This window comes from Sphingomonas sp. GC_Shp_5, assembly GCF_026540855.1.
Classification (GTDB): Bacteria; Pseudomonadota; Alphaproteobacteria; order Sphingomonadales; family Sphingomonadaceae; genus Sphingomonas.
Genome location: NZ_JALNUP010000001.1, coordinates 1 through 56,373 on the forward strand (window position 1 = coordinate 1; position 56,373 = coordinate 56,373).

55 protein-coding genes and 1 riboswitch (1 of these 56 only partly in view) are annotated in these 56,373 nt (G+C 68.6%); of the genes, 33 read left to right on the top strand and 22 right to left on the bottom strand.

Annotation, left to right across the window (positions count from 1 at the left end):
* The first annotated feature begins 36 nt into the window (after positions 1-36).
* A complete protein-coding gene (locus OXR60_RS00005) occupies positions 37-198 on the top strand; it encodes a hypothetical protein (RefSeq protein WP_267392839.1) in 162 nt (53 codons plus the stop codon).
* A 5-nt stretch (positions 199-203) separates the two neighbouring features.
* Here the strand turns inward: OXR60_RS00005 and OXR60_RS00010 are convergent, their stop codons facing one another.
* Positions 204-875: an alpha/beta hydrolase gene (locus tag OXR60_RS00010; protein WP_267392841.1), complete on the bottom strand. Its 672-nt coding sequence runs from the start codon at positions 873-875 to the stop codon at positions 204-206.
* A gap of 213 nt (positions 876-1,088) precedes the next feature.
* On the opposite strand from OXR60_RS00010, the gene OXR60_RS00015 reads away from it, so the two are divergent.
* The 5 genes from OXR60_RS00015 to proC all read left to right on the top strand — a co-directional run bounded on the left by OXR60_RS00015 (position 1,089) and on the right by proC (position 4,178).
* Positions 1,089-1,823 carry a TlyA family RNA methyltransferase gene (locus OXR60_RS00015; protein WP_267392842.1) on the top strand — a complete coding sequence of 245 codons (735 nt, stop codon included), beginning with the start codon at positions 1,089-1,091 and terminating at the stop codon, positions 1,821-1,823.
* Between the two features lie 123 nt (positions 1,824-1,946).
* On the top strand, positions 1,947-2,465 hold the full coding sequence (locus tag OXR60_RS00020) for a TspO/MBR family protein (RefSeq protein ID WP_267392843.1): 519 nt from the start codon (positions 1,947-1,949) through the stop codon (positions 2,463-2,465).
* Between the two features lie 34 nt (positions 2,466-2,499).
* Positions 2,500-2,763 (top strand): accessory factor UbiK family protein, encoded by a 264-nt coding sequence (locus OXR60_RS00025; protein ID WP_267392845.1) that lies wholly within the window; start codon positions 2,500-2,502, stop codon positions 2,761-2,763.
* A gap of 103 nt (positions 2,764-2,866) precedes the next feature.
* Positions 2,867-3,370, top strand: a complete 504-nt coding sequence (locus tag OXR60_RS00030; protein WP_267392847.1) for a YbjN domain-containing protein — start codon at positions 2,867-2,869, stop codon at positions 3,368-3,370.
* 16 nt (positions 3,371-3,386) lie between these two features.
* Complete coding sequence (gene proC, locus OXR60_RS00035; protein ID WP_267393562.1) at positions 3,387-4,178, top strand: pyrroline-5-carboxylate reductase; 792 nt, start codon at positions 3,387-3,389, stop codon at positions 4,176-4,178.
* A gap of 15 nt (positions 4,179-4,193) precedes the next feature.
* On the opposite strand, the gene mdoH is transcribed toward proC, so the two are convergent.
* Together mdoH and OXR60_RS00045 are read right to left on the bottom strand one after the other, a co-directional pair.
* Positions 4,194-6,005 (bottom strand): glucans biosynthesis glucosyltransferase MdoH, encoded by a 1,812-nt coding sequence (gene mdoH / locus OXR60_RS00040; protein ID WP_267392849.1) that lies wholly within the window; start codon positions 6,003-6,005, stop codon positions 4,194-4,196.
* Positions 6,002-7,516 carry a glucan biosynthesis protein gene (locus tag OXR60_RS00045; protein WP_267392850.1) on the bottom strand — a complete coding sequence of 505 codons (1,515 nt, stop codon included), beginning with the start codon at positions 7,514-7,516 and terminating at the stop codon, positions 6,002-6,004. The genes mdoH and OXR60_RS00045 overlap by 4 nt, the downstream gene beginning before the upstream one ends.
* Positions 7,517-7,686: 170 nt before the next feature.
* Between OXR60_RS00045 and fabD the strand changes: the two genes are divergently transcribed.
* From fabD to mltG, 6 genes are all read left to right on the top strand, one after another.
* Positions 7,687-8,646, top strand: a complete 960-nt coding sequence (gene fabD / locus OXR60_RS00050) for an ACP S-malonyltransferase (RefSeq protein ID WP_267392852.1) — start codon at positions 7,687-7,689, stop codon at positions 8,644-8,646.
* Between the two features lie 64 nt (positions 8,647-8,710).
* On the top strand, positions 8,711-9,127 hold the full coding sequence (locus OXR60_RS00055; protein WP_267392853.1) for a GxxExxY protein: 417 nt from the start codon (positions 8,711-8,713) through the stop codon (positions 9,125-9,127).
* A gap of 17 nt (positions 9,128-9,144) precedes the next feature.
* Complete coding sequence (gene fabG, locus OXR60_RS00060; protein WP_267392854.1) at positions 9,145-9,885, top strand: 3-oxoacyl-[acyl-carrier-protein] reductase; 741 nt, start codon at positions 9,145-9,147, stop codon at positions 9,883-9,885.
* 126 nt (positions 9,886-10,011) lie between these two features.
* Positions 10,012-10,248, top strand: coding sequence for an acyl carrier protein (locus OXR60_RS00065; protein WP_017979028.1), 237 nt, complete (start codon positions 10,012-10,014; stop codon positions 10,246-10,248).
* Positions 10,249-10,390: 142 nt separating this feature from the next.
* Entirely contained in the window at positions 10,391-11,650 is a 1,260-nt protein-coding gene (gene fabF, locus OXR60_RS00070; protein ID WP_267392861.1) for a beta-ketoacyl-ACP synthase II, read from the top strand.
* Positions 11,651-11,759: 109 nt separating this feature from the next.
* Positions 11,760-12,743: an endolytic transglycosylase MltG gene (gene mltG / locus OXR60_RS00075; protein WP_267392863.1), complete on the top strand. Its 984-nt coding sequence runs from the start codon at positions 11,760-11,762 to the stop codon at positions 12,741-12,743.
* 53 nt (positions 12,744-12,796) lie between these two features.
* On the opposite strand, the gene eda is transcribed toward mltG, so the two are convergent.
* The 8 genes from eda to OXR60_RS00115 all read right to left on the bottom strand — a co-directional run bounded on the left by eda (position 12,797) and on the right by OXR60_RS00115 (position 20,200).
* The gene (eda, locus tag OXR60_RS00080; RefSeq protein WP_267392865.1) at positions 12,797-13,402 is read right to left on the bottom strand and encodes a bifunctional 4-hydroxy-2-oxoglutarate aldolase/2-dehydro-3-deoxy-phosphogluconate aldolase; all 606 of its coding nucleotides are present in this window, start codon (positions 13,400-13,402) and stop codon (positions 12,797-12,799) included.
* Positions 13,399-14,367 (bottom strand): glucokinase, encoded by a 969-nt coding sequence (locus OXR60_RS00085; protein ID WP_267392867.1) that lies wholly within the window; start codon positions 14,365-14,367, stop codon positions 13,399-13,401. Before OXR60_RS00085 ends, eda begins: the two co-directional genes overlap by 4 nt.
* A 45-nt stretch (positions 14,368-14,412) precedes the next feature.
* Positions 14,413-16,224, bottom strand: a complete 1,812-nt coding sequence (gene edd / locus OXR60_RS00090) for a phosphogluconate dehydratase (RefSeq protein WP_267392869.1) — start codon at positions 16,222-16,224, stop codon at positions 14,413-14,415.
* A gap of 125 nt (positions 16,225-16,349) precedes the next feature.
* Complete coding sequence (gene pgl, locus OXR60_RS00095; RefSeq protein WP_267392871.1) at positions 16,350-17,057, bottom strand: 6-phosphogluconolactonase; 708 nt, start codon at positions 17,055-17,057, stop codon at positions 16,350-16,352.
* A gap of 116 nt (positions 17,058-17,173) precedes the next feature.
* Entirely contained in the window at positions 17,174-18,637 is a 1,464-nt protein-coding gene (gene zwf / locus OXR60_RS00100) for a glucose-6-phosphate dehydrogenase (protein ID WP_267392873.1), read from the bottom strand.
* Between the two features lie 9 nt (positions 18,638-18,646).
* Entirely contained in the window at positions 18,647-19,576 is a 930-nt protein-coding gene (gene argC, locus OXR60_RS00105; RefSeq protein ID WP_267392874.1) for an N-acetyl-gamma-glutamyl-phosphate reductase, read from the bottom strand.
* Complete coding sequence (locus OXR60_RS00110) at positions 19,573-19,854, bottom strand: SH3 domain-containing protein (protein ID WP_267392875.1); 282 nt, start codon at positions 19,852-19,854, stop codon at positions 19,573-19,575. Before OXR60_RS00110 ends, argC begins: the two co-directional genes overlap by 4 nt.
* A gap of 25 nt (positions 19,855-19,879) precedes the next feature.
* Positions 19,880-20,200 (bottom strand): MarR family transcriptional regulator, encoded by a 321-nt coding sequence (locus tag OXR60_RS00115; RefSeq protein WP_267392877.1) that lies wholly within the window; start codon positions 20,198-20,200, stop codon positions 19,880-19,882.
* Between the two features lie 259 nt (positions 20,201-20,459).
* Between OXR60_RS00115 and secG the strand changes: the two genes are divergently transcribed.
* From secG to cobS, 12 genes are all read left to right on the top strand, one after another.
* A complete protein-coding gene (gene secG, locus OXR60_RS00120; protein WP_267392878.1) occupies positions 20,460-20,840 on the top strand; it encodes a preprotein translocase subunit SecG in 381 nt (126 codons plus the stop codon).
* A gap of 88 nt (positions 20,841-20,928) precedes the next feature.
* The gene (locus OXR60_RS00125) at positions 20,929-22,563 is read left to right on the top strand and encodes a CTP synthase (RefSeq protein ID WP_267392879.1); all 1,635 of its coding nucleotides are present in this window, start codon (positions 20,929-20,931) and stop codon (positions 22,561-22,563) included.
* A gap of 177 nt (positions 22,564-22,740) precedes the next feature.
* A riboswitch (cobalamin riboswitch) is annotated at positions 22,741-22,984 on the top strand.
* Positions 22,985-23,170: 186 nt separating this feature from the next.
* Positions 23,171-24,217 carry a HoxN/HupN/NixA family nickel/cobalt transporter gene (locus tag OXR60_RS00130; protein WP_267393564.1) on the top strand — a complete coding sequence of 349 codons (1,047 nt, stop codon included), beginning with the start codon at positions 23,171-23,173 and terminating at the stop codon, positions 24,215-24,217.
* A gap of 28 nt (positions 24,218-24,245) precedes the next feature.
* Positions 24,246-25,298 (top strand): cobalamin biosynthesis protein CobW, encoded by a 1,053-nt coding sequence (gene cobW, locus OXR60_RS00135; protein WP_267392881.1) that lies wholly within the window; start codon positions 24,246-24,248, stop codon positions 25,296-25,298.
* On the top strand, positions 25,298-29,131 hold the full coding sequence (cobN, locus tag OXR60_RS00140; RefSeq protein WP_267392883.1) for a cobaltochelatase subunit CobN: 3,834 nt from the start codon (positions 25,298-25,300) through the stop codon (positions 29,129-29,131). Before cobW ends, cobN begins: the two co-directional genes overlap by 1 nt.
* A complete protein-coding gene (gene cobO / locus OXR60_RS00145) occupies positions 29,128-29,757 on the top strand; it encodes a cob(I)yrinic acid a,c-diamide adenosyltransferase (RefSeq protein ID WP_267392884.1) in 630 nt (209 codons plus the stop codon). Before cobN ends, cobO begins: the two co-directional genes overlap by 4 nt.
* Positions 29,754-30,389 carry a 5,6-dimethylbenzimidazole synthase gene (bluB, locus tag OXR60_RS00150; protein WP_267392885.1) on the top strand — a complete coding sequence of 212 codons (636 nt, stop codon included), beginning with the start codon at positions 29,754-29,756 and terminating at the stop codon, positions 30,387-30,389. The genes cobO and bluB overlap by 4 nt, the downstream gene beginning before the upstream one ends.
* A complete protein-coding gene (locus tag OXR60_RS00155; RefSeq protein WP_267392887.1) occupies positions 30,373-31,677 on the top strand; it encodes a cobyrinate a,c-diamide synthase in 1,305 nt (434 codons plus the stop codon). The genes bluB and OXR60_RS00155 overlap by 17 nt, the downstream gene beginning before the upstream one ends.
* 146 nt (positions 31,678-31,823) lie before the next feature.
* Positions 31,824-32,231 (top strand): DUF1636 domain-containing protein, encoded by a 408-nt coding sequence (locus OXR60_RS00160; RefSeq protein WP_267392888.1) that lies wholly within the window; start codon positions 31,824-31,826, stop codon positions 32,229-32,231.
* The gene (gene cobT, locus OXR60_RS00165) at positions 32,228-33,241 is read left to right on the top strand and encodes a nicotinate-nucleotide--dimethylbenzimidazole phosphoribosyltransferase (protein ID WP_267392890.1); all 1,014 of its coding nucleotides are present in this window, start codon (positions 32,228-32,230) and stop codon (positions 33,239-33,241) included. The genes OXR60_RS00160 and cobT overlap by 4 nt, the downstream gene beginning before the upstream one ends.
* On the top strand, positions 33,238-33,807 hold the full coding sequence (locus OXR60_RS00170; RefSeq protein WP_267392892.1) for a histidine phosphatase family protein: 570 nt from the start codon (positions 33,238-33,240) through the stop codon (positions 33,805-33,807). The genes cobT and OXR60_RS00170 overlap by 4 nt, the downstream gene beginning before the upstream one ends.
* Positions 33,804-34,520 (top strand): adenosylcobinamide-GDP ribazoletransferase, encoded by a 717-nt coding sequence (cobS, locus tag OXR60_RS00175; RefSeq protein ID WP_267392894.1) that lies wholly within the window; start codon positions 33,804-33,806, stop codon positions 34,518-34,520. Before OXR60_RS00170 ends, cobS begins: the two co-directional genes overlap by 4 nt.
* Here cobS and OXR60_RS00180 read toward each other — a convergent pair.
* From OXR60_RS00180 to OXR60_RS00190, 3 genes are read right to left on the bottom strand one after another with little or no spacing between them, the layout of a single operon-like run.
* Complete coding sequence (locus OXR60_RS00180; RefSeq protein WP_267392896.1) at positions 34,488-35,960, bottom strand: cobyric acid synthase; 1,473 nt, start codon at positions 35,958-35,960, stop codon at positions 34,488-34,490. The genes cobS and OXR60_RS00180 overlap by 33 nt on opposite strands.
* Entirely contained in the window at positions 35,948-36,886 is a 939-nt protein-coding gene (cbiB, locus tag OXR60_RS00185; RefSeq protein ID WP_267393566.1) for an adenosylcobinamide-phosphate synthase CbiB, read from the bottom strand. Before cbiB ends, OXR60_RS00180 begins: the two co-directional genes overlap by 13 nt.
* Complete coding sequence (locus OXR60_RS00190) at positions 36,879-37,883, bottom strand: aminotransferase class I/II-fold pyridoxal phosphate-dependent enzyme (protein WP_346015413.1); 1,005 nt, start codon at positions 37,881-37,883, stop codon at positions 36,879-36,881. The genes cbiB and OXR60_RS00190 overlap by 8 nt, the downstream gene beginning before the upstream one ends.
* Positions 37,884-37,950: 67 nt before the next feature.
* Here OXR60_RS00190 and cobU point away from each other — a divergent pair, with 67 nt between their 5' ends.
* On the top strand, positions 37,951-38,481 hold the full coding sequence (cobU, locus tag OXR60_RS00195) for a bifunctional adenosylcobinamide kinase/adenosylcobinamide-phosphate guanylyltransferase (RefSeq protein ID WP_267392898.1): 531 nt from the start codon (positions 37,951-37,953) through the stop codon (positions 38,479-38,481).
* 72 nt (positions 38,482-38,553) lie between these two features.
* Here cobU and OXR60_RS00200 read toward each other — a convergent pair whose 3' ends face one another.
* Positions 38,554-39,033, bottom strand: a complete 480-nt coding sequence (locus OXR60_RS00200; RefSeq protein WP_267392900.1) for an Hsp20 family protein — start codon at positions 39,031-39,033, stop codon at positions 38,554-38,556.
* A gap of 245 nt (positions 39,034-39,278) precedes the next feature.
* Here OXR60_RS00200 and OXR60_RS00205 point away from each other — a divergent pair, with 245 nt between their 5' ends.
* The 5 genes from OXR60_RS00205 to OXR60_RS00225 all read left to right on the top strand — a co-directional run bounded on the left by OXR60_RS00205 (position 39,279) and on the right by OXR60_RS00225 (position 45,159).
* Complete coding sequence (locus OXR60_RS00205) at positions 39,279-41,744, top strand: TonB-dependent receptor (RefSeq protein WP_267392902.1); 2,466 nt, start codon at positions 39,279-39,281, stop codon at positions 41,742-41,744.
* Between the two features lie 443 nt (positions 41,745-42,187).
* Positions 42,188-43,432 (top strand): lipoprotein-releasing ABC transporter permease subunit, encoded by a 1,245-nt coding sequence (locus OXR60_RS00210; protein WP_267392904.1) that lies wholly within the window; start codon positions 42,188-42,190, stop codon positions 43,430-43,432.
* A complete protein-coding gene (locus OXR60_RS00215) occupies positions 43,425-44,099 on the top strand; it encodes an ABC transporter ATP-binding protein (protein ID WP_267392905.1) in 675 nt (224 codons plus the stop codon). The genes OXR60_RS00210 and OXR60_RS00215 overlap by 8 nt, the downstream gene beginning before the upstream one ends.
* Positions 44,096-44,683: a GNAT family protein gene (locus OXR60_RS00220; protein ID WP_267392906.1), complete on the top strand. Its 588-nt coding sequence runs from the start codon at positions 44,096-44,098 to the stop codon at positions 44,681-44,683. The genes OXR60_RS00215 and OXR60_RS00220 overlap by 4 nt, the downstream gene beginning before the upstream one ends.
* Positions 44,680-45,159 (top strand): glutathione peroxidase, encoded by a 480-nt coding sequence (locus OXR60_RS00225; protein ID WP_267392908.1) that lies wholly within the window; start codon positions 44,680-44,682, stop codon positions 45,157-45,159. The genes OXR60_RS00220 and OXR60_RS00225 overlap by 4 nt, the downstream gene beginning before the upstream one ends.
* A gap of 100 nt (positions 45,160-45,259) precedes the next feature.
* On the opposite strand, the gene OXR60_RS00230 is transcribed toward OXR60_RS00225, so the two are convergent.
* Both OXR60_RS00230 and OXR60_RS00235 read right to left on the bottom strand, forming a co-directional pair.
* Positions 45,260-45,931, bottom strand: a complete 672-nt coding sequence (locus tag OXR60_RS00230; protein WP_267392910.1) for a fumarylacetoacetate hydrolase family protein — start codon at positions 45,929-45,931, stop codon at positions 45,260-45,262.
* Between the two features lie 10 nt (positions 45,932-45,941).
* Positions 45,942-46,556: an HdeD family acid-resistance protein gene (locus tag OXR60_RS00235; RefSeq protein ID WP_267392911.1), complete on the bottom strand. Its 615-nt coding sequence runs from the start codon at positions 46,554-46,556 to the stop codon at positions 45,942-45,944.
* A gap of 104 nt (positions 46,557-46,660) precedes the next feature.
* Between OXR60_RS00235 and dnaE the strand changes: the two genes are divergently transcribed.
* Positions 46,661-50,152, top strand: a complete 3,492-nt coding sequence (dnaE, locus tag OXR60_RS00240) for a DNA polymerase III subunit alpha (protein WP_267392912.1) — start codon at positions 46,661-46,663, stop codon at positions 50,150-50,152.
* Positions 50,153-50,182: 30 nt separating this feature from the next.
* Here dnaE and OXR60_RS00245 read toward each other — a convergent pair whose 3' ends face one another.
* Positions 50,183-50,323: a hypothetical protein gene (locus tag OXR60_RS00245; RefSeq protein ID WP_267392913.1), complete on the bottom strand. Its 141-nt coding sequence runs from the start codon at positions 50,321-50,323 to the stop codon at positions 50,183-50,185.
* Positions 50,324-50,385: 62 nt separating this feature from the next.
* The gene (locus OXR60_RS00250) at positions 50,386-51,465 is read right to left on the bottom strand and encodes a PA0069 family radical SAM protein (protein ID WP_267392915.1); all 1,080 of its coding nucleotides are present in this window, start codon (positions 51,463-51,465) and stop codon (positions 50,386-50,388) included.
* Positions 51,466-51,524: 59 nt separating this feature from the next.
* Here OXR60_RS00250 and OXR60_RS00255 point away from each other — a divergent pair, with 59 nt between their 5' ends.
* Positions 51,525-51,860, top strand: a complete 336-nt coding sequence (locus tag OXR60_RS00255; RefSeq protein ID WP_267392917.1) for a VOC family protein — start codon at positions 51,525-51,527, stop codon at positions 51,858-51,860.
* 27 nt (positions 51,861-51,887) lie between these two features.
* On the opposite strand, the gene moaB is transcribed toward OXR60_RS00255, so the two are convergent.
* From moaB to OXR60_RS00270, 3 genes are all read right to left on the bottom strand, one after another.
* Positions 51,888-52,415, bottom strand: a complete 528-nt coding sequence (moaB, locus tag OXR60_RS00260) for a molybdenum cofactor biosynthesis protein B (RefSeq protein ID WP_267392919.1) — start codon at positions 52,413-52,415, stop codon at positions 51,888-51,890.
* Positions 52,416-52,619: 204 nt separating this feature from the next.
* Positions 52,620-54,485: a lytic transglycosylase domain-containing protein gene (locus tag OXR60_RS00265; protein WP_267392921.1), complete on the bottom strand. Its 1,866-nt coding sequence runs from the start codon at positions 54,483-54,485 to the stop codon at positions 52,620-52,622.
* Positions 54,482-55,186, bottom strand: coding sequence for a uracil-DNA glycosylase (locus OXR60_RS00270; protein WP_267392923.1), 705 nt, complete (start codon positions 55,184-55,186; stop codon positions 54,482-54,484). The genes OXR60_RS00265 and OXR60_RS00270 overlap by 4 nt, the downstream gene beginning before the upstream one ends.
* Before the next feature lie 155 nt (positions 55,187-55,341).
* Between OXR60_RS00270 and OXR60_RS00275 the strand changes: the two genes are divergently transcribed.
* On the top strand, positions 55,342-56,373 hold the 5' portion of the coding sequence (locus OXR60_RS00275) for an electron transfer flavoprotein-ubiquinone oxidoreductase (RefSeq protein ID WP_267392925.1). It continues 621 nt past the right edge of the window; the window shows 1,032 of its 1,653 coding nt (coding positions 1-1,032); its start codon is at positions 55,342-55,344; its stop codon lies off the right edge, out of view.

A 56,373-nucleotide genomic window follows, 5' to 3' on the forward strand; every position in this document is an offset into this window, starting at 1 on the left:
CCACAACAGCACCGCGATCAGCGAGGGCGCCCGCGCGTGAAGAGCTGGCCTGCGGTGATCGTGATCGTCGGGCTGGCGGTGGTGGTGCTCGTCGGCCTCAACGTCGGCATGTACCGGCGGATGAAGGCAGCGAGCGCCGCCGGCCGGGCGCGTGGCGTCGCCCATGGCGAGACGCCGTCCGGTCGCCCCGACGCCTGATTGCGTCAGTGGCGCGGATGATCGCCGCCGCGCCGCTCCGGGGTGGGCAGCCCTAGAAACGAGCGGGCATCGCCGGGCGACCGGACATGGCCGTGGCCGTCGCCGCTCGCGGCGATGACCCGCTCGAGCAACTCCTGGCCTTCTGCCCACCAGCCGATGCCGCTGGCAGCGTTGAGATGGCCCTGCGGCCCGACATCGACGAAGTGACTGCCCCAATTGGCCGCCATGCTGTGCGCCCGATCGATGCTCGCCCAGGGATCGTCGCTCGATGCCACCAGGATCGACGGGAAGGGGAGCGGCAGCCGCGGCGCCGGCGCGAAGCTGCGGATCTCGTCGGGTGCGCCCTCCCAGTCGACATCGGCCGGCGCGACCAGCAGGGCCCCGGCCACCGGCCAGCCATAGGGTTGCGGTGACAATTGCGCCCACCAGGCGACGGCGAGGCAGCCGAGGCTGTGCGCGGCGAGGATCACCGGCGCCTGTGCCTGGCGAATCGCCTCGTCGAGCTTGGTCACCCAGGCGTTGCGGTGCGGCGTGTTCCACATGCCGAGTTCGACCCGCACCACATCGGGCCGGCTGCTCTCCCACAGCGTCTGCCAGTGCGACGGCCCGGAGCCGCCGAGCCCGGGCACCGTGAGGATCGTGGGCAGCGCCCCGTGGGACGGTGCGAAATGACTCATGTCGCCTCTCCTTGCTCGCGCCATGAGCCGGATGCCGGCTCAGGCGAGGGACGTGACAATCGACGCTCTAGGGCGACGCCGATCGGCCACGCCCCCCGCCAGCAGAGATAAACCTAGTGGATTGGGGGACAATAGCGCTGCGTCCAGTCGAAGGCCGGTTGCGACCGGCGGAAGCGGGGTGACGTGGGCGGCGAATCGCCTATGAGGCGCGGCATGGCCAAACAGCGTGTGGACCAGATGCTCGTCGATCGCGGCCTCGCCGAATCGCGCACCCGTGCCCAGGCGCTGATCATGGCCGGGCTGGTGTTCGCGGGGACCCGCAAGATCGACAAGCCGGGGCAGACGATCGCGCCCGAGGTCGCGCTCGAGGTGCGTGGCCGCGACCATCCCTGGGTGTCGCGCGGCGGAATCAAGCTGGCGCACGGCCTTGATCAGGCCGGCTGGGACGTGACGGGCACGGTCGCGATCGACGTCGGCTCGTCGACCGGCGGCTTCACCGACGTGCTGCTCAGCCGCGGCGCCGCGCGCGTCTATGCGGTCGACAGCGGCACCAACCAACTGGCCTGGAAGCTGCGCCAGGACCCGCGCGTGATCGTCCACGAGCAGACCAGCGCGCGGCTGCTCACCGAGTCGCACATTCCCGAGCCGGTCGATCTGATCGTCTGCGATGCGAGCTTTATCGGCTTGGCCAAGGTGCTGGAGCGGCCGCTCGGCTTTGCGCGTCCGGGCGCGCGGCTGATGGCGTTGATCAAGCCGCAGTTCGAGGCAGGACGCGAGGAAGTCGGCAAGGGCGGGGTGGTGCGCGATCCTGCCGTGCACCAGCGGGTGTGCGACGCGGTCGTCGCCTGGCTGGAGGGGAGCGGCTGGGCGGTCGCCAGCGTGGTTGCGAGCCCGATCACCGGACCCGAAGGTAATGTGGAATTTCTGGTCGCTGCAACGCGCAATTGAACCATTTTTGGATCGATCCGCATAACGGATGCTTTACGATCCGTTCACGACACGGCAGAGCGCCCGTATGTGACGGTGAAAAGGGCTTATATGGGTGGGATCGCGTCCAAGGGTCAGTTGCAAATGTCGTTCCTCCGCTGGGCGGCGGTAACGGTACCGTTGGTGTTGCTGCTCGGATTCGCTTCGGGCCGCGCCGTGCCGGCGGGCGACGACAACCCCTGGTATGCCGCGCTCGCCAAACCGGCGCTGACCCCGCCGGGCTGGGCCTCTCCGGTCGCCTGGAGCGCGATCTACATCCTCTCCGGCCTCGCGCTGGCGATGGTGCTCAATGCCCGCGGCGCGAATCGGCGCTGGCTGGGGGCGGCGCTGTTTGCCGCGCAGTTCGTGCTCGCCTTGCTGTGGATGCCGTTGTTCTTCGGCGAGCATCAGGTCGGCGCCTCGCTGCTGGTGATTGCGGGCATGCTGCTTGGCGGCATCGCCACCACGGTGGTATTCGGCGGCGTCCGTACCGCGGCGGCATGGTTGATGGTGCCGTATCTGGTGTGGGTCAGCTTCGCCGGCGTGCTGACCTGGCGGATCGGCCAGCTCAATCCCGATGCGGAAACCCTTGTGCCGGCGGCGCACACCTCCCAAATGCTCTGATACGCACGCACGGCGGCTGGGGAAGATTAACACAATGCAGTCCGACAACCGGATTTTCGACGATCTCGTCAAGTTCATGAATGGTGCCGTCGGCACGCTCGCCGGTGCCGGCCGCGAAGCCGAGCAGGGTGCCCGCGCGCGCGCCCGCGAATGGATCGGTGGGCTCGATTTCGTCAGCCGCGACGAGTTCGAGGTGGTCAAGGCGATGGCCGTTGCCGCGCGCGACGAGAATGACGCGCTGAAGGCGCGACTCGACGCGCTGGAAGCGCGTGGCGCCGATCCGGTGCCCACCGCCTGATTTTTCCACAGCTTTCGCGGCTGATCCGTGGGCGGACCTGTCCAACGGGGTTGCCGGGGCGTTTTTGCCTCGGCAACCTTGTCGTGCGATAAGGACGGTTCCGATGCTCGATCACGCCGATCACGACCAGGAGGCTGCGGCTCCCATCGACATGCTCGAGGCATATTATGCCGCGCATGGCTGGGAACACGAGCGCCATGACGACGAGATCGTCGCCACCGTCAAAGGCAGCTGGACCACCTACGAGCTGCGCGCCTTGTGGCGCGAGGATGACAGCGTGCTGCAGTTCCTCGCGTTTCCCGATATCAAGGTCACCGACGACCGCCGCGCCGGCGTCTACGAGACGATCGGCCTGGTCAACGAACAGCTGTGGATCGGCCATTTCGAGCTCTGGTCGTCGTCGGGCGTGCTGTTGTACCGGCATGCCGCCATGATCGACGGCGACGAGGAGGGCACGATGTCGCTCGGTGCGGCCGAATTGCTGGTCGAATCGGCGATCGAGGAGTGCGAGCGCTTCTATCCGGTGTTCCAGTTCGTGCTGTGGGGCGGGAAGAGCCCCAAGGAGGCGCTGGCGGCGGCGCTGATCGAGACGCAGGGCGAGGCGTGAAAGAGCGGTGACAATGATGGCAGATGGCCCGCTGTGGCTGATCGGCTGCGGCAACATGGGTGGCGCAATGCTGCGTGGCTGGATCGCCGACGGCATGGCGCCCGAGCGGGTCACCGTGATCACCCGCAGCCCTGCGACCCTGCCGCCCGGCGTCCGCAATCTTCATGCCGTGCCCGCAGGCGAGCGACCCGAGACGCTGATCCTCGCCGTCAAGCCGCAGCAGCTCGACGTGGTCGCGCCGGGGCTCGCCGATTTGCGGCCGGCGCTGCTGGTGTCGATCCTCGCCGGCGTCGAGGAAGCGGCGCTGGCGCGGCGCATCCCCGCCGATCATATCGTCCGCGCCATGCCCAATCTGCCGGTTGCGATCGGCAAGGGCGTGACCACGCTGTTCACCACCAGCCAGGATCCAGCCGCGCGCGCGGTCGCCGAGGCGCTGGCGCGTCCGCTGGGGCTGGTGGAATGGATCGAGGCGGAGCCGCAATTCGATGCAGTGACCGCGCTCGCCGGATGCGGGCCCGGCTTCGTGTTCCGCTTCATCGATGCGCTCGCCCAGGCAGGCGCGGCGCTGGGGCTGCCCGCCGACCAAGCGGCGCGGCTGGCGCTGGCCACCGTTGAGGGATCGGCGCTGATGGCAGCGGCGGCGGATGTCAGCCCGGCGGTGCTCGCCGATCGCGTCGCCAGCCCCGGCGGGTCGACCCGCGAAGGGCTCAACGTGCTCGATCACGACCACGCGCTGGTGCGGCTGCTCGAGGCGACGCTGACAGCGTCGGCGGCGCGCAACGCCGAAATGGCGGCCGCCGCGCGCTAGGCGCGCCGTAGCTGCTCAGGCGGCTGCAGGCAGGGACGGGATGGCCGACCCGGCCGGTTGCTCGAGGCCGACCGGCGGCACCTCGAAATAGCCGCGTGCCGCATAGCGCGTGCCGGTCGCGATGCTGGCCGTCCATGTTGCCATCAGCGGAGCGAGCAACAGGCCGAGGGTGACGGGCGTCAGCCACAGCCCGGTGACCGGCACCAGCGGCGACAGCACCAGCAGCACGACCCCGGCGACGATGTGCCAGCGATAGCGCGGCATCGCCTCCGCCAGCGTCAGCCCGTCACGGTCGCGGTTCTGCGGGTTCCAGCCTGACGGGGCGCCGCGGAAGATATTGATGAGATCGATCGTCTGGGTGAGCGCGATCGCGGGGGCGACGATAATCGACAGCGGTACTTCCAGCGCCACCGAACGCAGGATCGCGCGCGCGCCGCCGAACCCGCGGCGGACGGGGGCGTTGCTCAGCGCCCAGATCACGCTCAGCAGCTTCGGCCCGAACAGCAACAGCAGCGTCACTTCCAGGACCTGCATCGAGGTGACGCTGTTGACCGCGTTGAGCTCGCCGCCGAGCGCCTGGATCATGCCGGTCGCGATCAGCACCAGCCACGCCGGCGAGGTCAAGAAGGCGGACGCGCCGATGAACAATTGCATCCGGCTGACCCAGTGGAAGCCCGACGAGCCGAGCAGGCGAAGATGCTGGATGTTGCCCTGCGCCCAGCGACGATCGCGCACCGCGAGATCGATCAGCGTCGGCGGATATTCCTCGTAGCTGTCATCGAGCATGATCATGTGCACCGCCCAGCCGCGCCGGCGCAGCAGCGCCGCCTCGACCATGTCGTGGCTCATGATCGCGCCGCCGAACGGTGGCGGGCCGGACAGCGCCGGTAGCCCGCACGCCTCGGCGAAAGCTCGGGTGCGGACCAGGGCATTATGGCCCCAGAAGGTCGCTTCCGAACCCGCCCACCAGACCAGACCGGCGGTGGAGATTGGCCCGTACAGCCGACTCGCGAACTGCTGCCAGCGCTGGAACAGCGTGGCGCCGCCGATGATCGACGGCACCGTCTGCAGCAGCCCGACCGAGGGGTTCTCCTCCATCACCTGAGCGAGCCCGACCATGGTCTCGCCGCCCATCAGGCTGTCGGCATCGAGCATCAGCATGAAATCGTAGGCGCCGCCGAAGCGCCGGATCCACTCGGCGATATTGCCGGGCTTGCGCGCGACATTGTCGGTGCGGCGGCGATAATAGATCGGTGCGGCGGCGCGCGGCGCGAGTGTTGCCCAGGCGGCCTCCTCGGCCGCGCCGGCGGCGGCGCCCGAGTCGCTGAGGATGAAGAAGTCGAACTGCTGTGCCGCGCCGGCGTCCGCGATCGCCTGCGCCATCCGCTCGACCCGGCCGTAGACCGCGTCGACATCCTCGTTGTGGACGGGGACGAGCACAGCGGTGCGCGAGCCGTGCGCGGTGCGCCGGCTGGGCGCGGGGACGAAGCCCGGGTGAAGCCGTGTCATCAGCAGCACGAAGCCGATGGCGGCGTTGACGAAGCCGAACGCAATCCAGCCGAACAGCGGGAAGAACAGCAGCAGCAGGAACACGTCCCAGCCGCCCAAGCCGTCCTGCAGCAGCGAATCCTCCACCGCCGCGGCGGCCGCAGTGGCGAGCAGGCCGGTCAACACCACCAGCAACAGCCGGCGGGCGAGGATGTCGCCCGGCGCGGTCTCGGCGCCCCAGGCGGCGGCGGGAACGGCGAGCGGCGGCGGCCGGCCGTCGAACCGCTGCGCCGGCATCGCCAGCGGCGCTTCCGGGGGGAGCTGCGCCGGCAGGGTCATGCGAAGACCTGGGTCAGCACCGTCTCGCTGAGCGCGGTGGTGCCGCGCTGGAGCGCGGTGGTGCCGCGCTGGAGCGCGAGGCGGACATCCGCGGGCGCGGCGGCGCCGCTTGGCGCAACATCGGCGGTGATCCGCCAGCGATTGGGCTGGCCGACCACCGGATAGGCGGCGCTGGCGAGCAGCTTGCCCTGGCCGACGGTGATCTGCGCGGTCACGCCGCTCGATCGGTCGAGCCCGGCCAGCCCGCTGCCGACGAAGTCGACCACCAGCTTGCGCGCGCCCTTGATCGGCGCCGCGCCCGGCGCGCCGGCGGTGCCCTGCCAGCAATCCACCGCATGCGCGCTCGCCGCCACCGAGGGATCGGCCGATCCCCAGGTCAGCCGATAGTCGTAGGCGAGCCGCTGGCCGGCCTTGGCCGGTGCGGCGGGGTTCCAGAAGGCGACGACATTGTCGACCGTCTCGGTCGCCGTGGGGAAGGCGTAGAGCATCACCGCGCCCTTGCCCCATTGGCCCTGCGGCTCGACCCACAGATTGGGGCGGCGATCGTAGAAGGCGCCGTCGTCGTGATAGTGATCGAAGGTGCGGTCGCGCTGGAGCAGCCCGAAGCCGCGCGGGTTGTCGTCCGCGAAGCTGTCGAGCGTTTCGTGCGGCGGATTGCCGAGCGGGCGCCAGATCCGCTCGCCGCTGCCGGTGAGCAGCGCAAGGCCGTCCGAATCGTGGATTTCCGGCCGCCAGTCCGCCGCCGCCTGGCGGTTGCCCTCGCCATACCAGAACATGCTGGTCGCCGGCGCGATGCCGAGCCGGGCGATGTCGCGGCGCAGGAACAGCACCGACGATACGTCCTGCACAGCGCCCGATGGCCCCAGCCGCGACTGGAAGCGATAGGCGCCGGTGACGCTGGCGCCGTCGAGCAGCGCGTAAATGGTATAGGCCTGGTCGCCCGCGCGCTCGATCCAGAATTCGGTGAAGCTTGGAAACTCCTCCTTGCCCGGCACGCCGGTGTCGATCGCGATGCCGCGGGCGGACAGGCCATATTGGTCCTGCGAGCCGGACGAGCGGAAGTAGGAGGCGCCCATATAGGCAAGCCAGTCGCTGGTGCCGCTCGCGCTCATCGCGCGGAAGCCGGCGATCCCCAGCGCCGGTGCATGGCCCTTGCTGGTGCGGAACAGGTCTGCCGAGAAGTCGACCGGCTTCGCCGTGCCGCCGTGCACGACGTTGATCGCCACCGGCATCGGCGCATAGCGGCCGAGCGGGAACAGCCTGACGCCGCCCGCGATCGTGCGATCGGCGCGGTAGGTGATCGCGCCCACCGCGTCATAGTCGATAGCGGCTGCGGCAGCGACCTTGGCGGGCTCGCGATAGGGCTGGCGCGCCAGCTCCTGCGCGCGGCGCTGGACCATGTCCCACGAGAAGGCCGACGTCTTGGCGCCACGCTGCGCCAGCGCGGCACCGGGCATGGCAGCCAGGACCGCAAGCGCCCAGGCGATGTCGCGACGGCTAGGATCGATCATGGGCTCTCACATCGTTGCTGCGATGCAACAATATGCCGTGTGGCTGAAATGTTCCACCCGCGACGACGAGGTGACCGCGTTCACTGGTCATCGGTGAGCTTGCCATGGCCGGGGACGCGCGGCTAGGCCGCTGCGCCACGATACTCCGCTGACGATAAAGGGAGACCAGCATGCGGGCGTTCATCTTTCCCGGCCAGGGAAGCCAGTCGGTCGGCATGGGCAAGGCGCTCGCCGACGCGAGCCCGGTCGCGCGCGAAACCTTCGGCGAGGTGGACGAGGCGCTCGGCCAGCATCTGTTGCGGCTGATGGCCGAGGGGCCTGCCGAGGATCTCACCCTTACTGAGAACGCACAGCCGGCGATCATGGCCAATGCGATCGCGACGCTGCGCGTGCTCGAGCGCGAGGGCGGGGTGCGGCTTGCCGACAAATGCGATTATGTCGCCGGCCATTCGCTCGGCGAATATAGCGCGCTGTGCGCTGCCGGGGCCTTTGATCTCGCCACCACCGCGCGACTGCTCAAGCGCCGCGGTCAGGCGATGCAGGCGGCGGTGCCGGTCGGCGAGGGCGCCATGGCGGCGCTGCTCGGTGCCGATCTCGACAAGGCCCAGGCCATCGCCGGTGCCGCGGTCGATTCGATCCTCGCCGAAGGCGGACCCGAACTGGTCTGCACGGTCGCCAACGACAATGATCCGAGCCAGGTGGTGATCTCCGGGCATCGGCAGGCGATCGAGCGCGCGATCGACATCGCCAAGTCGCTCGGCGCCAAGCGTGCGGTTCTGCTCCCGGTCTCCGCGCCATTCCATTGCCCGCTAATGCAGGGCGCAGCGGATGCGATGGAGACCGCGCTCGCCGACGCGACCGTCGCCGCGCCGCTGGTGCCGGTCTACGCCAACGTCGATGCAGCGCCGATCGCCGACCCCGGCGCGATTCGCGTCGCGCTGGTTCGCCAGGTGACGGGGATGGTCCGCTGGCGGGAATCGGTGCTGGCGATGGCCGAGGCGGGCGTGACCGAGTTCGTCGAATTCGGCGGCAAGGTGCTCGCCCCCATGGTCAAGCGCATCGTGCCGGATGCGTCAGCGGTGAGCGTGGTGACGATGGACGACATCGAGGATTTGTTGAAGAAGATGTGATGTTCACGCGAAGGCGCGAAGGATGTCGCGCAGAGGCGCGGAGAACGCAGAGGAAGAAGGGCCCTTGCGCGACATCGATGTGATCAGCGGTGATGTTGTCGATGTTGCGCTGCGGCTGCACCGTGATCTGGGGCCGGGCTTACTTGAGAGCGTCTATGAAGCCGTTCTTGCAGCCCGACTCGTCAACATGGGATATGCTGTCGCACGGCAACGGTCGGTTGACATCGATTTCGAGGGGGTTCGCATCGCCGGAGCGTTCAAGATGGATCTTCTTGTCGACGAGAGGCTGGTTGTCGAGATCAAATCTGTAGAGCGCCTGCAGTCCGTTCATGCCAAGCAGTTGCTCACGTATCTTCGGTTGACCAAACAGCCGGTCGGCCTGCTCATCAATTTCGGTGGGGCGACGCTCAAGGAGGGCGTGCGTCGCCTCGTCAACAACCATCAGCCCTCTGCGTCCTCTGCGCCTCCGCGCGAACCGTGATCTTGATTGGAGTTACAATGTTCGATCTCACTGGCATGACCGCCCTCGTCACCGGCGCCTCGGGCGGGCTCGGGTCTGCGATTGCGCAGGCGTTGGCGGGGCAGGGCGCGCGGTTGGCGGTGTCCGGGTCCAATGCCGACAAACTGGAAGCCTTTCGCGCCAGCCTCGGCGGCGATCACGTCGCAGTGCCGTGCGACCTGTCGGACGGTGCGGCGGTGGATGCGCTGGTGCCGCAGGCGGTGGCCGCACTGGGCGGCAAGCTCGACATTCTCGTCAACAACGCCGGCGTCACCCGCGACAATCTGGCGATGCGGATGAAGGACGACGAGTGGGACCAGGTGATCCGCGTCAATCTTGAAGCCGCCTTTCGCCTGATCCGCGCCGCCGCCAAGCCGATGATGAAGGCGCGGTTCGGCCGGGTGATCTCGATCACCTCGGTGGTGGGCCAGACCGGCAACCCGGGCCAGGCCAATTACGCCGCGTCCAAGGCCGGGCTCGTCGGCATGTCAAAGGCGCTGGCGCAGGAACTCGCCAGCCGCAACATCACCGTCAACTGCGTCGCCCCCGGCTTCATGCGCTCGGCGATGACCGATGGGCTGCCGGAGGCGCAGAAGGCGGCGCTGCTGACCCGCATCCCGGCGGGTGATCTCGGCAAGGGGGAAGACATCGGCGCCGCCGTCGTCTATCTCGCGAGCAAGGAAGCGGGCTATGTCACCGGCCAGACGCTGCACGTCAACGGTGGCATGGCGATGGTCTGAATCGCGGTGGCGATCGGCTGCGACGTGCATCACGGCAGGTAAACACCCGCTTGCCACGAAACGGACCCCGTTCTACGGGCGTTCAGGAACCAACGAACACCCCCAACGTGAAGAGGGAATGAAGACATGAGCGAGACCGCCGACCGCGTAAAGAAGATCGTCGTCGAGCATCTCGGCGTCGAAGCCGACAAGGTGACCGAGGACGCGAGCTTCATCGACGACCTGGGTGCCGACAGCCTCGACATCGTCGAGCTCGTCATGGCATTCGAGGAAGAGTTCGGGGTCGAGATCCCCGATGATGCCGCCGAGAAGATCACGACCGTCAAGGACGCGATCACCTATATCGACGAGCACAAGGCTTAAGTTCTGAGGCCCGGCTTGACGCCTGGTCGTGCCCGCTGAGGGCAGGAATTGAACGGCTCCCCGTCCCCGGGCTAAGAGGGCGGGGAGCCGTTTTTCGTCTGGCCGCTGGTGGCCGATCGCTTGATTGGATGGAGTGAAGGGTATGCGGCGCGTTGTCGTAACCGGATTGGGCCTCGTGACCCCGCTTGGCGCGGACGTCGAGACGGCCTGGGCGAACATCATCGCCGCAAAGTCGGGCGCCGGCCCGATCACGCGCTTCGATGCGTCGGACCAGAAGTGCCGGATCGCCTGCGAGGTAAAGCCCGCTGGCCACGCCTATGGCTTCGATCCCAACCTGCGCGTCGACCACAAGGTACAGCGCCAGGTGGATCCCTTCATCGTCTATGGCATCGATGCCGCCGGCCAGGCGATCGAGGATGCCGGCCTGCTCGACATGACCGAGGAACAGCGCTTCCGCGCCGGTTGCTCGATCGGCTCGGGGATCGGCGGGCTGCCTGGTATCGCCAGCGAATCGCTGGTGTGCGAGAACAAGGGCCCGAGCCGCGTCTCGCCGCACTTCGTCCACGGCCGGCTGATCAACCTGATCTCGGGCCAGGTCTCGATCAAATACGGGCTGATGGGCCCCAACCACGCGGTCGTCACCGCCTGCTCGACCGGCGCGCATTCGATCGGCGATGCCGCGCGGATGATTGCGATGGACGATGCAGACGTGATGCTGGCGGGCGGCGCCGAGGGCGCGATCTGCCCGCTGGGCATCGCCGGCTTCGCCCAGGCGCGCGCGCTCAGCACCAACTTCAACGACGCGCCGGAGAAGGGCAGCCGCCCCTACGATCGCGATCGCGACGGCTTCGTGATGGGCGAGGGCGCCGGCGTGGTGGTGCTTGAGGAATATGAGCATGCCAAGGCGCGCGGCGCCAAGATCTATGCCGAGGTGATCGGCTATGGCCTGTCGGGCGACGCCTATCACGTCACCGCGCCGCACCCCGAAGGCTCGGGCGCGTTCCGCTCGATGCAGATGGCGATGAAGAAGTCCGGCCTGGCGCTGGAGGACATCGATTACATCAACGCCCATGGCACCTCGACGCCGCTTGGCGACGAGCTCGAGCTTGGCGCGGTGCGGCGGTTGTTCGGCAGCGCGATCGGCGATCTGTCAATGTCGTCGACCAAGTCGGCGATCGGGCACCTGCTCGGCGGCGCCGGCGCGGTGGAGAGCATCTTCTGCATCCTCGCGCTGCGCGACCAGATCGTGCCGCCGACGCTCAACCTCGACAATCCGAGCGAGAATTGCGCCGGGGTCGATCTGGTGCCGCATGTCGCCAAGAAGCGGTCGGTGCGCGCCATCCTCAACAACAGCTTCGGCTTCGGCGGCACCAACGCCTCGCTGGTGATGAAGGCGATCTGATCGCTGCTGGCACCTGTTCCCCGGCAAAAGCCGGGGGCCAGCGTGCCAGGTTTATCGAATAGAGCGAGCCGTCTGCCCGATAGGGTCCGGCCTTCGCCGGGGAACAATGATGCGCAAGATCGGCTGCCTTGGAATCGTCGCCCTGGGGCTGGTCGTCACCCTGTTCCTGTTCCTGTTCCTGTTCCTGGTCGTGCAGGGCTGGGGCGGGGCGGGGCCGGCGCCGCGCACCCTCACCGTGCAAGTTGCCGAGGGCAGCAGCCTCGCCGGCGCCGCGCGCGCGCTCGAAGCGGCGGGGGCGATCCGCTCGGCAACGCGCTTCCGCCTTCTCGCGCGGGTGTTCGGCTCGGGCGAGGCGATCAAGGCCGGCGAATATCGCATTCCCGCCCATCTCAGCCAGGCCGACATTCTCAAGATGCTCCAGGCCGGCAAGGTGTTCCAGCGGCTGGTGGTGGTGCCCGAGGGCTACCCGTCGGTGCTGGTGCATGACGCGCTGGCCAAGGCCGACGGGCTGACCGGCACCGTGCCGGTGCCCGCCGAAGGATCGATCCTGCCGGACAGCTACGCCTTCCAGCGCGGCGACACCCGCGCCGCGGTGGTCACGCGCATGCAAAAGGCGATGCGCGACTATCTCGCCGCCGCCTGGGCCAGGCGCAAGCCGGGTATCGCGGTGTCGACACCCGCCCAGGCGATCGTGCTCGCCTCGATCGTCGAAAAGGAGACTGGCAAGCCCTCGGAACGGCGGATGGTCGCGGCGGTCTATGGCAACCGCCTGCGCATGGGCATGCGGCTCCAGGCTGATCCAACCGTGATCTATCCGATCACCAAGGGACGCCCGCTTGGCCGGCGCATCCTCCGCTCCGAGCTAGAGGCCAAGAGCGGGTACAATACCTATGCGGAGAACGGTCTGCCGGTTGGGCCGATCGCCAACCCGGGGCGGGCCTCAATCGACGCGGTGCTCGATCCGGCCAAGTCGTCGGCGCTGTACTTCGTGGCCGATGGTACCGGCGGCCATGTGTTCGCCGATACGCTCGCCGAGCACAACGCCAATGTGCGCAAATGGTATGCGATCAGGCACGCACGCGGCGAGATGTGACTGCCGTCACCCCAGCTTGCGCCGGGGTGACGGTTGCCCGTGAGCCCTCGACTTCAGCCGCGCAGCGCGCTCGCGGCGCGGGCCTTGGCTTCCACCTCGGCCATGGTGCCACCAGTCACCCAGCTGCCGCCGACGCAGAGTACCGGCTTGAACCCCAGCCAGTCGGGGGCGGAGGCTTCGGTGATGCCGCCGGTGGGGCAGAAGCGGCACTGGTAGAAGGGCGCGGCGAGCGCCTTTAGCGCCTTCAGCCCGCCCGACGTTTCCGCGGGGAAGAACTTGAAATGGGTGAGGCCGAGATCGAGCCCGCGCATGATGTCGCCGGCGGTGGCGGTGCCGGGAAGATAGGCGACACCGGCATCGAGGATCGGCCGGGCGAGTCGCTCGGTGAGGCCGGGCGAGACGATGAACTCGACGCCGGCGTCGATCACGTCGCGCGCCTGCGTCTCGTTGACCACGGTGCCGGCGCCGACGATCGCGCCGGGGACCTTCTTCATCTCGGCGATCGCCTCCATCGCGGCGCCGGTGCGCAGCGTCACCTCAAGCACCTTCAGCCCGCCGGCGACCAGCGCCTGGGCAAGCGGGCGCGCGGTGGCGGCATCGTCGATCACCAGCACCGGGATCACGGCGCTGGTCTGCATGATCTGGTCGATCGGGGTCATCGCGAATGCTCCTGGGCAAAGGCGGCCGCGGCGCCGTAGAGGCCGGGCTGCTCATAGGTGATGATCTTGACGGGAATGGTCGTCATCAGGCTCTGGAACCGGCCCTTGGCGACGAAGCGCTGGCCGAAGCCGGACTGGACCAGCTTGTCCTTGAGGCGCAGGCCGAGGCCACCTGCGATCACCACCGCGGTGGGGCCATGGACCAGCGCGAGATCGCCGGCGACCGCGCCGAGCGTCAGGCAGAAACGCTCGAGCGCGGCCGTGGCGAGCGGATTGGTGCCGGCCAGCGCCAGCTCCCACAGGCGCTTGTCGTCGAGATGGACCACCGGGCGGCCCTCCATCTGCGCAAGCGTCTCGTAGATGTTGACCAGACCCGGCCCGGCGCAGATTCGCTCGGCGGAAACGCGGGTATAGGTCGGGCGCAGGCGACGGATGATCGCATCGTCGATCTCGTCGAGCGGGGCGAAGTCCATGTGCCCGCCCTCGGTCGGGATGACATGATAATTGCCGTGCTCGCGCAGCACCTGGGCGACGCCGAGCCCGGTGCCCGGCCCGCACACGGTGATCGCGCCATGATCGGGCAGCGGCACGTCGGGGCCGCAGAGATGGACATAGGCTTCTTCGCCGAGCTGGCCGACGGCATGGCCGATCGCGCCGAAATCGTTGATCAGCGAATAGGTGTCGACGTCCAGCCGCTCCTTGATCAGCGGCGGGCGGATGATCCAGGGATTGTTGGTGAACTTGATGAGCTGGTCGTTGATCGGCGAGGCGACGGCGATGCCGACGCCGCGCGGCAGCGGCCGGCCGGCCTGTTCACCGAACGCCGACCAGGCGAGCGGGAAGGTGGCATGCTCGGCGACCTTGAGCGTGATCGGCTCGCCGAGCCCGAGCACGCGGCCGCCCTCCACCTCAGCGATCGCGAAACGGGCGTGGGTGCCGCCGATATCTACCGCAACGATTTCCATGAACTCTCCTGCTCTCGTCTTTGTCGGGCTGCCAGCACCGGCGGCCTACAGGCCGGCCGCGGCCAGCATGCCGGAGGCGCCCTTTTCGGCTTCGTCGGCGAGGCCCCGGAACATGCCGAACAATTCCCGGCCCATGCCGCTCGCCGGCGCCGGCGTCGGCGCGAGCGGGCGCGCGGCCCATTCGGCCTCGTCGACCAACGCGGTGAGCGTCCCGGCGACCGCATCGACCCGGATCAGATCGCCGTCGCGGATCTTGCCGATCGCACCGCCGCCAAGCGCCTCGGGCGAGCAATGGATCGCGCACGGCACCTTGCCGCTGGCGCCCGACATGCGCCCGTCGGTGACCAGCGCCACCTTGAAGCCGCGATTCTGGAGCACGCCGAGCGGCGGGGTGAGCTTGTGCAGTTCGGGCATGCCGTTGGCGCGTGGACCCTGGAAGCGAACCACGACGACAACGTCGCGCTCGAGCTCGCCCGCCTTGAACGCCTCGATCACGTCGAGCTGATCGGCGAACACCCGGGCGGGCGCCTCGACTACCCAGCGCTCGCGCTCCACCGCCGACACCTTGATGCAGGCGCGGCCGATGTTGCCGGCAAGGATGCGCATGCCGCCGTCAGGCGAGAAGGGCGCCGCGGCGGGGCGGAGGATGGTCTCGTCGCCGCTGTCGCCGACCGGGCTCCAGCCGAGGCTGTCGTGCTCGATCGTCGGCTTGAACGCATAGGCCGAGAGGTCGCCGCCGGCGACGGTCGGGATGTCGCCGTGAAGCAGCTGTTCGCCGAGCAGCTCGCGGATCACATAGGGCATGCCGCCTGCCGCCTCGAAGCCGTTCACGTCGGCCGAGCCATTGGGGTAGACGCGCGCGATCAGCGGCACCGCGCGGCTGAGGCGGTCAAAATCCTCCCAGTCGATGACGATCCCGGCGGCGCGGGCGATGGCGGGAACGTGGAGCAGGTGGTTGGTCGAGCCGCCGGTCGCGAGCAGGCCGACCGCGGCGTTGACGATCGCCTTCTCGTCGACGCAATGGCCGAGCGGGCGATAGTCGTCGCCGCGCCACCCGATCTTCGCCAGCCGGTGGACCGCGGCGCGGGTGAGCTCCTGGCGCAGCTTGGTGCCTGGGTTGACGAAGGCGGCGCCGGGCATGTGCAGGCCCATCACCTCCATCATCATCTGGTTGGTGTTGGCGGTGCCGTAGAAGGTGCAGGTGCCCTTGGAATGATAGGCCTGGATCTCGGCGTCGAGCAGTTCCTCGCGGTCCGCCTCGCCAACCGCGAACCGCTCGCGCACCGCGGCCTTGGCCTTGTTGGGAAGGCCGGTCGGCATCGGCCCGCCGGGGATCAGCACCATCGGCAGATGGCCGAAGCGCAGCGCGCCCATCAGCAGGCCGGGAACGATCTTGTCGCAAATGCCGAGCAATGCAGCACCCTCGAAGGTGCCGTGGCTGAGCGCGATCGCGGTGCTGAGCGCGATGGTGTCGCGGCTGAACAGCGACAGCTCCATGCCGGCATAGCCCTGGGTGACGCCGTCGCACATCGCTGGCACACCGCCCGCGACCTGCGCAGTGGCGCCAACCTCGCGCGCCCAGACCTTCATCAGCTCGGGGTAGCGATAGTAGACGGCATGCGCCGAGAGCATGTCGTTATAGGCGGTGACGATGCCGATATTCATGCCGCCATCGGCCTTCATCGCCTCGCGGTCTTCCTCGGTGCCGGCATAGGCATGGGCGAGGTTGGCGCAGCCGAGCTGCGGGCGGCGCGCCCCCTGGTCGCGCTCGCGCTCGATCAGCGCGAGATAGGCGGCACGCGAGACGCGCGAGCGCTCAATGATGCGATCGGTGACGGCAGAGACCTCGGGGTTCATCGAACAGCTTCCATTCGCCCGCGCCAGCGGCGGACCCATCGTTCATCTACCGAGCAAATCCGATCGCAACAGGGCTCGTGCAATCCTCCCTCGGTGCTGGATACGTATTCACGACCCGAAATAGGTCACGGCGCCCAGTGAATATCCACCGGCAGCTCGGCATCGGCAAGCACCCGGCCGATCGGGTAGCTCGATGACGGTCCCTGCTTGATCGCAGCCTCGATAACGTCGCGCTTGCCCTGGCCGGTGACCGCGATCATCAGCGCGCGCGCCGTGACGATGCCCTCGCGGCTCAGCGTGACGCGCGCGACCGGTGCCTCGGGCGGCAGCGGATCGGGCATCACGCCGAGCGCGCGGCGCTCCTTGGGGCCGCTCAGCGCCTCGTCAAAATCGGGGCCGGGGAAGATCGAGGCGGTGTGGCCGTCGCCGCCGACGCCGAGCAGGCACAGGTCGAGCGGCCAATGCAGTTCCTGCATCAGCGCATCCGCCGAACGGCCGGCGGCCTTATAGTCGGCGGTCGCTTGCGGCACGATCGGCATCACCCGCGCGCCCTTGGGCAGGAAGGTCTTGGCGATCATTGTCACGTTGGAGAGCGCATCGCCGAGCGGCACGATCCGCTCGTCGGTCGGCACGATGGTGACGCGCTTCCAGTCGAGCTTGGCCTTGGCGAGAATGTCGTAGATTGGGATCGGCGTCTTCCCGCCCGACAGCGCGATCACCGCCGCGCCGCGCGCGTCGATCGCCGCCTCGATGATGAACTGGATGTCGCCGGCGACGGCCGCGGCCATCTCCGCGGCATCGTCATAGTCCCACCATTCGATCTCTTCGCTCATCTCTAACTCTTTCGTGTCGGGGCATCGCCCCATGCGCGGCACCGGCAGCCCCGCAGCGCGCGCCGGTCACCGCCTCATTGTCCTGGCGTTCCTGCCTAAGCAGGAACACGGGGACGTCAATCGTCCTGCCAGGTCACCCCGTCGCGCTCGGTGAGCGCGATCGCGCTGGACGGACCCCAGCTGCCCGACGGATAGCTCTTGGGCTTGGTGTTGTTGGCGGTCCAGCCCTCGCGGATCGCGTCGATCCAGGTCCATTGCGCCTCCACCTCGTCGCGGCGCACGAACAGCGTCTGGTCGCCCTCGATTAGGTCGAGCAGCAGGCGCTCATAGGCGATGCGGCGGCGGCTGCCGGCAAATTCGGCATCCATGCTGAGGTTGAGCGGCACCTCGCGCAGGCGCACGCCCTCGCGATCGAGCCCCGGCTCCTTGGCCATCACCAGCAGCTGGACATATTCCTCGGGCTGCAGGCGGATCACCAGCGTGTTGGGCTGGAGCATCCCGCCGCGCCCGGCGAACATCGAGTGCGGCACCGCCTTGAACTGGATGGCGATCTCCGACCGGCGGGTCGCCATGCGCTTGCCGGTGCGCAGGTAGAAGGGCACGCCCTGCCAGCGCCAATTGTCGATATGCGCCTTGATCGCGACAAAGGTCTCGGTGGTCGACGGCTTGCCGAGCTCGTCGGTGTAGCTCTTGACGATCTCGCCCTTGACCGCGCCGTCGCTATATTGGCCGGTGACGGTGTTGTGCTGCGATTCCTCGGGGGTGATCAGGCGCAGGCTGCGGAACACCTTCGCCTTTTCGTCGCGGATCGCGGTGCCGTCGAACCGGGCCGGCGGCTCCATCGCGATCAATGCGGCGAGCTGGAGCATGTGGTTGGCGACCATGTCGCGCAGCGCGCCCGCCGTCTCATAATAGCCGGCGCGATCTTCGAGGCCGACCGTCTCGGCGATGGTGATCTGGACGTTATCGATGCCGCGGGCGTTCCATACCGGCTCGAAGAACGAGTTGCCGAAACGCAGCGCGAGGATGTTCTGGACGGTTTCCTTGCCCAGATAGTGATCGATGCGGAAGGTGCGGTCCTCGGGAAAGGCGACCGCGACCGCGTCGTTGATCTCGCGGCTCGAGGCGAGATCGTAGCCCAGCGGCTTTTCGAGCCCGATGCGGACCGTCTCGCCGGCCAAGCCGACCGATTCGAGCCCGGCGATCGCGGCCTCGAACAGCGACGGCGCGGTGGAGAGATAGATGGCAAGGCCCCCGGCGACGTCACCGACCTTCTCGGCGAGCGCCGGGAAGGTGTCGCGGTTCGACAGGTCGACCGGCTGGTAGAACACCCGCGCGAGGAACCCGTCCATCGCGCTCTCGTCCTTGCGGTCGGCGGGGAGGAACTCGTCGAGCGCCTTCTTGGTAAAGTCGCGATAAGCCGCATCGTCGAGGTCCGAGCGCGCCGAGCCGAAGATGGTCAAGCCATCGGGCAGCAACCCGTCGGCATGCAGGCCATAGAGCGAGGGCAGCAGCATGCGCTGCGCGAGATCACCGGTCGCTCCGAACAGGAGCAGCTTGGCTACCGGGTTACGCTGCATGCGGACTCCTTACAGATTGAGGCCGGCGAGCGGATCGAGCCCGGCCATGAGATTGAGGTTCTGCACAGCGGCGCCACCGGCGCCCTTGCCGAGATTGTCGAGCGTGGCGATCAGCCGCACATGCCCCGTGGTCTCGTTGCCGCAGACGCGCAAGGTCATCCGGTCGGTGCCGGCATTTTCCTCGATCACGGTCGCCGCGAGATTACCGGGCGCCACCGTGATCAGCGGGCTGTCGGCATAGGCTTCGCGCAACACCGACTCGATGGCGCCGGGTGACGGCTTGCCGGGGAGCAGCGCCAGCGGCAGCGGCACCTCGCCGAGCATGCCGCGGTTGGTCCGCGTCACCGACGGGGCAAAAATCGGCGGATGGGCAAGCCCGGCATGGCCCTGCATCTCGGCGACATGCTTGTGGGCAAGGCCGAGTCCATAGACGCGGAACGCGGTGTCGGTGCCACCATCCTCGAACTCGGCGATCATCGCCTTGCCGCCACCCGAATAGCCGGAGGTGGCGTTGAAGCTGACCGGCCAATCGGCCGGCAGCAGCCCGGCGACGATCAGCGGGCGGACCAGCGCGAGGAAAGCGGTGGGATAGCAACCAGGGTTGGACACGCGGGTGGCGGCGGCGATCCGCGCGGCCTGGTCGCGGCCGAGTTCGGGAAAGCCATAGGTCCAGCCGTCATTGACGCGGTGGGCGGTGGAGGCGTCGATTACCCGGGTGCGCTGGTTGTCGATCAGCGCCACCGCCTCGCGGGCTGCCTCGTCGGGCAGGCACAGGATGGAGATGTCGCAGTCGTTGAGCGCCTCGCGGCGGGCCTCGGCGTCCTTGCGACGGTCGTCGGCCAGCGTCACCAGGGTTAGGTCGTCCCGGCCGGCCAGCCGCTCGCCGATATCGAGCCCGGTGGTGCCGACCGCGCCGTCGATGAAGACGCTGACGCTCATGCCGCCCGGTCCAGCGCGGTGCGGTCGACATAGCCGACCAGCCCCGATGCCGGCGCGACACCCCAGGCATGGTCGCCCGCCAGTTCGAGCACCTCGAAGGCGTCGCCGGGGGCGAGCTGCGACAGCGGCTCCACCTTACCCCGGCCCGCGAACAGGGTCGTCGCGGTGGACGCGGTCGCGAGCATCGGCGCCGCATAATGCGGCGCGAACACATGTTCGGCGAGGCGCACGTCAGCCAAGTCACCGCGAACGGCATGGGTGCGCGGATCGAGCACCATCGATCGACCGGTCAGCGCGAACGCCTTACGCGACGGCTCTGCTAAGGGCGGGGGCGCCGCCTTCGCCGATGAACTGCCCGAACTCTTCAAGAAACACTGCCCCTTCGGATGTACGCGCGACGAAGATGTTGCGCTTGTCGCTGTCGTCGCGCTGGCGGCGCAGATAGCCGAGCGCCCCCAGCCTGTTCAAGGCGCGAGTGACCACCGGTTTCGAGACGTTGAGCGCCCGCGCGAGTCCACGCACGGTATGCGGGCCGGGGTTAAGATAAACCAAGAGCAACAACGCCATCTGCCTGTTGGTGAGGTCGGGCTCGCCCGACCGCACGTAATCGACCAGCGCCGTCATCCACGTTGAAAGCGATTGAGCGGCTGTTCCCACGTTAAACTTTCCGTTCCTCGTCCTTGGTCGGACGCGCGTTATGGGTGTCGTTTCGCTGTCATAACGCCCTGATCACGCGCTGGTTTCGCCAGACATTTAGATATTAACTATCGGATCGCATCACCCTGGCACCGGGCGTCGCGAGCGGGGCGCTGTTGATCCCCATCGGGGTTGCGCCTATGTGCCCGGCGTCGGGGCATCGGGCGCCGGACAACCGGGATCATCAATGTTCACCTTCCTTCTCGTCGTACATGCCATCATCGCCGCGGCGCTCGTGACGGTGATCCTGATGCAACGGTCGGAAGGCGGCGGGCTTGGCATGGGCGGCAGCCCGTCGGGGCTGATGTCGGCGCGCGGCGCGGCGGATTTCCTCACCCGGGCCACCGGGGTGCTCGCCACCCTGTTCGTGCTGTTCTCGATCGCGCTCGCGGTGCTGGCAGCGACTCACCGCACCCAGGCGATCGACACCTCGCTCGCCCGCAGGGCGCCGGCCACGCCGACGCAGGATGCGGTGCCCACTCAGCCGGTCGATGCGCCGGCGACGGTCAACGGCGTGGCCCCGGCCACGGCACCGGCCGACAATTCGGCGGTCCCGCTCGCACACTGATTATCCTGCGGTTTACCGCATGAATCGCGCGTCGCCTCGACGCGCGCCCTTGTCGTTTGCCCCTTCAACACGCTAGGCGATTCTTCCCATGGCGCGGTATATCTTCATCACCGGCGGCGTGGTCTCGTCGCTCGGTAAAGGCCTCATGGCGGCCTCTCTCGCAGCTCTCCTCCAGGCGCGTGGCTATCGCGTCCGGATCAGGAAGTTCGATCCCTATCTCAACGTCGATCCGGGCACGATGAGCCCGTATCAGCACGGCGAGGTTTATGTGACCGACGACGGCGCCGAGACCGATCTCGACCTTGGCCATTATGAGCGCTTCACCGGCGTCGCCTCGCGACAGTCGGACAACGTCACCTCCGGCCGGATCTACAAGACGATCATCGAGCGCGAACGGCGTGGCGATTACCTCGGCGCGACGGTGCAGGTGATCCCGCACGTCACCGATGCGATCAAGGCCTTCGCCCGCGCCGAGACCGACGACCTCGACTTCGTGCTGTGCGAGATCGGCGGCACCGTCGGCGACATCGAATCGCTGCCGTTCATCGAGGCGATCCGCCAGCTCAAGAACGAGGTCGGCCGCGGCAACGCTATCAGCATCCACGTCACGCTGGTGCCGTACATCGCCGCCGCCGGCGAGCTGAAGACCAAGCCCACCCAGCATTCGGTGCGCGAGCTCGCCGCCTTGGGTGTCCAGCCGGACGTGCTCGTCTGCCGCTGCGAGCACCCGCTGCCGCCGTCGGAGCGCGCCAAGATCGCGTTGTTCTGCAACGTCCCCGAATCGGCGGTGATCCCGGCGCTCGACGCCAAGAGCATCTATGCGGTGCCGATGCAGTATCACGAGGAAGGCCTCGATTCGGAGGTGCTGCGTGCGTTCGGCATCACGCCGTCGTCGCCGCCCGATCTCAGCCGCTGGAGCGAGATCACCGACCGCCTGTTCAACCCTGAGGGCGAGGTCACCGTCGGCGTGGTCGGCAAATATGTCGGCCTGCAGGATGCCTACAAGTCGCTCAACGAGGCGCTGGTCCATGGCGGCATCGCCAATCGGGTGAAGGTCAACATCCGCTGGATCGACGCCGAATTGTTCGAGAACGACGACAGCGAGATCGTCGGTCAGCTCGAGCCATGCGACGCGATCCTCGTTCCCGGTGCGTTTGGCGAGCGCGGCGCGGAGGGCAAGATCAAGTCGGTGCGCTTCGCCCGCGAGCGCGAGATCCCTTATTTCGGCATCTGCTTCGGCATGCAGATGGCCTGCGTCGAGGGCGCGCGCGACCTCGCCGGCATCGCCGCCGCGTCGTCGACCGAATTCGGCCCGACCGACGAGCCGGTGGTCGGGCTGATCACCGAATGGATGGGCCGCGACGGCCTGGAGCAGCGCGAGGCGCAGGGCGACCTTGGCGGCACCATGCGATTGGGCGCCTATGAGGCCAAGCTCGACGGCAACAGCGTGGTCTCGTCGATCTACGGCGGCACCACCATCCACGAGCGGCATCGTCACCGCTACGAGGTTAATACCCATTACCAGGAAGCGCTCGAGCAGGGCGGCCTGGTGTTTTCCGGCATGTCGCCCGACGGCACCTTGCCCGAGATCGTCGAGCGGCCCGATCATCCCTGGTTCGTCGGCGTCCAGTTCCACCCCGAGCTGAAGAGCAAGCCGTTCGACCCGCATCCGCTGTTCGCGAGCTTCATCGAGGCCGCGGTGAAGCAGAGCCGGCTGGTTTGAGGTTCGCCGGCTCCTGATCCCGTCCGTCATCCCAGCAAAGGCTGGGATCTCCTCGAGGCGCGGACGGGCAGGTACCGCGCGAGACCCCGGCTTCTGGGGTGACGCATAGAACGGTCGGTTGCCATTGCGCCGCCGCGCCCCGTGCGATACCGCCGATCCCGACCCCGCGTCCGCGCGGGGTCGCACGATCGCGTCGGTGCTCCGCGAGGAGCTTCAAGGGAATGCGGTGCGGGTGGCTTGCCGCCCCAAGCCGCGGCTGTCCCTGCAACTGTAAGCGGTGAGTGCGATGCGCAGCGTGCCCTTCCTCAGCGTGAAGGGTGCAGCCACTGGGCCGGACGCCGAATCGGGCGAGGCCTGGGAAGGCCGTGCCTCGCGCAACGACCCGTGAGCCAGGAGACCTGCCGGCGTTCGGTCGCTCTTGCCCTGGCCCAGGGGGTGGCCGCGGCACGGATCCGTCCGTCTGAGCGACGTTGGAAGCGGCGGGAGCCGCATCGGGGTCGCAAGGGCCGGGCGCACGGGCGTCCGCCGGGTCGAGCACCCTGACCGCCAGCCCATGGCGGCACGCTCCCGCACGACGTTGCTCGATGCCGACGGAGTAATTCCCCTCATGGCCAATCGCCGCGCGCGGCCGATCACGCGCAAGCTCATCCCTCTCTACGTCTTCCTGATCCTGGCCAATATCGGCGCATGGATCTGGGCGGCGGCGCTGTTCCACGCCCAGCCGCTGATGCTCGGCACCGCCTTGCTCGCGTGGGGCCTTGGCCTACGCCACGCGGTCGATGCCGATCACATCGCCGCGATCGACAATGTCACCCGCAAGCTGATGAACGACGGCCAGCGGCCGACCACCGTCGGCTTCTGGTTCGCGCTCGGGCACAGCGCGGTGATCCTGATCGCTTCGGCCGCGATCGCCTTCACCGCCTCGGCGCTGTCGGGGTTCGAGGCGCTCAAGGCGAGCGGCGGCATCATCGCGACGATCGTCTCGGCGGTGTTCCTGTTCGCGATCGCGGCCATGAACCTGATCATCCTGCGCTCGGTGTGGCGGACCTTCCACCATGTCCGGCGCGGCGGCGACTATGTCGAGGAGGACCTGGATCTGCTGCTCGGCAACCGCGGCCTGCTCGCGCGACTGTTCCGGCCGATGTTCCGGCTGGTATCGCGCAGCTGGCACATGGCGCCATTGGGCTTCCTGTTCGGGCTGGGCTTCGACACCGCGACCGAGGTCGCCATTCTCGGCCTGTCGGCAAGCCAGGTGGCGGGCGGCTTCGCGATCGCACCGGTGCTCGTCTTCCCGGCGCTGTTCGCCGCCGGCATGGCGCTGGTCGACACCACCGACGGCATCCTGATGCTCGGCGCCTATCAATGGGCGTTCGTGCATCCGATCCGCAAACTCTATTATAACATCGTCATCACCGCGGTATCGGCGCTGGTCGCGATCCTGATCGGCGGGATCGAGACGCTGGCGCTGGTGGCCGACAAGCTCGGGCTGCAGGGCGGTCTGTGGTCGGCAGTGGCCGAGCTCGGCGGCAGCTTCAACCTGATCGGCTTTGCAATCATCGGCCTGTTCGCGCTGTGCTGGGGGCTGAGCTGGGCGGTGTTCCGCTGGAAGCGCTTCGACGAGATCGAGGTCCGCACCGCCGACGTCGCCGCCTGATTACCATTCGATTTCAAGGAGACCCATCGTGGCCCGTATCCCCACTACCGTGATCACCGGCTTCCTCGGCGCCGGCAAGACGACGCTGATCCGCCATCTGCTCCAGAATGCGCAAGGGCGCCGGCTGGCGCTGATCATCAACGAGTTCGGCGACATCGGCGTCGACGCCGATCTGGTACGCGGCTGCAACGATGCCGCCTGCCCCGAGGAGGATATCGTCGAACTCGCCAACGGCTGCATCTGCTGCACCGTCGCCGATGATTTCCTGCCGACCATGCAGGCGCTACTCGACCGGCCCAATCCCCCTGAGCATATCATCATCGAGACCTCGGGCCTGGCTCTGCCCAAGCCGCTGGTGAAGGCGTTCGGCTGGCCGGACATCCGTACCCGTGCGACCGTGGACGGCGTGATCGCGCTGATCGATGCCGATGCGGTCGCCGCCGGCCGGTTCGCGCCCGACGAGGCGGCGCTGGCCGCCGCGCGCGCCGCCGACCCGTCGCTCGATCACGACAGCCCGCTCGAGGAATTGTTCGAGGACCAGCTCGCCTGCGCCGACATGGTGGTGCTCAACAAGGCCGATCTGGTCGATGCGGCGACGCTGGCGAGCGTCGAGGCGCGGATCAAGCAGGAGACCCGCGCAGGGGTGAAGATCGTTTACGCCAGCCATGGCGCGGTCGATGTCGGCGCGCTGCTCGGCATCACCGCCGGCGCCGAGGACGATCTCGACGCGCGCCCGTCGCACCACGACAGCGACGAGGAGCATGACCATGACGATTTCGACAGCTTCGTCGTCGAGGGCGGTGACGTCGCGGACGTCGCGGCGCTGGTCACGGTGCTGGAGACGGTGATCGCGGCGCATGACGTGCTGCGAATCAAGGGCAATGTCGCCGTCGAGAGCCGCCCGGCACGGCTGGTGATCCAGGCGGTCGGCCCGCGGGTGCAGCAATATTACGACCGGCCGTGGGGGGCATCGACGCGCCGTTCGCAATTGGTGGTGATCGGCCAGAAGGGGCTCGACGAGACCGCGATCCGCGCTGCCCTCGCGGCAATCCTGGCGCCGACGCTGGTCGCGGCGCGCTGATGCACCTGCTGTCCGCCACCCCCGGCACGATCGCCAACAGCGACGAGGCGATCGACCTCGCCCAGTCGCCGGGCGACATCGTGCTGCTCACGGTGGCGGACAGCGACCTGGCGTGCTTTGCCCATGCCGCCGAGCAGATCGGCGATGCGGGGCCGAGCGTCCGCATCGCCAATCTGCTCCAGCTCAAGCATCCCTATTCGGTCGATCTCTATGTCGATCGGGTGATCGGCCGCGCCCGCTTCGTCTGCGTCACGCTGATCGGCGGCAAGGGCTATTGGCCTTATGGGATCGACGAGATCGCCCGGGTGGCGCGCGAGCGCGGCATCGCCTTTGCGGCGCTGTCCGACGGTTGCGAGGAAGACCCCGCGCTCGATCGTGCCTCCACCGTCGCCGAGGCCGATCGCAAGCGGCTGAAAGCCTATCTGCGCCAGGGCGGGGTGGGCAATGCCGCCGCTTTCCTGCGCACCGCCGCGCGGCTGATCGGCGAGGACGCGGGCCCGCCCGACGAGCCGGTGCCGGTGCCCGACGCCGGGCTGCATGTGACGGGCGTCGAGCAGCCCTCGCTCGACGACGCCCGGGCGCGCTGGGTGAGCGGCCGGCCGACCGCGCTGTTCGTCTTCTATCGCGCGCTGCTGATCGCCGGCACGCTCGAGGCGGTGGACGCCGTGATCGCGGCGCTCGAAGGGCAGGGGCTCAACGTCGTCGCCGTCCACGTCCGCAGCCTGCGCGAGCCGTTCGCGGTCGAGTGGCTCGGCGGGACGATCGCGGCGATCCAGCCGGACGTGATCGTCAACGCCACCGCCTTTGCCGCCTCGTCGCCGGGCGAGCCGCGCCAACCCGGCGTGCTCGAGCGTGCCGACTGCCCGATCCTGCAGACCATGTTTGCCGGCGTCGAGCAGGCCGCCTGGGAGGCCAGCCCGCGCGGTTTAGGGCCCCGCGATCTCGCCATGCATGTCGCGCTGCCGGAAGTGGACGGCCGGCTGTTTACCCGCGCCATCGCGTTCAAGGCGGCGGCGCGGTTCGATCCGCGCACCGAATGCAGCATCGTCGTGCCGCGGGTCGCACACGGCCGGCTGCACTTCGTCGCCGCGCTCGCCGGCCGCTGGGCCCGGCTCCGGCGCAAGGCGCCGGCCGCGCGGTCTGTGGCGCTGGTGCTCGCCAATTACCCAAACCGCGATGGCCGGATCGGCAACGGCGTCGGCCTCGACACGCCGGCGAGCGCCGCGGCGATCCTCGCCGCCCTGGGCGAGGCCGGCTACGATCTCCCCGGCGCGCCTGCCGACGGCGCCGCGCTGATGGCGGTGATGCTCGGCGGCGTCACCAACGCCGCAGGCGCGTCGGGCCGTTCGGCAGAAGCCATGCTGTCGCTCGCCGATTATGCCAATTTCTTTGCCGCGCTGCCGGCCGGCGTCCGCGCTGCCGTCGACGAACGTTGGGGTGCGCCCGGCGACGATCCTTTCGTCCGCGACGGCGCCTTCCGGCTAGCGGTCCACCGCTGGGGCGGCATCGCGGTCGCAGTGCAGCCGGCACGCGGCTACAATATCGATGCCAAGGCGAGCTACCATGATCCGGCGCTGCCGCCGCCGCACGGCTATCTCGCCTTTCATTTCTGGCTCAACCACGTCTTCGCCGCCGACGCGGTCGTCCATGTCGGCAAGCACGGCAATCTCGAATGGCTGCCGGGCAAGGCGCTGTCGCTGAGCGAGGCGTGTTTCCCCGAGATCTGCGCGGGGCCGGTGCCGCAACTCTATCCGTTCATCGTCAACGATCCCGGCGAGGGTACCCAGGCCAAGCGCCGGATCGGGGCGACGATCATCGATCATCTTACCCCACCGATGACGCGCGCCGAAACCTACGGCCCGCTCAAGGAGCTGGAGGCGCTGGTCGACGAATATTATCTCGCCGCCGGGATGGATCCACGACGGCTGGAGCATCTGCGCCGCGAGATCCTCCATCTCGCGCGCGGCGCCGGGCTAGACCAGGACGCTGGCATGGTCGGCGACGGCGACGACGCGCTCGGCGCACTCGACAATTACCTGTGCGAGCTCAAGGAGATGCAGATCCGCGACGGGCTGCACGTGTTCACCCGCTCGCCCGAAGGACGGCTGCGCACCGACCTGCTGGTCGCGCTGGCGCGGACGCCGCGCGGCTATGACCATCCCGGCCAGGGCTCGCTGTTGCGCGCGATGGCCGATGATCTCGCGCTGGGCTTCGATCCGCTCGATTGCGTGATGGGCGCAATATGGGCCGGGCCGCGGCCGGCGGTGTTGGCGGGTATCTCGGACGAGGTCTGGCGGACGACCGGCGATACGGTCGAGCGGCTCGAACTGCTCGCGGTTGATCTCCTCACTCGTCATCCCAGCAAAAGCTGGGATCTCCCGGAGGCGGGCCAACCGTCACGCCCAGCCGCAGGAGACCCCAGCTTGCGCTGGGGTGACGAACGGGAAAGGGACCTGTCGGACAGTCTGGGTGATCGTACCCGCGCCGTCCTCCACGCGACCTTGACGGACCTCGCCCCCCGGATCGACGCCTGCGGCGACGCCGAGCGTACCGCGCTGCTCGCCGGGCTCGATGGCCGCTTCGTGACTCCCGGCCCCTCGGGGGCGCCGACCCGCGGCCGGCCCGACGTGCTGCCGACCGGGCGCAACTTCTATTCGGTCGACACCCGCGCCGTGCCAACTGCGACCGCCTGGGATCTCGGCTTTCGCTCGGCGCAGTTGCTGGTCGAGGATTATTTCCAGCGCGAGGGCGATTACCCCGCGGCGATGGCGCTATCCGCCTGGGGCACCGCCAACATGCGCACCGGCGGTGACGACATCGCCCAGGCGCTGGCGCTGATGGGCGCGCGGCCGCGGTGGGACTGGGCGTCCGGGCGGGTGATCGGCTTCGAGGTGATGACCGTTACCGAGCTTGGCCGCCCGCGCGTCGACGTCACCTTCCGCGTTTCGGGCTTCTTTCGCGATGCCTTCCCGGAGCAGATCGACCTGATCGATTCCGCGACCCGCGCGATCATGGCGCTCGACGAGGATGCCGCGGCAAATCCTGCGGCCGCGCGCCACCGCACCGAGACCGCGACGCTGATCCACCGAGGCGCCGATCCGGTCCAGGCCGCGCGTCGCGCTGGTGCGCGGGTGTTCGGCTCCAAGCCGGGGGCCTATGGCGCCGGCCTGCAGGCGATGATCGACGAGAAGCTGTGGCACGATCGCGCCGATCTCGCCGAAGTGTACCTCGATTGGGGCGGCTATGCCTATGGCGCCGGGATCGAGGGCGATGCCGAACGCGATCTGTTCGCGGCGCGGCTCGGCCAGGTCGATGCGGTGGTCCAGAACCAGGACAATCGCGAGCACGACCTGCTCGACAGCGACGATTATTATCAATTCGAGGGCGGCATCGCCGCGGCGATCGAGCATCTCAAGGGCGCCGCGCCGATCAGCTATCACAACGACCACAGCCGCCCCGAGCGGCCGGTGATCCGCACGCTCGACGACGAGATCGGTCGCGTCGTCCGCGCCCGCGTCGTCAACCCCAAATGGATCGCGGGCGTGATGCGCCACGGCTATAAGGGCGCGTTCGAGATCGCCGCGACGGTCGATTATCTGTTCGCCTTCGCCGCCACCACCCATGCGGTCCGCGACCATCATTTCGACGCCGTCCACGCTGCCTTCATCGAGGATGACGTGGTCCGTGCGTTCATGGCCGAGGTCAATCCGGCGGCGCTGCGCGACACCGCGGCGCGGCTCGCCGAGGCGCTGGAGCGCGGCCTGTGGAAACCGACATCGAACAGCGCGGGCATGATGCTCGCCGACCTTCAGGAGCATGCCCCGTGTCCATGAGCGACGATACTCCACAACCCGAGATCCTCACCGGCGATGCCAGGCATGCCGAGAAGATGAAGAAGAAGCAGGCGGCGCATGACAAGATCATGGCCAACAAGACCCAGGAGAAGGGCCTGCTGATCGTCCACACTGGCAAGGGCAAGGGCAAGACCTCGGCGGCGCTCGGCATGGTCACGCGCGCGATCGGCCATGGCATGAAGGTGGGCGTCGTCCAGTTCGTCAAGGGCGCCTGGGCGACCGGCGAGAAGGTGGTGTTCGATGCCTTTCCCGAGCAGATCGAGTTCAAGGCGATGGGCGAGGGCTTTACCTGGGACACCCAGGATCGCGCCCGCGACATCGCGGTGGCACGCGAGGCGTGGGAGGAGGTCAAGCGGATGATCGCCGATCCCGCCTACAAGATGGTGCTCGCCGACGAGCTCAACATCGTGCTGCGCTACGATTACCTCCCGCTCGACGAGGTCATGGCGGTGTTGCTCGCCAAGCCGGCGGACAAGCATGTCATCGTCACCGGCCGCAACGCGCCGGAGGCGCTGATCGAGGCGGCGGACCTCGTCACCGAGATGACGCTGATCAAGCATCCGTTCCGGTCGGGCGTGAAGGCGCAGGCGGGCATCGAATATTGAGCCATCCGCCGGTCTTCGATGAGCCGTTCCAAGCGCAGCTGGCGACGCTGTTCGCCTGGCGCCGCGACGTGCGCCACTTCAGGCGCGATCCGCTGCCGGTGGGCGTGATCGAGCGGCTGCTGGCGACCGCAGCGCTTGCGCCGTCGGTCGGCAATGCCCAGCCGTGGCGGCTGGTGCGGGTCACCACCCTGGCGCTGCGCGATGCGCTGGCGGCGGCGGTGGACGCGGCGAGCGCGCGCGCGGCGGCGGGCTATGACGCGGAACGGGCCGCCGCCTATCGCGCGCTCAAGCTCCACGGGCTGCGCGAGGCGCCGGAGATCGTCGCGGTGTTCACCGACGAGGCGCCGGCGGCGGGTCATGGCCTCGGCATCGCCACCATGCCTGAAATGCTGCGTTATTCGACCGTAATGGCCATCCATACCCTGTGGTTGGCGGCACGCGCCCAGGGCATCGGCATCGGCTGGGTATCAATCGTCGATCCCACCGCCGTTACCGCGCTGCTCGCGGTGCCCGGATCCTGGCAGTTGGTGGCGCTGTTGTGCATCGGTTATCCTGACGAGCCGTCGGATACGCCCGAGCTTCACCGCCGTGGCTGGCAGGCGCGGGAGGCGCTCGATGTCGTCGAGCGCTAAGGGGCTGCTGATCGCCGCGCCGCGGTCAAGCAGCGGCAAGACGGTGGTGACGATCGCGCTGCAGCGGGCGCTGCGCCGGCGCGGGCTGGTCGTCGCCGGCGCCAAGACAGGACCGGATTATATCGATCCCGCCTTTCATGCGGTCGCCACTGGCCGGCCCTCGGTCAACCTCGATGCCTATGCGATGGACGCGGCGTTGCTTGCAGCCCTGGCTGCGGCGACCGGGCAGGATGCCGACCTGATCGTCGCCGAGGGCGCGATGGGCCTGTTCGACGGCGTCGCGCGTGGCGGCGCCACCGGCGCCAGCGCCGAGGTGGCGCGCGCGCTCGGCTGGCCGGTGATGCTGGTGCTCGACGCCGCGGGGGCCGCGCAATCGCTCGCCGCCACCGCGCACGGTTTCGCCACCTACCCGGGTGCGCCGCCGATCGCCGGGGTGATCGCCAATCGGGTCGCCAGCCCGCGCCACGGCCGGATGATCGCGGCAGGCTTTGCGGTCATCGACGTGCCGTTGCTCGGCATGATCCCGACCGATCCGTGCATGGTGCTGCCCTCGCGCCACCTCGGGCTGGTCCAGGCGGCAGAGACGCCGGCGCTCGACGGCGCGATCGAGGCGATGGCGACGCTGGTTGCCACGCATTGCGATCTCGACGCGATCCTTGCGGCCGCGCGGCCGACGCAAGTCGCCGCCGGCAGCACGACCTGCTGGCAGCCCCCCGGCCAACGCATTGCGATCGCGCGCGACGAGGCCTTCACCTTCGTCTACCCGCATCTGCTCGACGGCTGGCGCGCGGCCGGTGCGACCGTCGACTTCTTCTCGCCGCTTGCCGACGAGGCGCCGCCCGAGGCGTGCGACAGCTGTTGGCTGCCGGGCGGCTATCCCGAGCTGCACGCCGGACGGCTGGCGGGCAATCACCGCTTCCTCGGCGGCCTCCGCCGCTTCGCCGCGACCCGCCCGATCCATGGCGAGTGTGGTGGCTATATGGTGCTGGGGCAAACGCTCACCGATGCTGCGGGTGAGCCCCATGCGATGGCCGGGCTGCTGCCGGTGGACACCAGCTTTGCGATCCGCAAGCTCCACCTCGGCTATCGGCAGGCGACGTGGCGCGCCGCCATGCCGTTCGCCGCCGCCGGCAGCGTCAGCATCGGCCATGAATATCACCACGCGACGATCGTCCGGGCCGATGGCGAGCCGCTCGCCGATGTGGTCGATGGCGAAGGCCAGCCGCTGCCACCCGCGGGCAGCCGGGCCGGGCAGGTCACTGGCACCTTCTTCCACCTGATCTGCTGATGTTGGTATTGGCGTCAACGAACCTGCTCGGCCGGTCTGCCTTGATGGTGAGCCAAGCCAGAACAAACGATAAACGAATGTGGAAGTGATGCGATGACCGACGAACTGAAAGCCTGCACGGCGACGCCTGCCGATGGCAGCGGCTCATGCTGAAGCCCGTCGAGTCCGGCCCAGCCGTGGTCGCCTGCAACACCTGCCGCCTTTCCGCTGACGCCCGTGACGACGCCGAGGGCCGGCGCGGAGGCGCGCGGCTGGTGGCGGCACTCCGTGAGGTGCAGGCGTCCGATCCAGCCTATGCCGCAGTCGCGGTGCAGGAGATGCCGTGCCTGTTCGCCTGCGCCGACTTCTGCACGGTGCACCTGCGCGCGCCGGACAAGGTCGGCTACGTCATGGGCCGGTTCGCGCCCGATGAGGAATCGGCGCGCGCGATCCTCGATTATGCTGTGCTCTATGCCGGCAGCGAGATGGGGCAGGTGCCGTTCAAGCAATGGCCGGCTGGGGTGAAGGGACATTTCATCACCCGCACGCCGCCGCCAGGGTTCGTGGTCGAATGATCCGCTTCGACAGCCCGGCGGCGGTCGAGGCGGCGCTGGCCGCGCTCCCCGGCATCGACGACGGCGCGCGCGCCGCCGCGGCAGCCCGGCAGGCCGAGCTGACCAAGCCGCCGGGTTCGCTTGGTCGGCTGGAAGACCTCGCCTTGTTCATGGCCGGCTGGCAGCGCCGCGCGCGGCCGCAGCTCGACCGGGGCCGCGCGGTGATCTTCGCCGGCAACCACGGCGTCGCCACACGCGGGGTGAGCGCCTTCCCGCCGGCAGTCACGGCGGAGATGGTGCGCAACTTCGAGCGCGGCGGGGCGGCGATCAACGCGCTCGCCGGGGCTGCGGGGCTGGAGCTGCAGGTCGTTGCGATCGAGCTCGATAGCCTCACCGCCGACTTCACGGTCGCACCGGCGATGACCGAGGCGGAATGCCTGACGGCGATCAACGCAGGTGCGGCGGTAGTCGAACCAGGCCTGGACCTGCTGGTGCTCGGTGAGATGGGGATCGGTAATTCGACGCCCGCCGCGGCGCTGTGCGCGGCGAGCTTCGGCGGCGATGCCCGCGATTGGGCTGGTCCCGGCACCGGCGTCGTGGGTAATGCCTTCGCCAACAAGGTCGCGGTGATCGACGCGGGACTGGCACTGCACGGCGGCGTCGCCGATGGCGCCTTCGACACACTGCGCCGCCTCGGCGGCCGCGAGATCGCCGCGATCGCCGGTGCGGTGCTCGCTGCCCGCCAGGCTGGCGTGCCGGTGATCCTCGACGGCTTCATCTGCTGCTCGGCGGTAGCACCGCTTGCCGCTTCGTCGCCCGCCATCGTGGACCATTGCCTCGCCGGCCATTGCTCGGCCGAGCCCGGCCACCGCCGGCTGCTCGATCGGCTTGGGCTGGCGCCGCTGCTCGGCTTCGACATGCGGCTCGGCGAGGGCAGCGGCGCCGCGCTCGCCGCCGGGATCGTCCGCGCCGCGCTCGCCGCGCACAACGGCATGGCGACCTTTGCCGAGGCAGGCGTCTCGACCGCGTGAACCAGCCGGTGACGATCCACCTGATGCGCCACGGAACGCCGGCGCTGACCGGGCGGCTGCTCGGCCATACCGATTGCGACGTCACCGCTGACGGTATCGCCGAATGCCGCGCGGCGGCCGGCGTGGTCGGCATCGCCGGGATCATCAGCTCCGATCTCCGGCGCGCGGCCGACTGCGCCCGGGCGATCGGGGACGACCGGCAGCTACCGCTTTGGCCTGACCCGCGCTGGCGCGAACTCGATTTCGGCGCCTGGGACGGCCACCGCGCCAGCGAGGTCGATCAGGGCGCGCTCGGCGCCTTCTGGGCCGATCCCGATCGGGACCCGCCCCCCGGCGGCGAGCGCTGGTCGGCACTCACCATGCGGGTCGGCGCGGCTTTGGCGGAGATCGCGGACGGCACCTTGGTCGTCACCCATGCCGGGGCGATCCGCGCGGCGCTGGCGGTGAGCTGCGGCTTCGCGCGCGATCAATTGTGGGCGTTCGACCTGCCCTATGGCTGCCTGGTCTCGCTCCGCCTCTGGCGCGGCGACGCGCCGGCTGCGCAGATCGTGGCGCTGAGGCCGTGAAGCGGCTGGTCGTCGCTATGGGCTTCCTCACCCGTTTGCCGCTGCCGCAGGTCGCCGCCGACACCGACGACTTCGCCGCGGCGATCCGCCTCTATCCCCTGGTCGGCCTGATCATCGGCGTGATCATCGCCGGGGCTGCCTGGCTCGGCGCGTTGATCGATCCCTGGACCGGCGCGCTTGCCGCCCTCGCCGGCTGGGTCGCGATCACCGGCGCGTTGCATCTCGATGGCCTCGCGGATCTTGCCGACGGCCTCGGCGCCGCGCACGGCAACAGGGAGCGGCTGCTCGCGGTCATGGCTGATCCGCATGTCGGCAGCTTCGGCGCGACCGCGCTGGCGCTGCAACTGATCGCCAAATTGGTGCTGCTCCACGCCGCCGCCCCGCTCGGCTGGTGGCCGCTGATGCTGGTGCCGTTCGCCGCGCGGATCGGCCCGCTCGCCTGGTCGGCATGGCTGCCGCCGCTCAAGGTCGGCGGGCTGGCGACGTTGGTCGCCGGCGCGGTCCGCCGCCGCGACCTGATCGGCTGGACGCTGCTCTGCGCGGCCGCCGCCGCGATCGCACCGGCACTACTCGCGACACCGGTGCTGATCGGCGGCTGGGGCTGGTGGCTGCGGGCGCGGCTCGGGGGCGTCACCGGCGATGCGCATGGCGCGGGTATCGAACTGGTCGAAACCGGGCTGCTACTCGCGCTGGCGATTGCCGCCCATCGCTGACAGCGCGATCAGGCCATCGACGTCGACATGGCGCTCGAGCATGTCGGCGATGCTGTCGAGTGCCGCGTCGACCGCGACGCCCTGATCCGGGCCGCTCGCCGCCGCGCCGATCCGGGCCAGCCACGTCGCGCGCTGGCGCGCGTCGCCGAGCAGGCCATGGACGTAGCTGCCGGTCACCAGCCGGTTGGCGCTGACCGCGCCGTCGGTGCGGCCATCGGCGAACACGGCGGCGGCACGCGCGGTGTCGGGGCCGGTGGTCCGCCCCATGTGCATCTCATAGCCGTTGAACGGGGCGCCGCCGGCGGTGCCGCTCACCGCGACCAGCGCCTTGCTGCCGGTCAGCACCGTATCGACGGCGAGCAGCCCGAGCCCGGCGACGGTGCCGGCCGGGCCTTCCACCCCGTCGGGATCCGCGAGGGTTTGGCCGAGCATCTGGTAACCGCCGCACAGGCCGAGCACCGGCTTGCCCTGGCGATGGTGGGCGAGCACGTCGATGTCCCAGCCCTGCTTACGGAAGAAGGCGAGGTCGGCGATCGTCGCCTTCGATCCGGCGATCACGATCAGCGCCGTCTCGGCGGGGATCGGCTCGCCCGGTCGCACCATTACCAGTTCCACCGATGGCTCCAGCCGCAACGGATCGAGATCGTCGAAATTGGCGATATGCGCGGTGATCGGGCAGGCGATCACCGCGCGTCCCTCGCCGCGGGTGACCGAGCGCTGCAACACCACCGCATCCTCGCTCGGCAGCCGCGCCGCGTCCGTCAACCACGGCACGACGCCAAAGCCGCGCCAGCCGGTGCGTGCCTCGATTATGCGATAGCCATCGTCGAACAGGGCTGGATCGCCGCGGAACTTGTTGACCATGAAGCCATGGATCATCGCCGCGTCGGCCGGATCGATCACCGCTTTGGTGCCGACGAGCGAGGCGATGACGCCGCCGCGATCGATGTCGCCGATCAGCACCACCGGCACCCCCGCCGCACGGGCGAAGCCCATGTTGGCGATGTCGCTGGCGCGCAGGTTGATCTCAGCGGGCGAGCCCGCTCCCTCGACGACGACGATGTCGGCCTCGGCTTCCAGCCGGCGGTAGCTGGCGAGCACGTCGTCGAGCAGCCCTTCGCGGCCGCGGCGCCATTCCGACGCCTTGAGCACGCCGCGTACCTTGCCATGGACCACCAGCTGCGAGCTGCGGTCGCCCTGTGGTTTCAGCAGCACCGGGTTCATGTCGACGCTGGCGGGCACGCGGGCGGCGATCGCCTGGGTCGCCTGGGCGCGGCCGATCTCGCCGCCATCGGCGGTGACCGCGGCGTTGTTGGACATGTTCTGCGGCTTGAACGGGCGTACGTTCAAGCCGCGATTGGCGAGCGCGCGGCACAGGCCGGCGACCAGCACCGACTTGCCGACATCCGAGCCGGTGCCCTGCAGCATCACGCCACCCATGCGATTCCTCCCGCCGCCAGCCACAGCAGCGCGCAGGCGGTGCGGTAGATCCGCAAGCCGCGGCGGATGTCGCGCGGGCCTGCATCCATCCGGCCCTCGCCGATCCAGGGCTTGTCCACCATCACGCCGTCATAGGCGATCGGCCCGGCGAGGCGAACGCCGAGCGCGCCGGCCATGGCCGCCTCGGTCCAGCCGGCATTGGGCGAGGCATGGCGCCGCGCGTCGGCCCACATCGTCCGCCAGCCGCCGGCGCCAGCGAGGCACAGGATCACCGCGCCAAGCCGCGCCGGCAGCCAGTTGGCGCCATCGTCGATCCGCGCCGCCGCCCAGCCGAACGCGCGCCAGCGCGGTTCCTTGTGGCCGATCAGGCTGTCCGCGGTATTGATCGCCTTATAGGTCCACAGCCCCGGCAGCCCGAGCAGCAACAGCCAAAACAGGGGTGCGGCGATGCCGTCGCAGAAGCTCTCCGCCAGGCTCTCGATCGCGGCGCGGGCCACGCCGGGGCGGTCGAGCGTCGCGGTGTCGCGGCCGACGATCCAGCCGACCCGCTCGCGCGCGGTGGCGAGATCGTCCCGCTCCAGCGCCGCGGCGACCGGGCGGACGTGATCGTCGAGGCTGCGCTGCGCGAGGCCGGGGGCCGCGAGCAAGGCGACGACGATCCAGCCATGCACACCGAGCAGCGCGTGCGCCGCCGCCGCCGCCAACCCGGCGAGCGCCGCTGCACCGCCGGCGACGATCGCGATGGTCGCGACGCCGGCGAGGCGGCGCGCGCGATCGGATCGCGCCGGATCGTTCCATCGCCGCTCGCACCAGCCGATCGCGCGGGCAACACCGCCGACGGGATGGCCGATCCGCGCATATACCGCCGGCGGCCAGCCGATCGCCGCGTCGAGCGCCAGCGCCACCAAGGCGACGGGCTCAGGAATCGCGCAGCGCCGCGTCGAGCCGGGCGAGCGCAGCCGGGCCGTCGGGCAGCCCGAGCCGCAGCCAGCCGGAGGCATAATCGAACCGGCGGGTGAGAATGCCGGCGCTGGCCAGCCGCATGAACAGCGTCGCGGCATCGTCGGTGGCGATCAGCCGGAACAGGGGGCTGTCGCCGACCGGATCGAACCCATGCGAATGAAGCATTGCGTCCAGCCCCGCGACGGCGTCGACCAGCCCGGCGCGCATCGTGGCCGCCCAGGCGCGGTCACGATAGGCGGCGGTGCCGACCGCGATCGCCGTCGCGGAGATCGGCCAGCTGCCAAGCCTTGCCCGGATCGCCTCGACCATTGTCGGGTGCCCACAGGCGAACCCCAGCCTGACGCCGGCCAGCCCGAAGAACTTGCCGAACGATCGCATCACCACCACCGGCTCGTCGCCGTGCAGATGGGGCAGGATGCTGCAGGGAGGCGCCGCATCGGCGAAGGCTTCGTCGATCACCAGCCAGCCGCCGCGGGTTGCGAGCGTCGCGGCGAGCGCGAGCAGTCGCTCCGGCGCGATAGTTCTGCCGTCGGGGTTGTTGGGGTTGGCAAGCAGGATGGTACCGCCGGTCTCGGCTGCCGCATCGAGCTCGGCTGGCGTAATCGCCCGTGCGCCCGGCAGGGCTTCGGCATGGGTCCGGTACCCCGGGGCCACGACGTGATAGGGCGCCGGCACGCCGGCTGGCGCGAGCAGGCGCAACCCGATCTCCGATCCCGGTAGTGCCGCGATGGCCGTGCTGCCTACACCGAAAGACTCCGCCGCCGCGCGCTCCAGCGCCGCCAGCTCGTCGGGGCTGGGCAGACGCCGCAGGTCGATCGCAGCGGTCGCGCCGTCCCACGGCCAAGGATTGATTCCGGTCGACAGGTCCAGCCAGGGCAGGGGGGCGGCGGGGAAGCGCCGGCCCGCTTCGTCCAGCCGGCCGCCGTGCACCATCAGCCCGTCCACATCTGCCCCGCTCACCTCTCGACTTCGCATCACCGCGCCTCCATCAGCGCTCGCGCGGCGCCACACAAGGGGAGACGGGATCATGGCTGACGACGACACGCGCACCCTGCTGGTGCTGGGCGGCGCGCGCTCGGGCAAGAGCCGCCATGCCCAGGCGCTGGCGGAGGCCTGGGTTGCGGATGGCGCCCCCCTCGTGTTCATCGCCACCGCCCAGGCGTTCGACGGCGAGATGCACGACCGCATCGCCCGTCACCAGGCCGATCGCGACGCGCGCTGGACGACGATCGAGGCACCGGAGGCGCTGGCCGCGGCGATCCGCAAGGCGGACGGGGCGGACGCGGTGCTGCTCGTCGACTGTCTCACGCTCTGGGCCTCGAACCTGCTGCTCGCCGAGGCGGATGACCCCATGGCGATCGACGATCTCGTCGCCGCCATTAGCGCGAGCACCGCGCGGGTGGTGCTGGTCGCCAATGAGGTGGGGCTCGGCATCGTTCCCGACAACGCACTGGCGCGCCGGTTCCGTGACTGGGCGGGCACGATCAACCAGCGCGTCGCCGCGGCGGTCGACCGGGTCGACTTCATCGCCGCTGGGCTGCCGCTGCGGCTCAAATAGAAAAAGGCGCCCGGACCCGTCGGTCCGGACGCCCCGCGGCGCCCCTAGGGAGTAGCAAGGGCGCCGAGCTGGTTAGGCAGCCTCGGCCTGGTCGGCAGGCTGCGCGATGCCCTGCTCGACCGCGGCGAGCGGCGCACCGGTCTTGATCGCGATGCTCTTGGGCTTCATCGCCTCGGGCACTTCGCGGACCAGATCGATCACGAGCAGGCCATCGTTCAGCCGCGCATCATCGACGAACACGAAGTCGGCGAGTTCGAAGCGGCGCTCGAAGCTGCGGTTGGCGATGCCGACGTGAAGGAAGCTCTGCCCTTGCGCCTTGTCGTCCTTCTTGCCGGCGACGAGCAGCAGGTTCTGCTGCGCGGTGATCTCGATCTCGTCGCGGGTGAAGCCCGCCACCGCCAGGGTGATGCGGTAGCGATCGTCGGCGAGACGCTCGAGATTGAAAGGGGGATAATTCTCGGCCGAGGCGCGCTGCGCATTGGTCTCGAGCATGTCGAACAGCCGGTCAAAGCCGATGGTCGAGCGGCGATAGGGGGTAAGGTCGAGTCGCATATCAATTCCTCATCTGAGCGAGTTGACGTCAGGGCTGCACCCGCTGCTGCGCGGTGCTGCCACGCGGCCCATGACGGCGCCGCGTGACCGGAATTTGGGGCGTCCCGCCACGGGTTCAAGAGGCGCAACATGTGTGGTTGCCGCCGCCGGATAGGCGGGCTTCGCGCCGCGATGCTTCTTCTGCATTGATCATCCACCGTTCTAGTGGAGTTTAGGCGGCATAATAGAGGTTCAGGGAGACCCGCATGTCGTTGACGCTCGCTTTGTTGCTTGCCGGCCAGGCCGCCGCCGCGCCGGCCGATCAGACCTCGCCGCCGCCACCCGCTGCCGACGACGCTACGCCCGCCCCGCGCACGGGCGACATTGTCGTCACCGCGCGCCGCCGCGAGGAGCGTGTCCAGGACGTGCCGATCGCGATGTCGGTGATCGGCGGCGAGGAGATCAGCAACACCGGCGCGTTCACCGTCAACCGGCTCCAGCAGCAACTGCCGTCGCTGCAATTCTATTCGAGCAACCCGCGCAATTCGGCGATCAACATCCGCGGCCTCGGCGCGCCGTTCGGCCTCACCAACGACGGCATCGAGCAGGGTGTCGGCTTCTACGTCGATGGCGTCTACATCGGCCGGATCGGCGCCTCGACCTTCGACTTCGTCGACGTCGACCGGGTCGAAGTGCTGCGCGGACCGCAGGGCACGCTCTACGGCAAGAACACCACGGCCGGCGCGATCAACATCACCACCCGTGCACCGAGCTTCGAGCCCGAGGCACGCGTCGAGGTGAGCGGCGGCAATTACGATTTCTATCAGGCCAAGGGCTCGATATCCGGGCCGCTCACCGACAAGCTCGCGATCCGCCTGTCCAGCTCGACGACGTCGCGCAAGGGCACGATCTACGATGTCGCCTCGGACGAGAACCTCCACCGCCAGAAGAACCTCGGCCTGCGCGGGCAATTGCTGTGGAAGGCGACCGACGCGCTCGATCTCACCCTGTCGGGCGATTTCAACGTCCAGAACCCCCTGTGCTGCGTGCAATATTACGCTCGGGTGGGCGCCACTCAGCGGCCGCTGGCGCGGCAATATGCCGCGCTCGCGGCGGCGTTCGGCTATGCGCCGCCGAGCACCGATCCGTTTGACCGGGTTACCGATCTCGACGCCGGGATCAACTCGCGACAGGAGATCGGCGGCGCCTCGCTGGTTGCCAATTGGGATCTCGGCCCGGCGACGCTGACCTCGGTCAGTGCCTGGCGTTATTGGGATTGGCAGCCGCAGAACGATCGCGACTTCATCGGCCTGCCGATCACCACCGTGTCGCAAAATCCCTCGCAGCAAAAGCAGGTCTCGCAGGAGATCCGCCTCGCCTCGAACGGCGCGAACAAGCTCGATTACACCGTCGGCGCCTTCTATTTCCACCAGACCATCGATACCCAGGGATCGCAGGTCCAGGGTTCGGCGGCGAGCCGCTTCCTGCTGTCGGGCGCCGACGCGCTCAACCCCAACGTCCTCAACGGCCTCACATCGACCAACACGATCAGCTTCGACAACACCAGCTTCGCAGTATTTGGCAAGCTCAACTGGGCGCTGACCGACCGGCTGCACCTGCAGCCCGGCCTGCGCGTTAATTACGACAAGAAGTCAGGCTTCTACGAGTCGATCGTCAGCATCCACAACAGCCAGTATGATTTCATCGCGACCGCGGACAACGTCGCCGCGCTGCTCGCGGCAAGGCCGGCCGGTGCCGCGCGCACGACCTTCCAGAACCAGATCAACACGCTCGCGCCGCAGCGCTACAGCCCGCGGTTCAGCGACTGGAATGTCTCGGGCGACTTCACCGTCTCCTACGACATCACCCCCGACATTCACGAATATGCCACTTATGCGAAGAGCTTCAAATCGGGCGGGATCAACCTCTCCGGCCTGCCGCTCAACTCCACCAGCACCGGCGTCGATCTCTCCACCCAGACGGTGAAGCCCGAGACGGTCGATCATTTCGAGATCGGGCTGAAAACCCAGTTCCTCGACCGCCGCCTCACCGTCAACGCCGCGGCCTATTGGACGGAGGTCGGCGATTACCAGGCGACGGTGAACAACAATGCGATCAACGTGATCCGCGGCTATCTTGCCAATGCCGACAAGGTCCGCTCGCGCGGCTTCGAGTTCGATGCGACCCTGCGCCCGAGCAAGCGCTTCAACGTCTATTCGAGCGGCAGCTATACCGATGCCACCTATCGCAAATTCGTCAACGCGCCGTGCGCGCCCGAGTTGACCGGCGGCACCGCGCTGCCGGTGGTCAACGGCCAGATCGTCGGCACGCCCGCGGCGGCAGGCACGCCCGGCAACAGCCTGCCTTATTGTGACATATCGGGGCAGCGGCTGCCCGGCATCTCGAAATGGTCCTTCTCCTACGGCGCCGAGTATAACGTCCCGGTCGGCGGCGCAGGAGCCGAAGTCTATGTCGGTTATGACGGCAACTACCGCTCGCGTTTCTCGTCCAACCCGTCGCCCTCTGCCTACACCTGGATCGACGGCTATTCGCTCTCCAATGTGCGTGCAGGTTATCGCAAGGGGGATCTCAACCTGTTCGGCTGGGTGCGTAACGCCTTCGACCAGAATTATTTCGAGTTGCTGTCCACCCAGTCTGGCAGCACTGGTCTGATCGTTGGCCAGCCGGGTGACCCGCGGACTTATGGGTTCACCATCTCGAAATCTTTCTGAGGGGGGGGGGGCATCGCCTTCAACCGATCGTCATCCCAGCGAAAGCTGGGATCTCGTGGTGATGAAGCGGGGCAGGAGCCGCCGAAGACCCCAGCGTACGTTGGGGTGACGATGTGAGGGCGCGAAGGATGATTGTCGTTGCTGGTAGAAGGCGCAGCGCCCTCCAACGGCAAACACCCGGACCGTTACCGATCCGGGTGCCTGCGTGACGAGTAAACTCGTCAGCCCCCTTCTTGCCGCCGGTCCGCGCGGTGTCGCTGCAGTGACCCTTGGCAATTTCCCCGAACCACGGCCATTGCCTGTGTCTCAGATGAGTATCTGCTAGGCACGATGGCGCGCCTTGTCACCGGGGATGTGGCACCGGCAAAACGATTGCCGTCACCCTGTGTCGAATCCGCAACATCCATTTGCGCGCCGCCGCTCGCTCTCCTAGAGCCGGCGGCATGATCCTCTCACGCTATGAACGGATGATCGCCCGCCGCTATCTGCTGCCGGGCAAGGGGGAGGCCTTCATCTTCCTGGTCGCCTCCATCTCGCTGGTCGCGGTGATGCTCGGCGTCGCCGCGCTGGTCATCGTGATGAGCGTGATGAACGGCTTCCGCGCCGAACTGTTCGACAAGATCGTCGGGCTCAACGGCCATGCCGTCATCCAGGGCGCAGGCAATCGGTTGCCCGACTGGCGGGAAATTGTTGCCGAAGCAAAGCGGACGCCGGGCGTGACCTCCGCGATACCGCTGATCGAACAGCCGTTGTTCTCCACCTACAACGGCCGATCCGAGGGCATTCTGGTGCGCGGCATGACCGTGCCAGACTTCCGCGCCGCGGTGGGCGACAAGCTGGTGATGGGGTCGCTGGCGCCGATCACTCCCGGTAGCGGCCGGATCGCGATCGGATCGCGGCTTGCCGAGGCGCTGGGCGCGCAGGTCGGCAGCGAGATCACGATCATCAACCCGCAGGGGGCCGCTTCGCCGTTCGGCACCGTGCCACGTTATGTGAGCTACACCGTCTCGGCAATTTTCGAGATCGGCGTCTACGACTATGACAAAGCCTATGTGATCATGCCGATCCAGGATGCGCAGACCCTGCTGTTCCTCGGCGACGCGGTGGCGATGGTCGAGGTGCAGACCAACAATGCCGACAGGGTCCGCCAGATCCTGGCGCCGCTCGGCGAAAAGCTCGGCGGCAATGCGATTATCCAGGATTGGCAGCAGATGAACGCACAATTGTTCGAGGCGCTCGCGGTGGAGCGGGTGGCGATGTTCACCGTGCTGTCAATCATCATCCTCGTCGCGGTGTTCAACATCCTCTCGTCGCTAATCATGCTGGTGCGCGCCAAGACCCGCGACATCGCGATCCTGCGGACGATGGGCGCGACCCGCGGCGGCCTAATGCGGATCTTCATGGTCGTGGGCACCACGATCGGCGCGCTCGGCACCGTCGCGGGCCTTGGCCTCGGCTTCCTGTTCCTCTTCTATCGGCAGGGCGTGATCAACTTCGTCCAGTTCGTCACCGGCCAGAATCTGTGGGATCCCTCGATCCGCTACCTGACCGATCTGCCCTCCAAGCCCGATCCGGTCGAGATCATCGTCATCACCGCGATGGCGCTGGTCTTCAGCTTCCTCGCCACGCTGTACCCGGCGTGGAAGGCGGCGAGCACCGATCCGGTCCAGGTGCTCCGCTATGAATGACGCCGTCCTCCAGACCCGCGGGCTGACCCGCAACTTCGTCCAGGGCGGCGAGGTGATCCACGTGCTGCGTGGCGTGGACCTCGCGGTCGCGCCGGGCGAGATCGTCGCGCTGGTCGGCCCGTCCGGCTCGGGCAAGTCGACCCTGCTCCAGGCGGTCGGGCTGCTCGAAGGCGGGTTCGAGGGCTCGATCCGGATCGGCGGCGAGGAAGCCGCAAGCCTCAGCGCGCACGGCCGCACGATCATGCGCCGCGACCGCCTGGGGTTCGTCTACCAGTTCCATCACCTGCTACCCGATTTCAACGCGGTCGAGAATGTCGTGCTGCCGCAGCTCGTCCATGGCGCCGAGCGCAAGCCCGCCGACGAGCGCGCCGCGTCGCTGCTGACCGCGCTCGGCCTCGGCCACCGCCTGACCCATCGCCCGAGCCAGCTGTCGGGTGGCGAGCAGCAGCGCGTCGCCGTCGCCCGGGCGCTGGCCAATCGCCCGGCGCTGGTGCTCGCCGACGAGCCGACCGGCAATCTCGACGAGCATACCGCCGATGTCGTGCTCGCCGAATTCCTCCGCCTCGTCCGCGAGGAAGGATCGGCGGCGCTGGTCGCGACCCACAATGAGCGGCTGGCGCAGAAGATGGACCGCGTGGTCCGCCTCCACGAAGGCGTGCTGCAGTGAGCTGGAGCGAGACGCCGACCTTGGTCGGTCGTCACGTCACCTTGCGCCCGCTCGATCGCAGCGACGAGGCGGCGCTGGTCGAGGTCGCGCGTGCCGGTGATCTGTGGGACACCTTCTACGCCAATGTCGCCCAGCTCAAGGATTCGTCGCGCTGGATGGACGCGAGCTTTGCCGAGCAGGCGCATGGCCGCGTGCGCTTGTTCGCGGTAGCGGATCCGGCAGGGCAGGTGGTCGGCACCACCCGGCTGATGCGGATGAACGAGAAGCATCGGCGGCTGGAGATCGGCGGCACCTTCTATGCCAGGGCAGTCCAGCGCACTGGGGTCAACACCGAGGCCAAGCTGCTGCTGCTGTCCCATGCCTTTGACCAGCTCGGCTGCCAGTGCGTGCAGATCCGCACCGATCTGCTCAACAAGCGCAGCCAGACGGCGATTGAGCGGCTCGGCGCGAAGCGGGACGGCGTGCTGCGCGGGCACCAGATCGTCGACGGCCGATTGCGCGATTCGGTGGTGTACAGCATCCTCGACCGCGAATGGCCGGGGGTTCGCCAGAACCTTCACTTCCTGCTGGCGCGGCATGGATGAGCAGTATCGCCGACATCTCGGTCGCCGCCGCCGACGGCGAGCGGGTGCCGCTGGAGCGCTGGGCAGGGCAGGTGCTGCTGATCGTCAACACCGCGTCGCAATGCGGCTTCACCCCGCAATATGAAGGGCTGGAGGCGCTGCAGCGCCAGCTGGGACCGCGCGGCTTCTCGGTGCTCGCCTTCCCGTGCAACCAGTTCGGCGCGCAGGAGCCCGGCGACGCCGCCGAGATCGCGTCCTTCTGCTCGCTGACCTACGATGTCACCTTTCCGCTGTTCGCCAAGGTCGATGTCAACGGTGCCGGGGCCGATCCGCTGTTCGTGCGCCTCAAGACCGCGGCGCCCGGGCTGCTCGGCAGCAAGGCGATCAAGTGGAACTTCACCAAGTTCCTGGTCGATCGTCAGGGCACGATCGTCCGCCGCTATGGCCCGGCCACCAAGCCCGAGGCGATCACCCGCGATATCGAGGCGCTGCTCTAGACCGCCAGCCTCCCGATCGACGTCATTCCGGCGCGCGTAGGCATGGCCGCAAAGCGCGGGGGAGGGGCCGCTAGCGGCTGCCGCTTATGCTGAGGGCCACTCAGCTAAAGCTCACCTCGACCGGCTCGGCACCCGGCACTTCGCCGCGCAGCGTCTGGCCGCGCAACACCGGTCCCACCCCCGCCGGGGTCCCGGTGAAGATCAGGTCTCCCGGCGCGAGCGCGACATAGGTCGACAGGGTGGCGATGATCTCGGCGACGCTCCAGGTCATCTGGTCGAGATCGCCCGACTGGCGCTCCGACCCGTCGATGCTCAGCTGGATTGCGCCGGCTTCGGGCGGTGCGCCGCGGGTGATCGCGCCGATCGGGGCGGAGCGGTCGAAGCCCTTGGCGAGATCCCACGGCCGACCGGCCTTCTTGGCCACCGCCTGGAGATCGCGGCGGGTAAGATCGATTCCCGCGGCATAACCGTAGATCGCCGCCATGGCGTCACCCGCGGCAATGTCGCTGCCGCCGGTGCCCAGGGCCACCACCAGCTCGATCTCGTGGTGGAGGTCCTCGGTCATGGTTGGAAACGGGATCGTCGATCCGCTCGCGACCACCGCATCGGCGGGCTTGGCGAAGAAGAATGGCGGGTTGCGGGTCGGGTCGCCGCCCATCTCGCGGGCGTGGTCGGCGTAATTCTGCCCGACGCAGAAGATGCGGCGGACCGGGAAGCGCTCGTCGCCGCCGGCGATGGCAATGGTGGAAATCGTGACGGTGGGCAGGTCCATGGCGCGCTTCTCAGCCCGCGACCGCAAAGGCGGGGGCGCCGGTGCGATGGTGGAGGGCCGAGACGATCGAGGTGATGCCGCCGAGGAGGAAGCTGATGCCGAGGATGAAGCCCGGCAGCGTCAGCGCCGCCCAGGGCAGCGTTGCCAGCACATAGATGGCGAGCAGGATGTTGACGATGCCGAGCGCGATCATCAGCCCGCGGCCGCGGCGGAAGCGCGCGCCGAGCGCGATCTCGAGCACGCCGCGGATGCCCAGCCACACCGCGACCATCAGCATCAGCGACAGCGCGCCGGCGACCGGCTCGAACGCCATCACGAGGCCGATGACCAACGACAGGATGCCGAAGCCGATCGCATAGCCGCGGCCCTCATGGCCCTTGCCGACCAAGCCGGCGGTGATCGACACCAGCCCGGCGGCGATGAAGAATCCGCCGATCACCAGCGTCGCCGCCAGCGTCGCGGCGAACGGCCAGGCGAACGCGGCGAGGCCGAGCACCACCGACAGGATGCCATAGCCGAGGATCCAGCCCCAGCCGGCGCCCGCCGGCGTCGCGGCAAGGGGATCGAACGTCGTTCGATCGGTGAAGATCACGCGGTCGGCGGTGGCGGGGCGGGGGTCGGTCATGCACTTACTCCGTTATGCAGGCGGAACGACGTGATCCATCGCTGGTTCCGCGTCGCGCATCGCGATGCCTGTTCGAATCGGGCCGTCGGCGCTAGGACGGTGCGATGTCGCATTCCGGGTTCGTGCCGCTCCGCATCTTCTCCTCCTACACCATGCTGGATGGCGCCATCGAGCCCAAGGCGATCGCCAAGCAGGCCAAGGCGCTGAAGTTTCCGGCGGCGGCGCTGACCGACCGCAACGGCCTCTACGCCGCGATGGCCTATTCGGACGCCGCCAAGAGCGCGGGCGTCCAGCCGGTGATCGGCACCATGCTGTGCGTCGCCCGGCCGGATCAGCCCGAGGGGCTGGCGCCGACGCTCGACTGGATTGCGCTCTATGCGCAGGACACGGTCGGCTATGACAATCTGTGCGCGCTGGTCAGCCTCGCCCATCTCGACCGGCCGATCGAACTGCCCGCGCATGTCGACTTCGCGGCGCTCGAAGGCCGCACCGACGGGCTGATCGCGCTGACCGCCGGTGGCGAAGGCGCGCTCGCCCGCCTGTACCATGAGGACCAGCCCGATCGTGCGGGGCTCTACGCCGACCGACTCGAGGCGCTGTTTCCGGATCGGCTCTATGTCGAGATTGCACGGCGAGACAATGCGGTCGAGGAGGCGGCGGAACAGGCGCTCCTCGATCTCGCTTATGCGCGCGACCTGCCGCTGGTCGCGACCAACCCTTGCTGCTTCACCCAGGCCGATTTCAGCGACGCGCATGATGCCATGCTCTGCATCGCCTCCTCCTCCTACGTGCAGAGCGACGATCGCCAGAAGACCTCGCCCGATGCCTGGCTGAAGCCGGCGGCGATGATGCGCGAGCTGTTCGCCGATCTCCCCGAGGCGATCGACAACACGCTGGTGGTGGCGCAGCGCTGCGCGGTGATGGCGCCCAAGCGCAAGCCGATCCTGCCGAGCCTTGCCGGCGATCGCGACGGCGAGGCCGAGATGCTGCGCAACGATTCGCGCGCCGGGCTGGAGCGCCGGCTCGACTGGATCGCCAAGCTGGAAGGCGAGGGCGAGGAGGGTTGGCGCGAGGTCTACCGCCAGCGGCTCGAATTCGAGATCGACGTCATCGTCCAGATGGGGTTCCCGGGTTATTTCCTGATCGTCGCCGACTTCATCAAATGGGCGAAGGATCACGACATCCCGGTCGGCCCGGGGCGTGGGTCCGGTGCGGGCTCGGCGGTCGCCTGGGCGCTGACCATCACCGATCTCGACCCGATCAAGCTCGGCCTGCTGTTCGAGCGCTTCCTCAACCCCGAGCGCGTGTCGATGCCGGATTTCGACATCGATTTCTGCGAAACCCGCCGCGGCGAGGTGATCCGCTACGTCCAGGAGAAATACGGCCGCGACCAGGTCGCGCAGATCATCACCTTCGGTAAACTGAAGGCGCGCGCCGTGCTCAAGGATACCGGGCGCGTGCTGCAGATGAGCTATGGCCAGGTGGATCGCCTCGCCAAGCTTATCCCAAACCACCCGACCGATCCATGGACGCTCGAGCGCACGCTCAACGGCGTCGGCGAGTTCGCGCGCGAGTACAGCAACGACAATGGCGTGCGCCGGCTGGTCGATCTGGCGATGAAGCTGGAGGGGCTGCCGCGGCACTCCTCCACCCATGCCGCCGGCGTGGTGATCGGCGACCGCCCGCTTGCGCAACTGGTGCCGCTGTACCGCGACCCGCGCTCCGACATGCCCGTGACGCAGTTCGACATGAAATATGTCGAGGGCGCCGGTTTGGTGAAGTTCGACTTCCTCGGCCTCAAGACATTGTCGGTCCTCAAGAAGGCGGTGCAACTGCTCGCCAAGCGCGGCGTGGTCGTGGATCTCGACGCGCTCACCTGGGACGACGAGGGCGTCTACAAATTGCTCCAAAAGGGCGACACGGTTGGCGTGTTCCAGCTCGAATCGGAGGGGATGCGGCGGACGCTGTCGGCGGTGCGGCCGACCAACTTCGGCGACATCATCGCTCTGGTGTCGCTCTATCGCCCGGGGCCGATGGACAACATCCCGAGCTTCGGCCGCCGCAAGCAGGGCCAGGAGGAGATCGTCTACCCGCACGCCGCGCTGGAGCCGATCCTTGCCGAAACCTATGGCATCTTCGTCTACCAGGAACAGGTGATGCAGGCGGCGCAGATCCTCGCCGGCTACAGCCTCGGCGGCGCCGACATGCTGCGCCGCGCGATGGGCAAGAAGGTCAAGGCGGAGATGGACGCCCAGCGCTCAATCTTCGTCGAGGGCTGCGCCAAGACCCACAACATCGGCAAGGCCAAGGCCAACGAACTGTTCGACTTGATCGACAAGTTCGCCGGCTATGGCTTCAACAAGAGCCACGCCGCGGCCTATGCGCTGCTCGCCTACCAGACCGCCTGGCTGAAAGCGCACCACCCCGCGGAATTCTTCGCGGCTTCGATGTGCTACGACATGGCGCAGACCGACAAGCTCTGCATCTTCGTCGACGACATGCGCCGGCTCGGCGTCTCGATCGTCGGCCCCGACATCAACCACAGCGAGGCCGAATTCGACGTCCAGGAGACCGAGGACGGCCTGGCGGTGCGCTTCGCGCTGGCGGCGCTGAAGTCGGTCGGCGAGGGTGCGATGGAGCGGCTGGTCGAGGAGCGCCGGGCGCACGGCGCGTTCAAGAGCCTCGACGATCTCGCCACCCGCGTCGACCCGCGGCTGATCAACAAGCGCCAGCTCGAGACGCTGGCTGCCGGTGGTGCGTTCGATTCGCTCGACACCAATCGCGCCGGGATCCATGCCGTCGCCGAGACCGTGCTGGCGGTCTCCGCGCGCACCCATGAGGGCCGCACCAGCGGGCAGGGCGGGCTGTTCGGCGCCGAGGACGTCGCCGGCGACACGATCAAGCTGCCGGCGTCGGCGCGGTGGAGCCTCGCCGATCGGATGGAGCAGGAGAAGGAGGCGTTCGGCTTCTATTTCTCGGCGCATCCGGTCGATCGCCACGCCCATCTCGCCAAGATGCACGGCGCGCGGCAATATGTCGCGCTCACCGAGCTCAACATTCCCGAGGACGGCACCCGCGCCGGCGCGACCATGGCGGTGCTGGTCGAGGATGCGCGCTGGCGGACCTCGGCACGCGGCAAGCGCTACATGATGGCGACGCTGTCCGATGCCTCGGGACAGTTCGTCGCGACCTGCTTCGACGATGCCGTCGCCGCCGATCTCGAGGATGCGGCGCGGATGGGCGGCTGCGGCCTGGCGACGGTGGAGCTCGATCGCCGGCCGGGCGAGGAGACGCCGCGGGTGTCGGTCAAGCGATTGCAGCCGTTCGACAGCCTCGCCTCGATCGCGCGGTTCACGGTAGAGGCGACCGTTGCCACCCCGGCCGCGCTGGCGGCGCTGGCGGGGTTGCTGGAGCCGCATCGCGGCGCGCGCGGCGAGGTGCGGGCACGATTGCCGCTGGAGGGCGGCGAAGCGGTGGTGCTGCTCGGCCGCGACTTCCTGCTCGATCTCGAGCTGGTCGGGCAGATCGAGGCGATCCCCGGCATCTCGGCGGTGACGCTCGACCGGGCGACCTCTAAACTGGCGCTGGTCGGCTAGGCACGCCGACCAGGCACCATGTCGGCGAGCCTAATCGTCGCTCGCCTCGTCGCCTTGCGGGCCGGCGTTGTTGCCATAGCCTGCACCGGACGCCGGCTCCTCGGGGGGCGAGGTCGTGCCATCGTCCTGGTCGGGCGCGTCGTCCGGGCCGAAATTGTCCTGATCGATCATCGTCGTCTCCTGCATCTGGGTGACGGGTCAACGATGGGCGGCCCTGGTGGATCCGGCCCGGCCTAGAACAACTCGCCCTGCGGCTTGCGCGGCGGCCGGAACAGATCGGTGCGCAGCGGCACCCGCGGCCGATCGAGGCCGTGCTTGCGGCAGGCGATGCGAAACCGGGTGCGCAGCAGCTCCGCCCACGGGCCGCTGCCGCGCATCCGGCTATGGAAGCCGGGATCATTATCGCGGCCGCCGCGCAGCGACTGGATGGTCGCCATCACCTTGCCGGCGCGATCGGGAAAATGCGTGTCCAGCCAGGCGCGGAACAGCGGCGCGACCTCGTGCGGCAGGCGGACCGGGATGAAGAACACGCCCGCCGCCCCCGCCTCGGCCGCCCGTTCAATCAGATGCTCGAGCTCGTGATCGGTGATCCCCGGGATCACCGGGGCGATCGAGACATAGGTCGGTACGCCCGCGGCGGCGAGGGTACGCACCGCGGCGAGCCGCCGCGCGGGGGTGGGTGCGCGGGGCTCGACGGTGCTCGCGATCCGCGGATCGAGCGAGGTGACCGACATCGCCACCGCGGCCAGGCCCTGGGCCGCCATCGGCGCGATCAGATCGAGATCGCGGACCACCCGGTCCGACTTGGTGGTGATGGTGAGGGGATGGCCGGTCTCGGCCAGCACCTCTATGACGCCGCGGGTGATCCGCCACTCCGCCTCGATCGGTTGATAGGGATCGGTGTTGGTGCCGAGCGCCATCGGCGCCACCGCATAACCGGGTTTGCCGAGCTCCTCGCGAAGCAGCGCCGCGGCGGTCGGCTTGACGAACAGGCGGCTCTCGAAGTCGAGGCCGGGCGACAGATCGTGGAAGGCATGGGTCGGCCGGGCGAAACAGTAGATGCAGCCATGCTCGCAGCCGCGATAAGGATTGATCGAGCGATCGAAGCCGATGTCGGGCGAGCTGTTGCGCGCGATGATCGTGCGGGGCTGCTCGACCGTCACCACCGTCCGCAGTGGCGGCGGCGCGCCATCGATCGCGTCGCGGTCATCGAGCCAATCGCCGTCTGCCTCGACCGACAGTTGGTCGAAGCGCGTGCTGCGCACATTGCCGGTCGCACCGCGCACCGGCCGGCGTCTGTTGCCCTGGACCATGTGCCCATGCTAGTGGATCAGGCGGAACACATCAAGAACATGAATAAGGAGACTTGGTCATGGCCCGGATCACCTACCTTGAACTGCCGGTGGCGGACACCGCCCGCGCCAAGGCGTTCTACGCCGCGGCGTTTGCCTGGCCGACCACCGACTATGGTCCGACCTATGCCGCTGCGACGACCGGCGGCGCTGACGTCGGCTTCCAGGCCGATCCCGACGAGCGCACCGCAGCCCCGCTCGCGGTGATCGAGGTGGAGGACCTGGACGCCGCACAGACCGCGGTCGAACGGGCCGGGGGGACGATCACCCAACCGGTATTCGCCTTTCCGGGCGGCCGGCGCTTCCACTTCGCCGACCCCGATGGCCACGAGCTAGCGGTGATGCAGCCGGATTGAGCGTCGCCGCCGCGGGGCGGCTGGCGATCAGCGTTCCAGCAGGCGCGGCATCAGCTCGACGAAGTTGCATGGCCGGTGCCGGCTATCGAGCTGGTCCTTGAGGATATCGTCCCAGCCGTCCTTGACGGCGCCGGTCGAGCCGGGGAGCGCGAAGATGTAGGTGCCGCGGGCGACGCAGGCGCAGGCGCGCGATTGCACGGTCGACGTGCCGACCTTGGCATAACTCAGCCAGCGAAACAGCTCGCCGAAGCCGGGGATCATCTTGTCGGCGACGCGCTCGATCGCCTCGGGCGTGACGTCGCGGCCGGTGACGCCGGTGCCGCCGGTGGTGATGATGCAATCGATCGTTTCATCGTCGATCCAGCGGTGCAGCTCGGCGACGATGCCATCGACATCGTCGCGCCGGATCGCGCGGTCGGCAAGGACGTGCCCGGCCTCGCTCAGCCGCGCGACCAGCGTGTCGCCCGAGCGATCGTCCTCCAGGCCGCGGGTGTCGGAGACGGTGAGCACGGCGATGCGCACCGGGAGGAAGACGAGGGTGGGATCGATCGGCATGGCGGGGTCTCACGGAAGCGGGGGCTGCGAGAGCATGCCACGTTGCCGGTGTCCCGGCCACGTCGAAGCGCGGCGACGCGTCAAAACGCGCGTGCTCCCGTCATCCTGCAGGCGGTTACAACATCCCCTTTCAGCCGTGTCCTTGATGGACGGAACGGGTGACCGGTGCTGAAACCCACTGCCGCCCGATGACGGCAGGGTCAGTCAGTCGCTGCTGATGGTGCTCGACTGGGCGCCGACGCTGCCGTTGACGGCGATCGTGCTGGTGCTGGTGCTGGCACTGGCGGTCGCCGCCGGACGAGCGTTCATCCGCACTGCGGTCGCGCCCGGCAGGCCGGGGAAGCGCGGCCACATGCCCTGCGCCAGCGCGGCGCGGCTCGGCAGCTTGCGGGCGGTGCCGCGCGCCTCGTACATCCAATAGTTGCGCAGCACGGTGGTGACGTAGCCGCGCGTCTCCCAATAAGGGATGCTCTCGATGTAGAGCAGCGGGTCGCCGCCGTCCCGGACCAGCGCGTTCCATTCGCCGACCGGCTTGGGCCCGGCATTATAGGCCGCGATCACCTTGGGGAGCAGCCCGCCGGTGACGCCGGCCATGTCGCGCAGCCGCTCGAGATGGCGCTGGCCGATATCCATGTTGACCGACGGCTTGGTCAGCGCCGCCTTGTCGATCGCGGTGCCGCGCTCGCGGGCGAAATCGGTCGCCGCGGCCGGCATGATCTGCATCAGGCCATAGGCGCCGGCGGGGCTCACCACCTTGTTGCGGAAGCCGCTCTCCTCGAGCGTATGGGCATAGACCAGCGCCTTTTCGACCCGCCAGCCGCTGTCCGGCGTCCAATCGGGGGTGGGATAGCGCGCCTCGGCGGTCATGGTGACGCCCTGCGGGCAATTGTGGGCGAGCCACACCGTGGTCGCCGGCAGGCTCAGCGCCTCGGCGATGCGGACGAGGCTGCCGAACTCGCGCGGGTCGCCGATCCGCGCCTGCTGACGGATCACGTCGTCGGCGAGGTCGGTCTCGCCGATCTCGGCGAGCGCCGCGGCGACGCGGACGTTGGGGCGCTTGTCGAGCGCCGCCCAATCGCCGGTGACCAAGGCGTTGAGCGCCGGCCCCTTGTCGGTGATCTGCAGTGCCTGGCGGGCGAGCTGGCCGTAGAAGCTTTCGGAGAATTGTGCCGCGGATTGCAGCCGCGCTTGGACCTTGTCGGGTCGGCCGCACGCCATGTCGGCGCGGCTCGCCCAATACAGCGCGGCGGCGCGCAGGTCGACGTCGCTGGCTCGTCCTGCCACGCCCTCGAACGCGGTCTCGGCCGCGGCGCAGTCGTTCTGCCGCCACGCAGAGAGCGCGCCCATCCAGCGGCCCTGCACCGCCCAGTCGCCCGTACCCTCAGCAGCCTTGGCGGCCATCAGCCGCGTATTGGCGTCGTCGCCGACCAGATAATACATCCAGGCGACCTTCGCCTGCCATTCGGCTTGGGCTTCAGGGGTAAGCCCCTCGGTGCCTTCGAGCAGTGCCTGCGCCTCGTGCGCCATATCCGCCTTGACGAACGGCTGCATCCTGGTGGCGAGGTCAGCGGCGATCTCGTCGCTCTTGGTGGCCTTGGCGCGGACCCGGCGCGGCGCGCCATCCTGCCAGATCAGTCGTTGCGCCATCGGCAGCGGCGCCAGATCGACGGCGCCACGGGCCTTGGCGAGCCGCGCCAGATCCGCGGCCTCGGGAAGCTCGGGTGCCTCGGTGAGCAATGCCATCAGCGGCTCAAGCTCCACCTTGGGCGAGCCCTTGGCGGTGTACATCTCGGCCCGCGCGATCGCGTGCAGCGGGCCGGGCTTCATCGTCGTGAGCTGGATCTGCGCGTCGGTCCACTTGCCGTCGCGGATCGCCTGGAACACCGCGCGATAGCCGCTGCGCTGGTCCGCATCGAGCTGCGTGGGAAGATGCTCGGCCACCGCCGGCAGCGCGCTGCGCGCATCGCCGGCCGGCGTCGGCGCGGGTTCCGCAGCCGGCACGGGAGCGGCCAGCGCCGAGGCGGGCAGCGCCGCCGACAGTGCGCAGATCACCCTGAACATGCGGGTCATGATTCCATCCCCTGGATCAGCAATTGCAAGTCCTTCCAGGCCTCCGCCTTTGCCGCCGGCTTCTCGAGCAGGAAGCGCGGATGATAGCTGGCGACCACCCCTGTCTCTCCGCCCTTGTGGTTAAACTGGTGTAAAGAACCACGGGAGGCCGGCATGTCCATCCCCAGAATGGCACGACTGGCCGCATTGCCCATCAGCAGCACGCGTTGCGGCGCAACCAGGCCGATGTGGTGGCGCGAGATATCGGACAGCCGCTGCTCGACATCGCCGGGCATCCGCCCCGCCAGCGGCCGCCGCGCGCACACCGCGGCGAGGTGGACAGCGTCGCGGCTGAGCCCGATCGCGGCGAGCATCCGATCAAACAAGCGGCCGACCATGCCGGTCATCAGCAGGCTCTCGGCGCCATCCTCCTTGTCGGGGCAGTCGACCAGCACCATTACCTTGGCATCCGCCGGGCCGGTCGCCGCGATCGAGACGCCGCGCCATGCCGCCTCGGGAGCGTCGGCGGCGATGCGCCAGGCGAGGAAGGTGGCAAGATCGTCCGACATGGCGGCTGCCGGTGCCACCACCGGTTCGGCCGCAGCCGGCGCCAAGGGCTGCTGGGGCACCGGCGCGGCCAGCCAGTCGCGCGGCTGCTCGTCGACCAGCGTGTCGACACCGGCGTCCTGCCACCAGTCAAGCACGCTGGCGGCGGTGCCCATCCAGTCGATATGTTGATCCGCTCCCACTGCTGGCCTTGTTCCCGCAGTTGACGTTTTGGTCAACTTGTCGGATCGCGGGGCAAGACAAGACGTTGCCGCCTCGCGCCCGGACGCTCTTAGACGGCGCAAGGGGGGCGGCAACCCGGGAGACGATGATGAGCGAACGCGAATCCATGCCCTACGATGTGGTCATCGTCGGCGCGGGGCCTGCCGGCCTCGCCGCGGCGATCCGCTTCAAGCAGCTGAGCGCCGAACGCGGTGCGGAGCTGTCGGTATGCGTGCTGGAAAAGGGCTCGGAGGTCGGCGCGCACATCCTGTCGGGTGCGGTGATCGACCCGCGCAGCCTCGACGAACTGCTGCCCGCCTGGCGCGAGACTTGTCCGCTCGCCGAGGTACCAGTGACGGAGAACCTCCACTGGGTGTTGACCGAGCGGAAGAAGACGGTGCTGCCGCACCTTTGGACGCCGCCGTTCCTCCACAACAAGGGCACCTATACCGGCAGCCTTGGCAACCTGTGCCGCTGGTTGGCCGGGCAAGCGGAGGAACTCGGCGTCGAGATCTTCCCGGGGTTCGCCGCCGCCGAGATCCTGTTCGACGAGGCCGGCGGGGTGAAGGGCGTCGCCACCGGCGACATGGGCGTCGCGCGCGACGGCACCCGCAAGCCCGATTACCAGCCCGGGCTCGAGCTCCACGCCAAATACACCTTCTTCGCCGAGGGCTGTCGCGGGCATCTTACCAAGGAGGTGATCCGCACCTTCGATCTCGCGCGCGATGCCCAGCCGCAGGTCTATGGGCTCGGCATCAAGGAACTGTGGGACATCGATCCTGCGCTCCACCAGCCCGGCCGGGTTATCCATACCCAGGGATGGCCACTCGGCGACGACGCCAATGGCGGCGGCTGGCTGTACCACCAGGCCAACGGCCAGGTCAGCCTCGGCTTCGTCACCTGGCTGAACTATTCCAATCCCTATCTGTCGCCATTCAGCGAGATGCAAAAGTGGAAGACCCATCCCGAGATCGCCGCGCTGCTCAAGGGCGCCAAGCGCGTCTCCTATGGCGCGCGCGCGATCAGTGATGGCGGGCTGCAGTCGATCCCCAAGCTGGTGTTCCCGGGCGGCGCGCTGATCGGCGACAGCGCCGGCTTCCTCAACGTGCCGCGGATCAAGGGCACCCACACCGCGATGAAG

Coding starts and splice junctions, on each gene's coding strand:
- OXR60_RS00085 (WP_267392867.1), bottom strand. CDS start 14,367: ATGGAAATCGTTGCGGTAGATATCGGCGGCACCCACGCCCGTTTCGCG.
- OXR60_RS00030 (WP_267392847.1), top strand. CDS start 2,867: ATGCTCGATCACGCCGATCACGACCAGGAGGCTGCGGCTCCCATCGAC.
- OXR60_RS00200 (WP_267392900.1), bottom strand. CDS start 39,033: ATGCGACTCGACCTTACCCCCTATCGCCGCTCGACCATCGGCTTTGAC.
- OXR60_RS00205 (WP_267392902.1), top strand. CDS start 39,279: ATGTCGTTGACGCTCGCTTTGTTGCTTGCCGGCCAGGCCGCCGCCGCG.
- pgl (WP_267392871.1), bottom strand. CDS start 17,057: ATGAGCGAAGAGATCGAATGGTGGGACTATGACGATGCCGCGGAGATG.
- OXR60_RS00265 (WP_267392921.1), bottom strand. CDS start 54,485: ATGACCCGCATGTTCAGGGTGATCTGCGCACTGTCGGCGGCGCTGCCC.
- fabG (WP_267392854.1), top strand. CDS start 9,145: ATGTTCGATCTCACTGGCATGACCGCCCTCGTCACCGGCGCCTCGGGC.
- cobU (WP_267392898.1), top strand. CDS start 37,951: ATGGCTGACGACGACACGCGCACCCTGCTGGTGCTGGGCGGCGCGCGC.
- OXR60_RS00125 (WP_267392879.1), top strand. CDS start 20,929: ATGGCGCGGTATATCTTCATCACCGGCGGCGTGGTCTCGTCGCTCGGT.
- OXR60_RS00270 (WP_267392923.1), bottom strand. CDS start 55,186: ATGGGCACCGCCGCCAGCGTGCTTGACTGGTGGCAGGACGCCGGTGTC.
- mltG (WP_267392863.1), top strand. CDS start 11,760: ATGCGCAAGATCGGCTGCCTTGGAATCGTCGCCCTGGGGCTGGTCGTC.
- OXR60_RS00245 (WP_267392913.1), bottom strand. CDS start 50,323: ATGATCGATCAGGACAATTTCGGCCCGGACGACGCGCCCGACCAGGAC.
- OXR60_RS00065 (WP_017979028.1), top strand. CDS start 10,012: ATGAGCGAGACCGCCGACCGCGTAAAGAAGATCGTCGTCGAGCATCTC.
- OXR60_RS00160 (WP_267392888.1), top strand. CDS start 31,824: ATGCTGAAGCCCGTCGAGTCCGGCCCAGCCGTGGTCGCCTGCAACACC.
- OXR60_RS00045 (WP_267392850.1), bottom strand. CDS start 7,516: ATGATCGATCCTAGCCGTCGCGACATCGCCTGGGCGCTTGCGGTCCTG.
- argC (WP_267392874.1), bottom strand. CDS start 19,576: ATGAGCGTCAGCGTCTTCATCGACGGCGCGGTCGGCACCACCGGGCTC.
- mdoH (WP_267392849.1), bottom strand. CDS start 6,005: ATGACCCTGCCGGCGCAGCTCCCCCCGGAAGCGCCGCTGGCGATGCCG.
- edd (WP_267392869.1), bottom strand. CDS start 16,224: ATGAACCCCGAGGTCTCTGCCGTCACCGATCGCATCATTGAGCGCTCG.
- cobN (WP_267392883.1), top strand. CDS start 25,298: ATGCACCTGCTGTCCGCCACCCCCGGCACGATCGCCAACAGCGACGAG.
- OXR60_RS00025 (WP_267392845.1), top strand. CDS start 2,500: ATGCAGTCCGACAACCGGATTTTCGACGATCTCGTCAAGTTCATGAAT.
- dnaE (WP_267392912.1), top strand. CDS start 46,661: ATGTCGCATTCCGGGTTCGTGCCGCTCCGCATCTTCTCCTCCTACACC.
- OXR60_RS00155 (WP_267392887.1), top strand. CDS start 30,373: ATGTCGTCGAGCGCTAAGGGGCTGCTGATCGCCGCGCCGCGGTCAAGC.
- OXR60_RS00225 (WP_267392908.1), top strand. CDS start 44,680: ATGAGCAGTATCGCCGACATCTCGGTCGCCGCCGCCGACGGCGAGCGG.
- OXR60_RS00130 (WP_267393564.1), top strand. CDS start 23,171: ATGGCCAATCGCCGCGCGCGGCCGATCACGCGCAAGCTCATCCCTCTC.
- secG (WP_267392878.1), top strand. CDS start 20,460: ATGTTCACCTTCCTTCTCGTCGTACATGCCATCATCGCCGCGGCGCTC.
- OXR60_RS00010 (WP_267392841.1), bottom strand. CDS start 875: ATGAGTCATTTCGCACCGTCCCACGGGGCGCTGCCCACGATCCTCACG.
- fabF (WP_267392861.1), top strand. CDS start 10,391: ATGCGGCGCGTTGTCGTAACCGGATTGGGCCTCGTGACCCCGCTTGGC.
- eda (WP_267392865.1), bottom strand. CDS start 13,402: ATGACCCCGATCGACCAGATCATGCAGACCAGCGCCGTGATCCCGGTG.
- OXR60_RS00235 (WP_267392911.1), bottom strand. CDS start 46,556: ATGACCGACCCCCGCCCCGCCACCGCCGACCGCGTGATCTTCACCGAT.
- OXR60_RS00115 (WP_267392877.1), bottom strand. CDS start 20,200: ATGACGGCGCTGGTCGATTACGTGCGGTCGGGCGAGCCCGACCTCACC.
- OXR60_RS00255 (WP_267392917.1), top strand. CDS start 51,525: ATGGCCCGGATCACCTACCTTGAACTGCCGGTGGCGGACACCGCCCGC.
- cobO (WP_267392884.1), top strand. CDS start 29,128: ATGAGCGACGATACTCCACAACCCGAGATCCTCACCGGCGATGCCAGG.
- OXR60_RS00180 (WP_267392896.1), bottom strand. CDS start 35,960: ATGGGTGGCGTGATGCTGCAGGGCACCGGCTCGGATGTCGGCAAGTCG.
- OXR60_RS00015 (WP_267392842.1), top strand. CDS start 1,089: ATGGCCAAACAGCGTGTGGACCAGATGCTCGTCGATCGCGGCCTCGCC.
- OXR60_RS00110 (WP_267392875.1), bottom strand. CDS start 19,854: ATGGTGCTCGATCCGCGCACCCATGCCGTTCGCGGTGACTTGGCTGAC.
- proC (WP_267393562.1), top strand. CDS start 3,387: ATGGCAGATGGCCCGCTGTGGCTGATCGGCTGCGGCAACATGGGTGGC.
- OXR60_RS00215 (WP_267392905.1), top strand. CDS start 43,425: ATGAATGACGCCGTCCTCCAGACCCGCGGGCTGACCCGCAACTTCGTC.
- OXR60_RS00210 (WP_267392904.1), top strand. CDS start 42,188: ATGATCCTCTCACGCTATGAACGGATGATCGCCCGCCGCTATCTGCTG.
- fabD (WP_267392852.1), top strand. CDS start 7,687: ATGCGGGCGTTCATCTTTCCCGGCCAGGGAAGCCAGTCGGTCGGCATG.
- cobT (WP_267392890.1), top strand. CDS start 32,228: ATGATCCGCTTCGACAGCCCGGCGGCGGTCGAGGCGGCGCTGGCCGCG.
- OXR60_RS00250 (WP_267392915.1), bottom strand. CDS start 51,465: ATGGTCCAGGGCAACAGACGCCGGCCGGTGCGCGGTGCGACCGGCAAT.
- moaB (WP_267392919.1), bottom strand. CDS start 52,415: ATGCCGATCGATCCCACCCTCGTCTTCCTCCCGGTGCGCATCGCCGTG.
- OXR60_RS00230 (WP_267392910.1), bottom strand. CDS start 45,931: ATGGACCTGCCCACCGTCACGATTTCCACCATTGCCATCGCCGGCGGC.
- zwf (WP_267392873.1), bottom strand. CDS start 18,637: ATGCAGCGTAACCCGGTAGCCAAGCTGCTCCTGTTCGGAGCGACCGGT.
- OXR60_RS00020 (WP_267392843.1), top strand. CDS start 1,947: ATGTCGTTCCTCCGCTGGGCGGCGGTAACGGTACCGTTGGTGTTGCTG.